Annotated in this window: 61 protein-coding genes (1 of these 61 cut by a window edge); 54 read left to right on the top strand and 7 right to left on the bottom strand. The window is 43.8% G+C overall.

Translation table 11 applies throughout. The annotated features are described in order from the left end of the window. Positions 1-192, bottom strand: the 5' end (the start) of a protein-coding gene (locus tag AC23N5_RS04005; protein ID WP_183977327.1) for an outer membrane beta-barrel protein. It extends 672 nt beyond the left edge of the window; only the first 192 of its 864 coding nucleotides appear in the window; the start codon lies at positions 190-192; its stop codon lies beyond the left edge, outside the window. A gap of 447 nt (positions 193-639) precedes the next feature. Here AC23N5_RS04005 and rplC point away from each other — a divergent pair, with 447 nt between their 5' ends. The 33 genes from rplC to AC23N5_RS03840 all read left to right on the top strand — a co-directional run bounded on the left by rplC (position 640) and on the right by AC23N5_RS03840 (position 20,816). Then, positions 640-1,260: a 50S ribosomal protein L3 gene (rplC, locus tag AC23N5_RS04000; RefSeq protein WP_028523582.1), complete on the top strand. Its 621-nt coding sequence runs from the start codon at positions 640-642 to the stop codon at positions 1,258-1,260. A gap of 25 nt (positions 1,261-1,285) precedes the next feature. Beyond that, the gene (rplD, locus tag AC23N5_RS03995; RefSeq protein ID WP_183977329.1) at positions 1,286-1,915 is read left to right on the top strand and encodes a 50S ribosomal protein L4; all 630 of its coding nucleotides are present in this window, start codon (positions 1,286-1,288) and stop codon (positions 1,913-1,915) included. A gap of 4 nt (positions 1,916-1,919) precedes the next feature. Next, on the top strand, positions 1,920-2,210 hold the full coding sequence (rplW, locus tag AC23N5_RS03990; protein WP_028523584.1) for a 50S ribosomal protein L23: 291 nt from the start codon (positions 1,920-1,922) through the stop codon (positions 2,208-2,210). A gap of 36 nt (positions 2,211-2,246) precedes the next feature. After that, the gene (gene rplB, locus AC23N5_RS03985; RefSeq protein WP_028523585.1) at positions 2,247-3,071 is read left to right on the top strand and encodes a 50S ribosomal protein L2; all 825 of its coding nucleotides are present in this window, start codon (positions 2,247-2,249) and stop codon (positions 3,069-3,071) included. A 10-nt stretch (positions 3,072-3,081) separates the two neighbouring features. Next, positions 3,082-3,360, top strand: coding sequence for a 30S ribosomal protein S19 (rpsS, locus tag AC23N5_RS03980; protein WP_028523586.1), 279 nt, complete (start codon positions 3,082-3,084; stop codon positions 3,358-3,360). Positions 3,361-3,377: 17 nt separating this feature from the next. Continuing rightward, complete coding sequence (gene rplV / locus AC23N5_RS03975; protein ID WP_051397943.1) at positions 3,378-3,746, top strand: 50S ribosomal protein L22; 369 nt, start codon at positions 3,378-3,380, stop codon at positions 3,744-3,746. Positions 3,747-3,762: 16 nt separating this feature from the next. Beyond that, the gene (rpsC, locus tag AC23N5_RS03970) at positions 3,763-4,575 is read left to right on the top strand and encodes a 30S ribosomal protein S3 (RefSeq protein ID WP_183977332.1); all 813 of its coding nucleotides are present in this window, start codon (positions 3,763-3,765) and stop codon (positions 4,573-4,575) included. Between the two features lie 50 nt (positions 4,576-4,625). Next, positions 4,626-5,060, top strand: coding sequence for a 50S ribosomal protein L16 (gene rplP, locus AC23N5_RS03965; protein ID WP_122932845.1), 435 nt, complete (start codon positions 4,626-4,628; stop codon positions 5,058-5,060). Positions 5,061-5,071: 11 nt separating this feature from the next. Beyond that, positions 5,072-5,272 (top strand): 50S ribosomal protein L29, encoded by a 201-nt coding sequence (rpmC, locus tag AC23N5_RS03960; RefSeq protein WP_028523590.1) that lies wholly within the window; start codon positions 5,072-5,074, stop codon positions 5,270-5,272. 39 nt (positions 5,273-5,311) lie between these two features. Then, complete coding sequence (gene rpsQ, locus AC23N5_RS03955; protein WP_028523591.1) at positions 5,312-5,590, top strand: 30S ribosomal protein S17; 279 nt, start codon at positions 5,312-5,314, stop codon at positions 5,588-5,590. 2 nt (positions 5,591-5,592) lie between these two features. After that, positions 5,593-5,961 carry a 50S ribosomal protein L14 gene (rplN, locus tag AC23N5_RS03950; RefSeq protein WP_028523592.1) on the top strand — a complete coding sequence of 123 codons (369 nt, stop codon included), beginning with the start codon at positions 5,593-5,595 and terminating at the stop codon, positions 5,959-5,961. 3 nt (positions 5,962-5,964) lie between these two features. After that, the gene (gene rplX, locus AC23N5_RS03945; RefSeq protein ID WP_028523593.1) at positions 5,965-6,318 is read left to right on the top strand and encodes a 50S ribosomal protein L24; all 354 of its coding nucleotides are present in this window, start codon (positions 5,965-5,967) and stop codon (positions 6,316-6,318) included. A 59-nt stretch (positions 6,319-6,377) separates the two neighbouring features. Further along, on the top strand, positions 6,378-6,932 hold the full coding sequence (rplE, locus tag AC23N5_RS03940; RefSeq protein WP_183977334.1) for a 50S ribosomal protein L5: 555 nt from the start codon (positions 6,378-6,380) through the stop codon (positions 6,930-6,932). Positions 6,933-6,959: 27 nt separating this feature from the next. After that, positions 6,960-7,229 (top strand): 30S ribosomal protein S14, encoded by a 270-nt coding sequence (gene rpsN / locus AC23N5_RS03935; protein WP_028523595.1) that lies wholly within the window; start codon positions 6,960-6,962, stop codon positions 7,227-7,229. A gap of 78 nt (positions 7,230-7,307) precedes the next feature. Further along, complete coding sequence (gene rpsH / locus AC23N5_RS03930) at positions 7,308-7,706, top strand: 30S ribosomal protein S8 (RefSeq protein ID WP_037300144.1); 399 nt, start codon at positions 7,308-7,310, stop codon at positions 7,704-7,706. Positions 7,707-7,722: 16 nt separating this feature from the next. Next, entirely contained in the window at positions 7,723-8,280 is a 558-nt protein-coding gene (rplF, locus tag AC23N5_RS03925) for a 50S ribosomal protein L6 (protein ID WP_028523597.1), read from the top strand. Between the two features lie 29 nt (positions 8,281-8,309). Continuing rightward, on the top strand, positions 8,310-8,663 hold the full coding sequence (rplR, locus tag AC23N5_RS03920; RefSeq protein WP_028523598.1) for a 50S ribosomal protein L18: 354 nt from the start codon (positions 8,310-8,312) through the stop codon (positions 8,661-8,663). A 6-nt stretch (positions 8,664-8,669) separates the two neighbouring features. Next, a complete protein-coding gene (rpsE, locus tag AC23N5_RS03915; protein ID WP_028523599.1) occupies positions 8,670-9,185 on the top strand; it encodes a 30S ribosomal protein S5 in 516 nt (171 codons plus the stop codon). Positions 9,186-9,197: 12 nt separating this feature from the next. Further along, positions 9,198-9,377 carry a 50S ribosomal protein L30 gene (gene rpmD, locus AC23N5_RS03910; protein ID WP_028523600.1) on the top strand — a complete coding sequence of 60 codons (180 nt, stop codon included), beginning with the start codon at positions 9,198-9,200 and terminating at the stop codon, positions 9,375-9,377. Between the two features lie 14 nt (positions 9,378-9,391). Further along, positions 9,392-9,838, top strand: coding sequence for a 50S ribosomal protein L15 (rplO, locus tag AC23N5_RS03905; RefSeq protein WP_122932842.1), 447 nt, complete (start codon positions 9,392-9,394; stop codon positions 9,836-9,838). Positions 9,839-9,900: 62 nt separating this feature from the next. Next, complete coding sequence (gene secY / locus AC23N5_RS03900) at positions 9,901-11,214, top strand: preprotein translocase subunit SecY (protein ID WP_183977336.1); 1,314 nt, start codon at positions 9,901-9,903, stop codon at positions 11,212-11,214. Positions 11,215-11,222: 8 nt separating this feature from the next. Then, positions 11,223-12,017 carry a type I methionyl aminopeptidase gene (gene map / locus AC23N5_RS03895; RefSeq protein WP_183977338.1) on the top strand — a complete coding sequence of 265 codons (795 nt, stop codon included), beginning with the start codon at positions 11,223-11,225 and terminating at the stop codon, positions 12,015-12,017. Between the two features lie 21 nt (positions 12,018-12,038). Further along, entirely contained in the window at positions 12,039-12,257 is a 219-nt protein-coding gene (infA, locus tag AC23N5_RS03890) for a translation initiation factor IF-1 (protein ID WP_013927416.1), read from the top strand. A 92-nt stretch (positions 12,258-12,349) separates the two neighbouring features. After that, the gene (gene rpmJ / locus AC23N5_RS03885; protein WP_028523604.1) at positions 12,350-12,466 is read left to right on the top strand and encodes a 50S ribosomal protein L36; all 117 of its coding nucleotides are present in this window, start codon (positions 12,350-12,352) and stop codon (positions 12,464-12,466) included. Between the two features lie 8 nt (positions 12,467-12,474). Next, positions 12,475-12,852 carry a 30S ribosomal protein S13 gene (gene rpsM / locus AC23N5_RS03880; protein WP_028523605.1) on the top strand — a complete coding sequence of 126 codons (378 nt, stop codon included), beginning with the start codon at positions 12,475-12,477 and terminating at the stop codon, positions 12,850-12,852. Between the two features lie 85 nt (positions 12,853-12,937). Further along, on the top strand, positions 12,938-13,333 hold the full coding sequence (rpsK, locus tag AC23N5_RS03875; RefSeq protein WP_183977340.1) for a 30S ribosomal protein S11: 396 nt from the start codon (positions 12,938-12,940) through the stop codon (positions 13,331-13,333). Between the two features lie 103 nt (positions 13,334-13,436). After that, complete coding sequence (gene rpsD, locus AC23N5_RS03870; RefSeq protein WP_028523607.1) at positions 13,437-14,048, top strand: 30S ribosomal protein S4; 612 nt, start codon at positions 13,437-13,439, stop codon at positions 14,046-14,048. Between the two features lie 131 nt (positions 14,049-14,179). Then, positions 14,180-15,169: a DNA-directed RNA polymerase subunit alpha gene (locus tag AC23N5_RS03865; protein ID WP_028523608.1), complete on the top strand. Its 990-nt coding sequence runs from the start codon at positions 14,180-14,182 to the stop codon at positions 15,167-15,169. Positions 15,170-15,280: 111 nt separating this feature from the next. Continuing rightward, positions 15,281-16,024, top strand: coding sequence for a 50S ribosomal protein L17 (gene rplQ / locus AC23N5_RS03860; RefSeq protein WP_028523609.1), 744 nt, complete (start codon positions 15,281-15,283; stop codon positions 16,022-16,024). A gap of 119 nt (positions 16,025-16,143) precedes the next feature. After that, positions 16,144-17,244, top strand: a complete 1,101-nt coding sequence (gene carA / locus AC23N5_RS03855) for a glutamine-hydrolyzing carbamoyl-phosphate synthase small subunit (RefSeq protein ID WP_183977342.1) — start codon at positions 16,144-16,146, stop codon at positions 17,242-17,244. A 113-nt stretch (positions 17,245-17,357) separates the two neighbouring features. Then, entirely contained in the window at positions 17,358-19,013 is a 1,656-nt protein-coding gene (locus tag AC23N5_RS03850) for a carboxylesterase/lipase family protein (protein WP_487754544.1), read from the top strand. 83 nt (positions 19,014-19,096) lie between these two features. Continuing rightward, positions 19,097-20,017, top strand: coding sequence for a bile acid:sodium symporter family protein (locus AC23N5_RS03845; RefSeq protein ID WP_183977344.1), 921 nt, complete (start codon positions 19,097-19,099; stop codon positions 20,015-20,017). Between the two features lie 25 nt (positions 20,018-20,042). Further along, positions 20,043-20,816, top strand: coding sequence for an SDR family NAD(P)-dependent oxidoreductase (locus tag AC23N5_RS03840; protein ID WP_183977345.1), 774 nt, complete (start codon positions 20,043-20,045; stop codon positions 20,814-20,816). A gap of 72 nt (positions 20,817-20,888) precedes the next feature. On the opposite strand, the gene AC23N5_RS03835 is transcribed toward AC23N5_RS03840, so the two are convergent. Beyond that, positions 20,889-21,131, bottom strand: a complete 243-nt coding sequence (locus AC23N5_RS03835) for a type B 50S ribosomal protein L31 (protein WP_183977346.1) — start codon at positions 21,129-21,131, stop codon at positions 20,889-20,891. 140 nt (positions 21,132-21,271) lie between these two features. Between AC23N5_RS03835 and AC23N5_RS03830 the strand changes: the two genes are divergently transcribed. The 5 genes from AC23N5_RS03830 to AC23N5_RS03810 all read left to right on the top strand — a co-directional run bounded on the left by AC23N5_RS03830 (position 21,272) and on the right by AC23N5_RS03810 (position 31,934). Beyond that, positions 21,272-23,380 carry a molybdopterin oxidoreductase family protein gene (locus AC23N5_RS03830; protein WP_487754543.1) on the top strand — a complete coding sequence of 703 codons (2,109 nt, stop codon included), beginning with the start codon at positions 21,272-21,274 and terminating at the stop codon, positions 23,378-23,380. Positions 23,381-23,425: 45 nt separating this feature from the next. Beyond that, positions 23,426-27,460, top strand: a complete 4,035-nt coding sequence (locus tag AC23N5_RS03825) for a S8 family serine peptidase (RefSeq protein ID WP_487754542.1) — start codon at positions 23,426-23,428, stop codon at positions 27,458-27,460. 86 nt (positions 27,461-27,546) lie between these two features. Further along, on the top strand, positions 27,547-30,297 hold the full coding sequence (locus AC23N5_RS03820) for a S8 family serine peptidase (protein ID WP_487754541.1): 2,751 nt from the start codon (positions 27,547-27,549) through the stop codon (positions 30,295-30,297). 60 nt (positions 30,298-30,357) lie between these two features. Then, positions 30,358-31,347, top strand: a complete 990-nt coding sequence (locus AC23N5_RS03815; RefSeq protein ID WP_487754540.1) for a YheT family hydrolase — start codon at positions 30,358-30,360, stop codon at positions 31,345-31,347. After that, on the top strand, positions 31,344-31,934 hold the full coding sequence (locus AC23N5_RS03810; RefSeq protein ID WP_487754539.1) for an NTP transferase domain-containing protein: 591 nt from the start codon (positions 31,344-31,346) through the stop codon (positions 31,932-31,934). Before AC23N5_RS03815 ends, AC23N5_RS03810 begins: the two co-directional genes overlap by 4 nt. On the opposite strand, the gene AC23N5_RS03805 is transcribed toward AC23N5_RS03810, so the two are convergent. Then, positions 31,885-32,736: an alpha/beta hydrolase gene (locus tag AC23N5_RS03805; protein ID WP_487754538.1), complete on the bottom strand. Its 852-nt coding sequence runs from the start codon at positions 32,734-32,736 to the stop codon at positions 31,885-31,887. The two genes, AC23N5_RS03810 and AC23N5_RS03805, sit on opposite strands and share 50 nt — an antisense overlap. Before the next feature lie 72 nt (positions 32,737-32,808). Here AC23N5_RS03805 and AC23N5_RS03800 point away from each other — a divergent pair, with 72 nt between their 5' ends. Together AC23N5_RS03800 and AC23N5_RS03795 are read left to right on the top strand one after the other, a co-directional pair. Next, complete coding sequence (locus AC23N5_RS03800) at positions 32,809-34,293, top strand: xylulokinase (RefSeq protein ID WP_487754537.1); 1,485 nt, start codon at positions 32,809-32,811, stop codon at positions 34,291-34,293. Positions 34,294-34,376: 83 nt separating this feature from the next. Next, positions 34,377-34,550 carry a hypothetical protein gene (locus AC23N5_RS03795; RefSeq protein WP_157607557.1) on the top strand — a complete coding sequence of 58 codons (174 nt, stop codon included), beginning with the start codon at positions 34,377-34,379 and terminating at the stop codon, positions 34,548-34,550. Between the two features lie 70 nt (positions 34,551-34,620). Here AC23N5_RS03795 and secDF read toward each other — a convergent pair whose 3' ends face one another. Beyond that, entirely contained in the window at positions 34,621-37,692 is a 3,072-nt protein-coding gene (gene secDF / locus AC23N5_RS03790) for a protein translocase subunit SecDF (RefSeq protein WP_487754536.1), read from the bottom strand. A gap of 174 nt (positions 37,693-37,866) precedes the next feature. Continuing rightward, positions 37,867-38,235 carry a hypothetical protein gene (locus AC23N5_RS03785; RefSeq protein ID WP_487754535.1) on the bottom strand — a complete coding sequence of 123 codons (369 nt, stop codon included), beginning with the start codon at positions 38,233-38,235 and terminating at the stop codon, positions 37,867-37,869. A 150-nt stretch (positions 38,236-38,385) separates the two neighbouring features. Between AC23N5_RS03785 and AC23N5_RS03780 the strand changes: the two genes are divergently transcribed. The 4 genes from AC23N5_RS03780 (at position 38,386) to AC23N5_RS03765 (ending at position 43,498) form a co-directional block, all read left to right on the top strand. Continuing rightward, a complete protein-coding gene (locus AC23N5_RS03780) occupies positions 38,386-39,066 on the top strand; it encodes a hypothetical protein (protein ID WP_487754534.1) in 681 nt (226 codons plus the stop codon). Further along, positions 39,063-39,488 (top strand): heavy metal-binding domain-containing protein, encoded by a 426-nt coding sequence (locus tag AC23N5_RS03775; protein WP_487754533.1) that lies wholly within the window; start codon positions 39,063-39,065, stop codon positions 39,486-39,488. Before AC23N5_RS03780 ends, AC23N5_RS03775 begins: the two co-directional genes overlap by 4 nt. Positions 39,489-39,671: 183 nt before the next feature. Further along, the gene (locus tag AC23N5_RS03770) at positions 39,672-40,661 is read left to right on the top strand and encodes a matrixin family metalloprotease (protein WP_487754532.1); all 990 of its coding nucleotides are present in this window, start codon (positions 39,672-39,674) and stop codon (positions 40,659-40,661) included. Further along, positions 40,658-43,498 carry a CHAT domain-containing protein gene (locus tag AC23N5_RS03765; protein WP_487754531.1) on the top strand — a complete coding sequence of 947 codons (2,841 nt, stop codon included), beginning with the start codon at positions 40,658-40,660 and terminating at the stop codon, positions 43,496-43,498. Before AC23N5_RS03770 ends, AC23N5_RS03765 begins: the two co-directional genes overlap by 4 nt. A 35-nt stretch (positions 43,499-43,533) precedes the next feature. Here the strand turns inward: AC23N5_RS03765 and AC23N5_RS03760 are convergent, their stop codons facing one another. Then, positions 43,534-43,692 (bottom strand): hypothetical protein, encoded by a 159-nt coding sequence (locus AC23N5_RS03760; protein ID WP_487754530.1) that lies wholly within the window; start codon positions 43,690-43,692, stop codon positions 43,534-43,536. A 164-nt stretch (positions 43,693-43,856) separates the two neighbouring features. Between AC23N5_RS03760 and AC23N5_RS03755 the strand changes: the two genes are divergently transcribed. The 9 genes from AC23N5_RS03755 to accC all read left to right on the top strand — a co-directional run bounded on the left by AC23N5_RS03755 (position 43,857) and on the right by accC (position 55,088). Further along, positions 43,857-44,438: an RNA polymerase sigma factor gene (locus AC23N5_RS03755; RefSeq protein ID WP_487754529.1), complete on the top strand. Its 582-nt coding sequence runs from the start codon at positions 43,857-43,859 to the stop codon at positions 44,436-44,438. Continuing rightward, positions 44,402-45,121: a bacterial transcriptional activator domain-containing protein gene (locus tag AC23N5_RS03750; RefSeq protein WP_487754528.1), complete on the top strand. Its 720-nt coding sequence runs from the start codon at positions 44,402-44,404 to the stop codon at positions 45,119-45,121. Before AC23N5_RS03755 ends, AC23N5_RS03750 begins: the two co-directional genes overlap by 37 nt. Before the next feature lie 32 nt (positions 45,122-45,153). Further along, the gene (locus tag AC23N5_RS03745; RefSeq protein WP_487754527.1) at positions 45,154-46,335 is read left to right on the top strand and encodes a sigma-70 family RNA polymerase sigma factor; all 1,182 of its coding nucleotides are present in this window, start codon (positions 45,154-45,156) and stop codon (positions 46,333-46,335) included. A 16-nt stretch (positions 46,336-46,351) separates the two neighbouring features. Next, positions 46,352-47,020, top strand: a complete 669-nt coding sequence (locus AC23N5_RS03740) for a hypothetical protein (protein WP_487754526.1) — start codon at positions 46,352-46,354, stop codon at positions 47,018-47,020. 23 nt (positions 47,021-47,043) lie between these two features. Continuing rightward, complete coding sequence (locus tag AC23N5_RS03735) at positions 47,044-48,492, top strand: M48 family metalloprotease (protein ID WP_487754525.1); 1,449 nt, start codon at positions 47,044-47,046, stop codon at positions 48,490-48,492. 106 nt (positions 48,493-48,598) lie between these two features. Beyond that, positions 48,599-48,967 carry a LytR/AlgR family response regulator transcription factor gene (locus AC23N5_RS03730; protein WP_122932820.1) on the top strand — a complete coding sequence of 123 codons (369 nt, stop codon included), beginning with the start codon at positions 48,599-48,601 and terminating at the stop codon, positions 48,965-48,967. A gap of 76 nt (positions 48,968-49,043) precedes the next feature. Beyond that, the gene (locus AC23N5_RS03725; protein WP_487754524.1) at positions 49,044-52,454 is read left to right on the top strand and encodes a PKD domain-containing protein; all 3,411 of its coding nucleotides are present in this window, start codon (positions 49,044-49,046) and stop codon (positions 52,452-52,454) included. 25 nt (positions 52,455-52,479) lie between these two features. Next, entirely contained in the window at positions 52,480-53,475 is a 996-nt protein-coding gene (locus tag AC23N5_RS03720) for a PorP/SprF family type IX secretion system membrane protein (RefSeq protein WP_487754523.1), read from the top strand. 113 nt (positions 53,476-53,588) lie between these two features. Next, positions 53,589-55,088, top strand: coding sequence for an acetyl-CoA carboxylase biotin carboxylase subunit (gene accC, locus AC23N5_RS03715; RefSeq protein WP_487754522.1), 1,500 nt, complete (start codon positions 53,589-53,591; stop codon positions 55,086-55,088). A gap of 559 nt (positions 55,089-55,647) precedes the next feature. Here accC and AC23N5_RS03710 read toward each other — a convergent pair. Beyond that, entirely contained in the window at positions 55,648-56,061 is a 414-nt protein-coding gene (locus AC23N5_RS03710) for a DoxX family protein (protein WP_183977369.1), read from the bottom strand. Positions 56,062-56,195: 134 nt separating this feature from the next. On the opposite strand from AC23N5_RS03710, the gene AC23N5_RS03705 reads away from it, so the two are divergent. Then, on the top strand, positions 56,196-56,642 hold the full coding sequence (locus AC23N5_RS03705; RefSeq protein ID WP_487754521.1) for a hypothetical protein: 447 nt from the start codon (positions 56,196-56,198) through the stop codon (positions 56,640-56,642). Positions 56,643-56,778: the final 136 nt, after the last annotated feature.

Genomic DNA, 56,778 nt, shown 5'->3' with positions numbered 1-56,778 from the left:
AAAGCGCAAATCAGTTTTTGCGCGCATGTCGCCCATGTAATAGGAAATACCAGTTCCCACACTAAGTTTTACAACGCCAAAAGCAGGAGTATTACGATACAGGTGAGAATTACGGGACGATTGGGCTAGAACAGATACAGAACCAATCACACATACCAACAAACTAGCCAATCGAAGAGGGAGTTGTGTCATATTTTACGGGTTAAGCCTCGTATGTTTACAGCGACAATAACGAAAATGATGCCAAAGTTAATATGGATTTAGGTAGAATTTGCGAAAAGAAGGCGTAACTGCCTCAAAAACAAAAAAATATTTTTTCTTTTTTGTTGCAATGTATTGTAATATTGAATAATAATTAAGACCTTTGCAAGCCTTTTCAAAAGACGTATATTTTCTAGTCAAGACATACATTGGGTGAAGGTCCTGAATTAAGGAAACCGCATCTGAGTTCAAAGCAAAAATTTAGCTAGTTTATTAGCTTTAATTTGGTTGCAACTGAAGTCAGGTGTTCTATCATCTGACTTTTTTTGTGTCTTTAGAAAATAAATACGAAGGCTAATTTGGAATGCAAAAATATAATGTTGACCTTTGCAGTCCATTTTGTAAAATAAATTGTATAACCTGCTGTAAATCAAAAAGATGTCTGGTTTAATAGGAAAAAAAATCGGAATGACAAGCGTGTACAATGCGGACGGGCAGGCTCTGGCGTGTACGGTTATTGAAGCTGGTCCTTGTGTAGTAACGCAAGTAAAAACCGAAGAAACCGATGGATACCAAGCTATTCAGCTCGGTTTCGGTGAGAAGAAAGAAAAACACACGACTCAGCCGCTCATGGGTCACTTCAAAAAAGCAGGAACTACTCCTAAGCGCAAGCTCGTCGAGTTCAAAGAGTTCACACAAGAACTTGCTTTGGGTCAGACGTTGGAAGTTGCTGACGTTTTTATTGAAGGAGACTTTGTGGACGTGGTTGGAACTGCCAAAGGTCGTGGTTTTCAAGGTGTTGTAAAGCGTCATGGCTTTGGTGGGGTTGGAGGCCAAACTCACGGTCAGCACAACCGTCAACGTCACCCAGGTTCGATTGGGGCTTGTTCGTTTCCGTCGCGTGTATTCAAAGGAATTCGCATGGCAGGTCGTATGGGTAACAACCGTGTGAAGGTTCAAAACCTCAAAGTGTTGAAGGTAATCCCTGGGCAGAATATCGTCGTTATCAGTGGCTCAGTGCCAGGTGCGAAGAATTCGTTTGTAATCATTGAAAAGTAATCAATCGCAACGGCGAATCAAGACAATGGAACTTTCAGTATTAAATATAAAAGGACAAGCGACTGGTAAAACAGTCTCTCTTTCCGATGAAGTGTTCGGCATCGAGCCAAATGAGCACGTAGTATATTTGGATGTGAAACAGTACTTGGCCAATCAACGTCAAGGTACTCACAAGTCAAAAGAGCGTGCCGAGGTTTCTTATTCAACTAGAAAAATCAAGCGCCAAAAGGGAACTGGTGGAGCTCGTGCGGGTTCAATCAAGTCGCCAGTATTCGTAGGTGGTGGCCGTGTATTCGGTCCTAGACCACGCGATTATAGCTTCAAATTGAATAAAAAAGTAAAAGCGTTGGCGCGTAAGTCAGTGCTTTCACAGAAAGCTAAAGCAAACGGTATTTCGGTAGTAGAAGACTTTACGTTTGATGCTCCAAAAACAAAACAATACCTTTCGTTTTTGAGCGCGCTTTCACTTACTGGTAAGAAAACACTTCTTATTTTGCCAGAATACAATAACAACGTGTATTTGTCAGGACGTAACATTCCTAAAACAAATATCACTACAGCAGGTGATGTTAATACATACGACCTTATGAATGCTGAGGTGTTGTTAATCAGTGAAACAGCGGTGTCGAAGTTAGAAAATCTCTTGAACAAGTAAGACAATGAGTGTACTTAAGCGACCAATATTGACCGAAAAAGCTACTGCTCTTAGCAACTTGGGCAAGTATGTATTTGAGGTAACAAAAACTGCCAATAAAATTGAAATCGCCAACGCCATCGAAAAGATGTACGGCGTGAAAGTAGCGAGTGTGGATACAATGCGCTCGATTGGTAGAAAGAAAACAAGAATGTCACGCGGTAAGGCCATTAGTGGTATTACTTCAACGTACAAAAAGGCCATTGTGACATTGAAAGCAGGCGAGATTATTGATATCTACGCTGATATTGTTTAATAAACCGTTGAAGTAGCAAATAATTGAACAACAACAATGGGAGTCATTAAGCTCAAACCAACAACTCCAGGTCAGCGCTACCGTACGGCTCCGTCGTTTGACGAAATTACGACCGACAAGCCAGAAAAAAGCTTGTTAGCCCCTATCAAAAAGACAGGTGGACGTAACAGCCAAGGTCGTCGTACTGCTCGTTACATTGGCGGTGGTCACAAGCGCATGTACCGTATCATCGATTTCAAGCGTAATAAATTGGACGTACCAGGTACTGTAATGACAGTAGAATACGATCCAAACCGTTCAGCTCGTATCGCATTGGTAGAGTACCAAGATGGTGAAAAACGCTACATCCTTGCTCCACAAGGAATTGCTGTAGGACAAACAATTATCTCTGGAAGCGAAGTAGCTCCAGAAGTAGGAAACGCTCTTCCGCTTGCTGTGATGCCAATCGGTACAATTGTCCACAACGTGGAATTGCACCCAGGCAAAGGAGGTCAGCTCGTTCGTAGTGCGGGAACTTACGCTCAGTTAGTAGCACGTGATGGTAAATATGCAGTATTGCGTATGCCATCAAGCGAAATGCGGATGGTTCTTGCAGTATGTAAGGCAACGGTAGGTTCAGTATCTAACCCCGATCACATGAACGTGAGCCTTGGTAAGGCAGGTCGTAAGCGTTGGTTAGGTATTCGTCCACGTGTACGTGGGGTTGCGATGAACCCAGTCGATCACCCAATGGGTGGTGGTGAAGGTCGTGCGTCAGGTGGTCACCCACGTTCTCGTACGGGCTTATATGCGAAGGGTAAAAAGACCCGTACTCCGAAAAAGTATTCTAACCGTTTGATTATTAGCAAACGTAAAAAATAATCGAAGATAAATGGGACGTTCGATAAAAAAAGGACCATATATTGATTTCCGTCTGCAAATTAAAGTAGATGCCATGAATGATTCAGGCAAGAAATCAGTAATCAAGACTTGGTCAAGACGCAGTACAATCTCCCCAGATTTTATTGGTCACACTTTTGCAGTACACAACGGAAACAAGTTTATCCCAGTGTACGTAACCGAAAACATGGTTGGGCATAAGTTGGGCGAATTCTCTCCTACGCGCAATTTCCGTGGGCACATTGCCAAAAAGGACAAAGGTAAGCGATAGTAATAGTCACAAAGAAAATGGAAGCAAGAGCTATATTAAGAAACGTACCCACTTCACCTCGTAAAATGCGGTTAGTAGCCGACATGATTCGGGGCCAGAAAGTGAGCCGCGCATTGGCGATTTTGCAGTATCAGCCACAGGCTGCCGCTCCGGTTTTGAAAAAAGTTTTGATGTCAGCCGTAGCTAACTGGCAACAGCTCAACGAGGATACTAAACTTGAAGACGCTGAACTGTATGTAAAGACAGTATTCGTTGACGGCGGTACTATGTTGAAGCGTCTGCGTCCGGCTCCTCAAGGCCGTGCCTATCGCGTTCGTAAGCGTTCAAACCACATTACACTTGTGGTAGATGATGCATCAGCAGAATTAATCCAACAAGAAGCCTAAAAATTTTCAATAACGAATGGGACAGAAAGTTAATCCTGTAGGTCTGCGACTCGGTATCGTCCGTGGTTGGGAATCAAGCTGGTACGGCGGACGTGAGTTTGCTGACAAGTTGATTGAAGATGAGCAGATCCGCAAATATATTTCCGCTCGTATTCCAAAAGGCGCCATCTCTAAAGTAGTAATTGAACGTACTTTGAAGCGCATTACGCTTACGATTCACACGGCTCGCCCAGGTATCGTAATCGGTAAAGGTGGAAACGAGGTAGATAAAATCAAAGAAGAGCTTAAAAAGATTACGGGTAAAGATATCCAAATCAACATCTACGAAATCAAGCGTCCTGAAATTGATGCTAAATTGGTAGGTGAATCAATCGCTCAACAACTTGAAAACCGTATCTCTTATCGTCGTGCCATGAAGCAAGCAATTTCTTCGGCAATGCGTGTAGGAGCACAAGGTATCAAAGTTCGTGTCTCAGGTCGTCTAGGCGGTGCTGAAATGGCACGTACCGAAGAGTACAAAGAAGGTCGCGTGCCTTTGCATACACTTCGTGCTGATATCGATTACGCTATCTCAGAAGCTTTGACCGTCTATGGAAAGATTGGAATCAAAGTATGGGTTTTCAAAGGTGAAATCTTTGGAAAGCGTGACTTATCACCAATCAGCGGTGGTGCAGCAGCAGCAGAACGTAGCGGTGGAAATGACCGTGGCGGAGAGCGTGGCGACCGTCGTAGAGGTGGTGGTGACCGCGAAGGTGGTGACCGTCGTGGTGGAAACGGTGGCGGCAATAAAAACCGCAACAACAACAACAACCGTAACAAGAAAAAGTAATTATCGAAAGCAAACGGGTCTTAGTTGACACCGAATAATACTGCTGAACCATGTTACAACCGAAAAGAACCAAGTTCCGCAAACAACAAAAAAGCAAAGGGTCTGAAAAAGGCATGGCTACTCGTGGCCACCAAATTGCTTTCGGTACGTTTGCCATTAAAGCGCTCGAACCTGGCTGGATTACAGCCCGTCAGATTGAGGCAGCTCGTATCTCAGTTACCCGTGCAATGAAACGTGAAGGTCAAGTGTGGATTCGTATCTTCCCAGATAAGCCAATCACAAAGAAGCCTCTCGAAGTACGTATGGGTAAAGGAAAAGGTGCTCCTGAGTATTGGGTAGCCCCAGTAAAAGCGGGTACAATCTTATTTGAAGCCACAGGTGTGTCACTCGAATTAGCTAATGAAGCTCTTCGTTTAGCCGCTCAGAAGCTTCCCGTTAAGACTAAGTTCGTAGTTCGTCGCGATCATCAAGAAGAAGCAGAATAAGTATTAGTCAAATGAAAAATAGTGAAATAAAAGCGCTAACGGTAGAACAATTGACGCAAACTATTGCTGAAGAGCAAGATCGTCTTTTAAAGTTAAAGTTTGCTCATGCCGTATCTCCGATCGAAAACCCGATGCGTATTCGCAATACGCGCCGCCTAATAGCTAGGTTGATCACGGAATTGTCGGCTAAAAATAAAGTCGCAAGCGCGTAATAATGGTCAGGAGACCCCAATTGTAAAATAACCGACACAATGGAGGCAGCAGCACAAACAACCGTAGAAAGAAATTTACGCAAAGTCAGAGTTGGCCGCGTAGTAAGCAACAAAATGGAGAAATCTTGCGTTGTCGCGGTAGAGCGTAAAGTAAAGCACCCGAAATACGGTAAGTTTATGAAAAAAACTACCAAATTAATGGTGCATGACGAAAATAATGAGTGTGGCATTGGCGATACAATTCGCGTAATGGAAACACGCCCACTCAGTAAGAATAAGCGTTGGAGATTAGTCGAAATCATTGAAAAAGCGAAATAACAATGGTACAGCAAGAATCAAGACTGTCTGTTGCTGATAATAGTGGAGCGAAAGAAGTACTTGTCATCCGTGTATTGGGTGGTACTGGCAAGCGCTACGCATCTATCGGTGACAAAGTTGTGGTGACAGTTAAACAGGCAATTCCTTCGGGCAACATAAAGAAAGGTACAGTTTCTAAGGCCGTTGTTGTTCGTACCAAGAAAGAAATCCGTCGTAAAGATGGTTCTTACATTCGATTCGAGGATAACGCCGTCGTGTTACTCAACAACCAAGACGAACCACGTGGTACCCGTATTTTTGGGCCCGTTGCTCGTGAGTTGCGTGAGAAAAACTTTATGAAAATTGTTTCATTGGCACCTGAAGTATTGTAAGCAATGGAAAGAAAATTCAACAAACAGCCCAAGTTGCACATTCGTACTGGAGACTCAGTAGAAGTGATAGCTGGTAACTCAAAAGGCCAGTCGGGCAAAATCACCAAAGTGTTGGTTGAAAAACAGCGTGCGATTGTGGAAGGTGTTAACCTTGTCACAAAACACGTTAAGCCAACTGCCGCGAATCCTCAAGGTGAGCTTAAAAAGATAGAAGGATCAATTCATATCAGTAACTTGATGTTGATTGACCCAGCTACTGGTAAGCCAACCCGTACAGGACGCAAGCTCAACGAGCAAGGGAAACTACAGCGCTATTCAAAAGAATCAGGGAAATTTATCCCAGATCCTTCAAAGTAGTTTTCGTTTGTCACTTATAAATTAACTGTGGGTCGGAAATCCACAAACTAATAATCAAAATGGCAACTACGAGATTAAAAGAGAAATACACGAAGGAAGTCGTTTCTCACTTGCATGAGAAGTTCCAATACAAATCAATTATGCAAGTACCACACCTTGATAAAATTGTTATCAACAAAGGTATTGGTGCTGCTGTATCTGACAAGAAATTGATTGATGCTGGATTGGAAGAAATCACACTTATTGCAGGTCAGAAGGCAGTTCCAACAATGTCTAAGAAGGCGGTCTCTAACTTTAAGCTACGCGAAAAAATGCCAATTGGCGTGAAAGTAACGCTTCGTGGAGACAAAATGTACGAATTCTTAGATCGTCTAACAAGCATCGCTTTACCACGTGTTCGTGACTTCCAAGGAATTAGCGACAAAGGCTTTGATGGCCGCGGTAACTACACATTCGGTGTAAAAGAGCAAATTATCTTCCCTGAAATTCAAATTGACAAGGTGAATAAGATTTCAGGTATGGATATTACATTCGTAACCTCTGCAAAGACAGATGAAGAAAGCTACGAATTGTTGAAATCTCTTGGTATGCCCTTTACAAAAGGTAAAAAATAAGAATCCCTTTTTCAACGAAATAAGGAAATGGCGAAAGAATCAGTAAAAGCAAGAGAATTGAAAAAGCAAAAGCTAGTTGCTAAGTACGCTGAAAAGCGTGCTGCTTTGAAAGAAGCTGGTGACTGGGAAGGTTTAGACAAATTGCCACGTAGTTCATCGGCAGTTCGTTTGCATAACCGTTGCCGCCTTACAGGCCGTCCAAGAGGATACATGCGCAAGTTTGGTATTTGCCGTGTTGTTTTCCGCGAAATGGCTTCTCAAGGAAAAATTCCTGGCGTAACCAAAGCAAGTTGGTAAAAATCGCTTTTGTTTTCAAAATCAATTCCGTAACTTTGCAGCCCTTTTACAGAAGGGAAGCAACAAATCAGTAGAGAAATGATAACCGATCCCATAGCAGACTATCTGACGAGAATCAGAAACGCCATAAGGGCGAAGCACCGGGTTGTGGAAATACCTGCTTCTAACATTAAGAAGGAGATTACTAAGGTACTCTACGATAAAGGCTTTATCCAGAACTACAAGTTCGAGGAGACAGGCCCGCAGGGTACTATTAAGATTGCCTTGAAATACAACCCAGTAACAAAGCAGTCTGCCATTGTTGATTTACAACGTGTAAGTAAGCCAGGACTTCGTAAGTACTCTGGTTCAGCAGAAATGCCACGCGTTTTGAATGGTCTTGGCGTTGCAATTGTATCTACCTCAAAAGGGGTAATGACTGACAAAGAAGCTCGCGTACTTAACGTGGGTGGAGAAGTGCTGTGTTACGTTTACTGATAAAACCTGAAAGAAAATGTCACGTATAGGAAAGAAGCCGATAACGCTACCTGCAAACGTTACAATATCAGTGTCAGACGATAACGTCGTGACCGTTAAAGGGCCTAAAGGCTCATTAACTCGTGATATTGACCGTGATATCAAGGTGGAAGTAGAGGGCAGCGAGTTGACAGTTGTTCGTCCAACTGAGCAAAAACGTCACAAAGCATTGCACGGACTTTACCGTGCACTCATTAATAACATGGTTGTGGGCGTAAGCGAAGGGTATAAAGCACAATTAGAAATTGTAGGGGTAGGTTACAAAGCCTCTGTTAACAATAATATTTTGGAGCTTAGCCTTGGATACTCACACGGTATCTATTTCGCAGTACCTTCAGAAGTGAAGGTAAGCGCAACGATGGAAAAAGGACAAAACCCGAAAGTATTCTTAGAGTGTATTGATAAGGAACTACTCGGGCAAATCGCGGCGAAAATTCGTTCGTTCCGCAAGGTTGAACCTTACAAAGGTAAAGGTATTCGTTTTGTGGGTGAGCAAATCAGACGTAAGGCTGGTAAAGCTGCTGCTAAGAAGTAATCAGTAATCTGAAAAAATTGTAAGCAATCATGGCTTCAGTAAAAAGCGAAAGAAGACAGCGCATCAAATACCGGATTCGGAAAAAAGTAGAAGGAACTTCAGAAAAGCCTCGCCTTTCTGTTTTCCGCTCAAACGCTCGTATTTATGCGCAGGTAATTGATGATACAAAAGGTCTAACATTAGTCTCTGCTTCATCTCTTGAACTTGATGCTACAAAAGCGAGTGTCAATGTTGAAGATGCAAAGAATGTAGGTCTTAAATTGGCCGAAAAAGCACTCGCAGCAGGCGTAAGTGCGGTTGTATTTGACCGCAATGGTTATTTGTATCATGGGAAAGTAAAAGCATTGGCAGACGGCGCTCGTGAGGGTGGTCTCAAATTCTAAAAAGATATGTCAAACAGTATCAAACCTTTGAAATACAACGAAGCTGACCTTAAAGAAAAGGTAGTAGCTATCAACCGTGTTGCCAAAGTAGTAAAAGGTGGACGCCGCTTTAGCTTCTCTGCAATCGTAGTCGTTGGAGATGGCAAAGGCGTTGTAGGTTACGGATTAGGAAAAGCTAACGAAGTAACTGACGCCATTGCAAAAGGAATTGAAGACGCGAAGAAAAATCTCGTGCAAGTTCCACTTCTTAAAGGAACAGTTCCTCACGAAATGCACGGAAAATTCAGCGGTGGCTTAGTATTTGTTAAGCCAGCAGCTCCAGGTACTGGAGTTATCGCAGGTGGTGCGATGCGTGCCGTATTAGAAGCCGCAGGTGTACACGACGTATTAGCCAAGTCAAAAGGTTCTTCTAACCCTCACAACGTAGTGAAGGCAACAATTGACGCGCTTCTTAAAATGAGAGCTCCGCACCAAGTTGCATTCCAACGTGGAGTAAAGTTGGCCACAGTGTTTAATGGATAATCTTTTGAGACAATGTCAAAGATAAGAATTACACAAGTTAGAAGTATGATTGGCCGTCCAGGAGACCAGAAACGCACTCTTGCTGCTTTAGGTCTTGGCAAAATCAATCGTAGTGTCGAGATTAACGTGAATCCAGCCCTTGAAGGTATGATTCGCAAGGTAGATCATTTAGTGAAAATTGAAGAGATTTAATCCGCGATATAGCAATGAATCTTAGCGCATTGAAACCAGCTTCAGGCTCGGTAAAAACAAAAAAACGTTTGGGTAGAGGTCAAGGTTCAGGAATGGGCGGAACTTCTACACGCGGACACAAGGGGGCGCAGTCTCGTTCGGGATATAGCCAAAAAAGTCACTTTGAAGGTGGACAAATGCCGCTTCAAAGACGAGTACCTAAATTCGGTTTTAAGAATATCAACCGCGTTGAATACAAAGCTCTTAATTTGGATGCAATCCAAGCAGTTGTTGAAAAAACAAATGCTACTGTAATCGATATTGAGACACTTTACAGCAATGGATTGGTATCTAAAACAGACTTAGTAAAAGTGCTTAATCGTGGCGAATTAAAAGCTGCTGTTGAAGTAAAAGTTCACGCTTTTTCTAAGACTGCTGCCGAAGCTATCGAAAAAGCAGGTGGTAAAGCGGTTACATTATAATCTTGATTCAAAAGATTTTCGTAACTTTGCCTGATTTTTTACACAGGTAAATCTAAAAACGCATGAAACGGTTTATACAGACCTTAAAAAATATCTTTTCAATCGAAGAGCTTAGAAGTAGAATTCTTTATACTCTTCTATTGATCGCGGTCTATCGCCTTGGTTCGTACATCGTACTTCCAGGTATTGATAGTGACAAGCTTGAGGTGAATAATTCAGGTCTTTTAGGCTTATTAGATACCTTCCTCGGTGGTGCATTTACGAAAGCATCTATCTTTGCGCTAGGTATTATGCCTTACATTTCTGCGTCAATTGCCATTCAGTTATTAACAATGGCGTTGCCTTACTTTCAAAAAATGCAGAAAGAAGGAGAGTCTGGACGGAAGAAACTTAATCAGATTACGCGTGTACTAACAATCTTTGTTACCATCGCACAATCGGTGAGTTATTTACAAACAACCATCTCTTCGGAAGCTTTATTGATTGATCGTGCAGCTTTCACCATTTCAGCCGTGTTTATCCTTACTGCAGGAACAATATTCTGTATGTGGTTAGGTGAACGTATCACTGACAAGGGAATTGGAAACGGAACATCAATGTTGATTATGATTGGGATTGTGTCTCGTTTTCCAAAAGCAATTGTTCAGGAAGGTGCTTCACGCGGTAGTGGTGGTCTGTTGATTTTTGTTGCAGAAATTGTTGCTCTCTTTGTGGTGGTAATGTTTGCAGTAGCATTGACTCAAGCAGTACGTCGAGTACCTATTCAGTATGCAAAACAGGTGGTTGGTAACAAGGTAATGGGCGGTCAACGTCAGTACTTGCCTTTGAAACTTAACACGTCAGGAGTAATGCCAATCATTTTTGCGCAAGCATTGATGTTTATCCCATCACTAGTGGCTGGTTTGTTTGCAGAGAAAAGTGATGTAGCTAGTTCTATTGCTACAACATTCAACGACTACACGACTTGGCAGTACAATGTATTGTTTGCAACTTTGATTATTGTCTTTACTTTCTTTTATACAGCGATTGCTATTAGCCCACAACAAATATCGGACGATATGAAGCGTGGGGGTGGTTTTATCCCAGGTGTAAAACCGGGTATTGCTACATCTGATTTCATTGCTACTGTATTAGACCGAATCACATTGCCAGGAGGGATTTTGTTAGCAGTTGTTGCTATCTTACCATCACTTGCAAGTATGTCAGGTATGACAAGAGAGTTTTCTCAATTCTTTGGTGGAACTTCGCTTCTTATCTTAGTAGGTGTTGTACTTGATACATTACAACAAGTAGAAAGCTACTTATTGATGAAGCATTATGAAGGCTTGATGAAGTCAGGGCGCGTGAAAGGACGTACTGAGACTGTAGCTGCCTAATAAAGAAGATGATTTTTCTCAAGTCAGAAGAAGAAGTACTACTCATTAAGGAAAGTGCCCAGCTGTTAGGCAAAGCACATGCAGAAGTAGCTAAATGGATTAAACCAGGTGTGGCTACAAAGCAGCTCGATAAAGTTGCTGATGAGTTTATCAGAGACCATAAAGGACATCCGTCATTTAAAGGTTACAATGGTTTTCCCTCGGCACTTTGTATTTCTTTGAATGATATTGTGGTTCACGGTTTTCCAAGCCAGTACCAACTAAAGGAAGGCGATATTATTTCGATTGATTGTGGCGTAAAGTTAAATGGGTTTCATAGCGATAGTGCTTATACATATCCGATTGGAAATGTGAGTCCTGAAGTTTCAAACCTCCTTAAAAGAACAAAACAGTCGCTTTATTTAGGTATTGAACAAGCCGTTGAAGGCAAACGAGTAGGAGATATAGGATATGCTGTCCAAACCTATGTTGAAAAGTTTGGATACGGTGTTGTAAGAGAATTAGTTGGGCATGGTGTAGGTCGAAACCTGCACGAAGGACCAGAAGTTCCAAATTACGGAAAAAAAGGACAAGGCCCTCGGCTAAGAGAAGGAATCGTTATTGCTATCGAACCAATGATTACACTTGGAAAACGTAATGTAGTTCAAGAAAAAGATGGTTGGACGATTAGAACAACGGATAGAAAACCAGCGGCTCACTTTGAACACACAGTATTGGTTCGAAAAGGTAAAGCTGAAATTCTTACAACGTTTAAGTATATCGAAGAAGTAACCCAAAATACGACGTTAATGGTAAGCGTCTAATTTTCCTTACCAAAAGAGTATATGGCAAAACAAGGACTCATCGAAGTTGACGGAATAATCGTAGAAGCACTCTCAAATGCAATGTTTAGAGTACAACTCGAAAACAAGCATGAAGTAATTGCTCACATTTCCGGAAAGATGCGAATGAATTATATCAAGATTTTGCAGGGTGATCGAGTGAAATTAGAGATGTCGCCTTATGACTTATCTAAAGCTCGAATTATCTATCGGTATAAATAAAGGTAACAACTTGATAATAGATAGTAGGGCTTTAAGTAGTTCGTTTTGATTTTGAAAGTCCTATCGTCTAAAATCCAAAATCAAATACAAAAATGAAAGTAAAAGCGTCTATTAAAAAGCGCAGTGCTGAATGTAAAGTGATTCGCCGTAAAGGTAAACTTTACGTGATCAACAAGAAAAATCCCAAGTACAAACAAAGACAAGGATAATTTAAGATATGGCACGTATTGCAGGTGTTGACATTCCAGACAAAAAACGTGGCGAAATCTCGCTTACTTACATCTTCGGAATTGGACGTAGCTCCGCTCGTAGAATTTTGGAAAAAGCTGGAATTAGTTACGACAAAAAAGTAGCTGAATGGTCGGACGAAGAAGCTAATGCTATTCGTGGAATCATTAATGGTGAATTTACTACTGAAGGCGCCCTTCGCTCAGAAGTTCAGTTGAGCATCAAGCGCTTGATGGACATCGGTTGTTACCGTGGCTTGCGTCACCGTAAAGGTCTTCCTTTGCGTGGACAAAGAACGAAGAACAATAGCCGTACTCGTAAAGGTAAGCGTAAGACTGTAGCGAATAAGAAGAAGGCTACGAAGTAATTCATAATTGTTAACTGTTGTCCGTTATTTGTTTGAAATAATGAGTAGGATAACAGATAACTGCTAACAGATACCGATTAAAACAATGGCTCAAAATAAGCGTAAGGATAAAGCAAAAAAGCGCGTTGTACAAGTGGAGCAAGTGGGTCAAATTCACATTAGAGCTTCCTTCAACAACATTATCATCTCAGTTACCAATTTGTCTGGTCAAGTTATCTCTTGGGGATCAGCTGGTAAAATGGGCTTCAAAGGCTCAAAGAAAAATACGCCCTATGCTGCCCAAACAGCCGCTCAAAGCTGTGCCCAAGTAGCATATGACCTTGGAATGCGTAAAGCAGAAGTGTTTGTAAAAGGACCAGGTTCTGGACGTGAGTCTGCTATCCGTACCGTACAAAACGTAGGTATTGAAGTGACTACCATCAAGGACATTACTCCACTACCTCACAATGGCTGCCGCCCTCCAAAGCGCAGAAGAGTATAATCTTTAAGATTTTATAACACCGTACGAACAATCAGCAATTTGGACACTGGGGTTGCTAGATTGTTCCTACGGTAATTTTTGTGTTTATTCTAAATCAATTCACATGGCACGTTATACAGGTCCGAAATCGAAGATTTCACGTCGTTTTGGTGAGGCTATCCTAGGGCCAAGCAAAGCACTTAGTAAAAAGAACTACCCTCCAGGCCAACACGGCAGAGGGCGTCGTAGCAAGAAGTCAGAATATGCACTTCAATTGCAAGAAAAACAAAAGGTAAAATATACTTACGGTATTTTGGAGCGTCAGTTCCGTAACCTTTTCCACCGTGCAGCAGTACGTGAAGGTATCACAGGTGAAAACTTGCTTAAACTTTGCGAAGCACGTCTTGACAACACAGTTTATCGTTTAGGAATTGCTCCTACTCGTCGTGCTGCTCGTCAGTTGGTTACTCACAAACACATCACTATTGATGGCGAAGTCGTAAACGTACCTTCGTACTCGTTGCGCCCAGGCCAAGTAGTTGGCGTTCGTGAGAAATCAAAATCACTTGAAACTATCAACGATAGCATCGTAGCTCGTACAGCTGCTGCAAAACGTTTTAACTGGCTTGAGTGGGATAACGGTTTGATGGTTGGTAAGTTTGTTCAGTACCCAGAACGTGATCAGATTCCTGAAAACGTGAACGAGCAAGCTATCGTCGAATTGTATTCGAAATAGTCTTAAATTATTCTACAAAACCCTTGTGGGGTGGATTACCACGTCAAGGGTTTTGTTTTTGTATGTTTAGAAAAACATACTTTTTTGCGGTTAATAACCGCTCTTCGGACTCTAAAAAAACTGCTAATCCTATGTCTATTTTAGCATTCCAAATGCCTGACAAGGTCGTAATGGAAAAAGCCGACGACTTTCACGGGTTGTTTGAGTTCAAGCCGCTGGAAAAAGGTTTCGGTGTAACAATAGGAAATGCGTTACGTCGTATCCTGCTTTCATCGCTGGAAGGCTACGCTATCATTAGCGTTCGTTTTCCAAGTGTTCTTCATGAATTCTCTTCGATTGAGGGAGTTGTTGAAGATGTTACCGAAATCATCTTGAACCTCAAAATGGTTCGTTTCAAGAAGGTTTCGGAATTGGTTGATAACAAAATCTCGGTAAGTGTGAAAAACCAATCGGTGGTGACAGCTGGCGACATCGCTAAGTTTACATCATCGTTTCAGGTTTTGAATCCTGACCTCGTTATCTGTCACATCGACGACCAAATGACTTTCGAAATGGAGATTATCCTTGAGAAAGGTCGTGGTTATGTCCCTGCTGACGAACCTCGTACATTGGAATTACCGATTGGTCATATTCCAATTGACGCCATTTACACACCAATCAAAAACGTTAAGTACAGCGTAGAAAATACGCGCGTAGAGCAGAAAACTGACTACGAAAAACTACTTATTGAGGTTACCACGGATGGGTCTATCCACCCAGAAGAAGCCCTCAAAGGCGCTGCTTACATCTTGATTCAACACTTTATGTTGTTCTCTGACCAAACGATGACGTTTGAAACTCAGAAAAATGACGAAGTGAGCGAAGTAGATGAAGAAATGTTGCGTATGCGTAAGTTGTTGAAAACGCCTTTGGCTGACCTCGACTTATCAGTACGTGCTTATAACTGTCTTAAATCGGCAGACATCAAAACTCTTGGTGATTTGGCTAGACTCGAAGTGGCTGATATGATGAAGTTCCGTAACTTCGGTAAAAAGTCATTGACTGAGTTGGAGCAATTAATTGCTGAGAAGAATTTGACGTTTGGTATGGACGTAGCGAAATACCGCCTCGACGAAGACTAAAATCTTTCGACCTTTCTCTGGAAAGAGAAAGGTCTTTTTATGTATTGTTCAACCGGTTAGTATTCTGAAGCGCGGTTGCCGCAGCTCGAAGCTAATCAAAAACTCAAACTAATGAGACACGGTAAAAAAGACAACCATTTGGGGCGTACCTCCTCACACCGTAGTGCCTTACTACGTAACATGGCTTCGTCATTGATTATCCACAAGCGTATCGAAACTACTTTAGCGAAAGCAAAAGAACTCAAAAAATATGTTGAGCCCCTTTTGACTCGCTCTAAAGAAGATACTACGCACAACCGCCGTATCGTTTTCTCTTACATCCCTGAGAAAGAGGTTGTAAAAGAATTGTTCAGTACAGTTGCTGACAAAATCGCCAACCGTCCTGGAGGTTACACTCGTATCATCAAATTGGGTACTCGTCAAGGTGACGCTGCCGAAGTTTGTATGATTGAGCTTGTTGACTTCAACGAAACGCTCCTCGCTGCGGTTGAAGAAAAAGCAGCAAAAACACGTCGTAGCCGTCGTGGTGGCAAAAAAGCTGAAACTGAAGTAAAAGCTTCTGCACCAGTTGTGGAAGAAGTTGCTGCTGAAACAGCGGAAGTAACTGCTGCTGATGACCTTGAAATCATCGAAGGAATTGGTCCAAAAATTGCAAGCGCGCTTGTAGCGGCGGGTGTAACAACCTTTGCTCAATTGGCAGACTCAACTCCTGAAGCAATTCAAGAAATCGTATCGGCTGCAGGTATCGGTTCTAAGAGCCCTGCCACATGGCCTCAGCAAGCTGCCCTCGCTCGCGATGGTAAATTTGATGAATTGAAAGCTTGGCAAGACGAATTAAACGGAGGCCAAGAATAACTTTTCTCAGAATTACTTTTATAAAATGAAGAAAAGTTAAAATACAGAAGGGGTTAAACGAAAGTTTAGCCCCTTTTTTTGGAAATTTGCAAAACAAATTATTCAACACCAACTAAAAAATGGGTTCTCAACAACCAGCACTCTTACTTCTCGAAGACGGAACAGCCCTCAGAGGGTTGGCGCTTGGCAAAATTGGTACAATGGGTGGCGAAATTTGCTTCAACACAGGTATGACTGGCTATCAGGAAATTTATACTGATCCTTCGTACTTTGGGCAAATTGTGGTCAACACCAATTCTCACATTGGTAACTACGGTGTACAGTTGGACAGCGAGGAAGAATCAAATTCTGTAAAAATTAGCGGGATGGTTTGCAACTCTTTCTCGCGTATTTATTCTCGCAAAACAGCTGACTTTTCGCTCCAAACGTATTTTGAAAAAGCAAATATCGTTGGAATTAGCGAAGTGGATACCCGTCAATTGGTACGTCACGTTCGCCAACAAGGGGTAATGAACGCAATCATTTCGTCTGAAATCTTGGACGAGAAAACACTCATGGAGCACTTAAAAGAAGTGCCTAACATGGCAGGTTTGGAGTTGTCGTCGGTAGTTTCTACGAAAGTGCCTTACTTCATGGGCGATGAAACAACGGCGCAGTACCGAATCGCAGTGATGGATTATGGTATCAAAAAAAGTATCCTTTTGAACATGACGCAACGCGGCTGCTACTGCAAGGTGTTCCCAGCTAAAACTCCTTTTGAAGAAGTGATGGCTTGGAATCCTGACGGTTTCTTTATCTCAAATGGCCCGGGTGACCCGTCGTCAATGCCGTATGCTGTCGAAACAGTTCAGAAGTTTTTGGGTACCAACAAACCCATTTTTGGAATTTGTTTGGGGCACCAAATCCTTGCGTTGGCAAGTGGAATTTCTACTTACAAAATGCACCACGGTCACCGAGGATTGAACCACCCCGTGAAAAACTTCCAAACGGGACTTTGTGAGATTACTTCACAGAACCACGGTTTTGCAGTAAGCCCAGAGGAAATCGAAGCGCATCCTGATGTGGAAGTGACGCACATCAACCTCAATGATAAAACCATTGAAGGCATTAAGCGGAAAGATAAGCCTGCATTTTCAGTACAGTATCACCCTGAAGCATCGCCAGGCCCGCACGATTCACGCTATTTGTTCGACAACTTTATTGAGTTGTTTAAAGCATAAAAAATCAAAGTAATATCCAAAAAACTCCCCAAATCCTTGGGGAGTTTTTTGCTTTAAAAGGCTTTTGTAAAGTGTTGACTTTTACCAGTTCACTCTTAAACACGTTTCACTTTATGAAAGCTAATCGCCGAAGTTTTATTCAGACGCTGGGGCTTAGTGCCGCAACGGCGGGAGTAAGTGCCCCGCTTGCTTCTAGTGCGCAACCTATCAATGTTCAACCAAAAGAGGATGAGCAAATATTATTTGTTGGCGATAACATCGCCGTCGCAAATACGGCCTATGGCCGAGTCAGAGGGTTTATTTTGAGAGGTGTTCATACTTTTCTAGGAATCCCGTATGGAGCAGATACCTCGGGTGCAAATCGGTTTATGCCACCTCAAAAACCAAGGTCGTGGACGGAGGTGCGTCCTGCTGTATGGTGGGGAAATACGGCACCTCAAATCATGGAAAAGCGGTATGCTGACCAATATGCTTCATTTGTTGACCATTGGAACTACGACGATGTAAGCGAAGATTGCCTTCGGATAAATGTCTGGACGCCTGCATTAGATACCAAAAAACGCCCAGTCGTTGTATGGCTGCACGGCGGTGGATTTGTTAATGGAAATGGTATCGAGCAAGATGGGTATCATGGAGAGAGCTTGAGTCGAATGGGGGATGTCGTATTTTGTTCCCTCAACCACCGCCTTGGGGCGTTAGGTTTTACCAGCATCGCGGGAGTAGGAGGTGAAAAGTTTGCTGCTTCAGGTAATGTTGGTATGTTAGATATTGTTGCAGCCCTTGAATGGGTACGGGACAATATCGCCAACTTTGGAGGAGATGCCTCTAACGTTACAATCATTGGACAATCGGGCGGTGGGGCAAAAGTTTGCACCTTGATGGCAATGGCATCGGCCAAAGGGCTGTTTCATAAAGCGGTGGCATTGAGTGGGTCATCGTTAGGAGGTGTAAACAAAGAATACGCCGAGAAATTGGGGGCAATGGTGCTCAAAGAAGCGGGGCTAGGCGCGAATGAAATTGATAAATTACAGCAAATACCGTGGCGTGAGTACATAGATATTGCCAATCGTGCCGTAGCCAAAATGGCCGAAGAGGCAAAGCGGTTGAACCTAACGCGAGGAGGGTTTAGTCCAGTAGCAGATGGAACGTTTTTGTCGGCGACGCCTTTTTATGGCGATTCGGCGCATTTTTCAGCCGATATTCCGATGATTATCTCCACAACTTTCAACGAACAGTCGCCGAGTAGGGTTGATTCCGCACTCGAAAAAGTATCGATGAATGATGTCAAAGAAAAATTGAAAGTGCGTTTTGGCGAAAAGTCGGGAGAAGTAGCGGATGCTTATTCAAAAACATTCCCTGATAAAAAGCCAGTCGAAATTTGGTCGATGATATTAAGTAATCGTAAAAATGCAATTGCGACTGCCGATGCCAAGGTAAAACAAAAAGCGCCTGTGTATGTGGCTTGGTTTGGGTGGCAACCCCCTTTGTTTGATGGACGAATGCGGGCTTTCCATTGCGACGATATTTGTTTTTGGTTTTATAATACCGATTTGATGCTCACGCACACGGGTGGGGGAGCGCGCCCAAGACGGCTTTCAGAGAAAATGGCCAAATCGTTTGTCAATTTTGCACGGACAGGAAACCCCAACGGAGGTGGCTTGCCCAATTGGCCACAATACACCACTGCAAAAGGAGAAACGATGATTCTTGATGATGTACCAGTAGTAAAAAATGACCCCGACCGCGACGCAAGAAGGTCGTTAGCATAACCTGTTATTTGCAGGGTATTTTTGGCCGTACCTACGCTTTTGTGGGTGCGGCTTTTGCCTAATTTTATATTCCTTAACCTCACATGAAAAATTACCTTTATACCTTATCCATCATTGTAGCGGCAACACTTGCCCTATTTTTCCCTCAAACTTTTACCCAAATTGGGGACTTTCAATTAAAAACCCTTATCGTTCCGCTCTTGCAGATTATCATGTTTGGCATGGGAACGACCATGAGCCCAAAAGACTTTGAAGCGGTTGTGAAATCTCCCAAAAGTGTCATCATTGGCCTTGTTTGTCAATTCACTATTATGCCCTTGGTGGGTTATACTTTGGCCGTAAGTTTTGATTTTCCTGCTGAAATTGCGGCGGGAATAATTCTAATTGGTTGTTCACCGAGCGGTTTAGCCTCAAACGTGATGGCGTACATTGCCAAGGCAAATGTGGCTTTATCGCTGACTATTACTTCTTGTGCAACCCTGATGGCTCCCATTCTTACTCCTCTTTTGATGAAATTATTGGGCGGGTCATTTATCGAAATTGATTTTATGAAGATGATGATTGAAATCCTAAAAATCATCATTTTGCCCATCGGTGTGGGGTTGGCCGTGAATAAAATCTTTAGAAACCAAACCGCATTTCTAAACAAATACATGCCTTTGGTTTCAATGGCAGGAATTGCCGTTATTATTTGTATCATTACGGCTGCAGGACGAGAGAGCTTGTTGAAGGTTGGAGGGATTCTCATTGTGTGTACATTGATTCATAATTTGACAGGTTATGTGTTGGGGTATTGGAGCGCGAGATTATTGAAACTTCCCGAACAAGATTGCCGAACAGTCGCTATTGAAGTAGGTTTGCAAAATGGAGGTTTAGCCTCAGGAATTGCGCTCCAAATGGGAAAAGTAGCAACGGTAGGTTTAGCTCCAGCATTGTTTGGCCCAATTATGAACATTACAGGGTCATTGTTGGCGAGTTGGTGGAGTAAAAAACCAACCGAATAAGTAGGTAGAACTAAGAAGCGAATACATGAAAGAAAAAGAGTTTAGTGGCCAAGTAGCGATTGTAACGGGGGCTGGCCAAGGAATTGGCCTAGAAATAGCCCGTCAGTTGGCAGAACGGGGAGCGGCGGTTGTGCTAAACGACCTCGATCAAACATTGTCGGACGAAGGAGCGCTTGCCATTCAGCAGCAAGGAGGAAATTGTATCAGTTATCCAGGAAATGCGGCCGACGTTGATTTTGTGCAAGCAATGGTAGCCGAGGCTGTGAAGGTCTTTGGAAAACTGACGACAGTCGTGGCAAATGCAGGTATGACGACGTTTGGTGACTTTTTTGAGTATCGCCCAGAATCGCTTCAGCAGCTGTTAGATTTGAACATCAGGGGTAGTTTCTTCCTGACCCAAGCGGCGGCGCGTCAGATGCGCCTACAGGGGCAGGGAGGGCGCGTGTTGTTGATGTCGTCGGTAACAGGCCACCAAGCACACCAGTTTTTGGCAGCTTATGGCATGACCAAAGCGGCCCTCGAAATGCTGGCGAAGAGCTTGGTGGTGGAGCTGTCTCCCTATGGGATTACCATTAATGCCGTAGCACCAGGCGCGACAATGACGGAACGCACGGCTGAAGATCCAGCCTATAACCAAACGTGGAGTAAAATTACACCCATGGGGCGCCCTGCAACGGTGCAAGATATTGCCAATGCGGCATTGTTTCTGGTCTCGCCAGGGGCAGGCCACGTGACTGGGCAGTCGTTGGTTGTAGATGGAGGCTGGACGTCGGTGAGCCCGTCGCCTTATCATTCGTAGCTTTCACAATGGACACAAAAAAAGGAGCTGTTTTGGCAGCTCCTTTTTTTGTGGTAAAAAAACGAAGAAGAATTATCTCTTTCCGTATTTTCTAAGGAATTTGTCAACACGACCAGCCGTGTCAAGCAATGTATTTTTACCAGTGTAGAACGGGTGTGACTGAGAAGTTACCTCGGCCTTGAACACAGGGTAAGTTTTTCCTTCAAACTCGATAGTGTCTTTTGTTGGGGCGCAAGAACGTGTTACGAACTTGTCATCAGTTGCTAAATCCCAAAATACGATTTCTCTGTAATCTGGATGAATTCCTTTTTTCATTTCTGTATCAGCGCTTTATGATGTTACGATGCTTTGTTTCAAAACGGGACGCAAAGATAGTAACTTTTTGAAAATCAAAAAAGTATCATCCCAAAGAAGTTTGGTAAAAATATTTATATTGCATCAAACGAATGTAAAATATGACAAATTCGAGTGTACATTATCGTGCGTGTAATCTTTGCGAGGCCATTTGCGGCCTTGAAATCCACTACACGGGTCATCAAGTGGTTTCGATAGCAGGAGATAAAAGCGATCCGTTTAGCCGTGGGCATGTTTGTCCCAAGGCCGTGGCATTGAAAGATATTTATGAAGATCCCAATCGTTTAAAGAAACCCGTGCGCCGAACCGCTACTGGATGGGAGGAAATAACCTGGGAAGAAGCGTTGGAGGAAGTCGCGGCCCGTTTGGGGGAAATTCAGGCAAGTGATGGCCCTGATGCAGTCGCAATGTATGCGGGAAATCCATCGGTGCATAACTCTGGAACGTATTTGGCAGGAACGAATCTGATGAGGGCTTTGAAAACAAAAAACATTTTCTCTGCCACTTCGGCCGACCAATTACCCCACCATTTTGCTGCTTGGCAGCAGTTTGGACATCCCTTTTTACTACCCATTCCCGACATTGATCGTACCGATTTTTGGTTGATTTTGGGAGCCAACCCCCTTGCTTCCAATGGAAGTTTGATGACCGCACCTGACGTGGCAAATCGTTTGAAAGCGATTCAGCAACGGGGTGGGAAAGTGGTGGTTGTTGACCCGCGTTATACCGAAACTGCCGCCAAGGCCGACGCCCATTTCTTTATTCGTCCTGCTACCGATGTGTTTTTGTTGTTGGCTATGTTACAGGTGATTTTTGAAGAAAAACTAGAGAAAGTGCCAGCCTATGCCGATGGATTGGATGAGTTGAAAGCGCTAGTGGCCGCATTTGCTCCTGAACAAATATCTGAATGTACTGGCATCGAAACAGCACACATTCGACAGTTGGCTAGGGAGTTTGCCAATGCTCCATCGGCGGTTGCGTATGGGAGAATTGGGTTGTCAACCCAAGCTTTTGGAGGCGCTTGTCAATGGTTGGTGAATGCCCTAAACTGTGTCACTGGAAACCTTGATAAAGCGGGTGGAGCCATGTTTACCCAACCTGCCATGGATATTTTAGCTACCTCCAAAGGGGAGTACAACAAATACAATCGTTACCAAAGTCGGGTACGTGGATTGCCTGAGTTCATGGGTGAACTTCCCGTTTCAACCTTGGCTGAAGAAATTTTGACGGAAGGTGAGGGACAAATAAAAGCGTTGATTACAAGTTGCGGAAACCCGATTCTTTCGACGCCAAACGGGCAGCAGTTGGATCGGGCGTTTGAAACGTTGGAATTTATGGTTTCCATCGACATCTATATCAATGAAACAACCCGCCACGCCCACCTCATTTTGCCCCCTGCGACAGGCTTAGAAGTAGCTCATTATGACTTGACTTTTAATGCCTTGGCCATCCGAAATGTAGCACGATGGTCGGAGCCGTTATTTTCCAAAGAAACAGGTACGAAATATGATTGGGAGATTTTTCAAGAGCTAACAGCTCGTTTGACGGGCCATTATTCTCCCTCATTTGTCCCCGAAGACCCGCACGCAAAAGTCGATTTAGCCCTGCGTTTTGGGAAATATAAATTAAGTTTAGATACGCTTCGACAACATCCGCACGGCTTGGATTTGGGAGCTTTAGAACCCTGTTTACCCGCACGTTTGCAGACTTCAAATAAAAAAGTTGGGTTGGTGCCACCGTTATTGGTCAAAGATGTAGAACGAATCAAAAAAGCGTTGGCACAACCTGTGTCTTCCGATTTTGATTTATTGCTTATCAATCGACGCCACGTTCGGGACAACAATTCGTGGATGCACAATTCGGAACGCTTGGTGAAGGGACGTAACCGTTGTACGCTATTGATGCACCCACTGGACGCCCAACAACGAGGGGTTGAAACGGGAGCGAAAGTCGAGGTACTATCACGGGTAGGAGAACTGAAGGTAGAGGTGGAACTGACCGAAAAAATAATGCGAGGGGTGGTGAGTTTGCCGCACGGTTATGGGCATGGGCGAGGCGGAGTTAGGCTAAATGTGGCGCAGGCTCACGCAGGGGTTAGCGTTAATGACTTAACGGATGAACAAGTGCTGGATGACTTGACGGGGAATGCAGTATTTGGAGGCGTGCCAGTACGTGTACAAAACTGCTATGATTTGCGGAGTTTTGTATAACTTCAAGCCCCATTTTCACGTTTTAAAAAGAAAAATCGCTTCATCATGCACTTTCGTTTTTACTTGATTTTCTGTGTGTCGGCACTGATTGGGTCAACTATGTATGCCCAGCGCTCGCCACTTTATTCGACTGAACAACAGCAAAAGATTAGAAATGTACGACAATCAATTGATAATCAATACCGACTAGCGGCGGCTGAGTTGCAGCAATTAGCAAAGAAGAATAATTGGGTAGAACGACAGTCCTTTCCCGATGGGTCGGTGATGATTCTGGCAGGGGTAAGCGAAACGGGTCAACCTTTGTATGATATTACTATGACCAATGTTGGGGCTGCCTTCACAACACGCACAAATACACTTTATAACGATGGCGGCCTTGGACTAAATTTGACAGGGGGTAGTGCGCCGATGAAAGACCGCTTGGCAATATGGGACGGTGGACAGGTACTTGGAACGCACACCGAACTGGCAGGGCGTGTGACTCAGGTAGATAATGTTACAACGACAGATGCCCACGCTACGCACGTCAGTGGAACCATGATCGCAACGGGGGTGAATCCTCGGGCTAAAGGAATGTCGAATGCCGCGACGCTTTTAGCCCATGATTTTAGCAACGATACCCCAGAAATGGTCAACTTGGCCCCTGATGTGTTGATTTCTAACCATTCTTACGGAACAGTTTCTGGCTGGCGTTATAATTCTGCCCGCCCTGGTACAGATGTGAACCGTAAATGGGAATGGTACGGCGATTCAACGGTTAATGAGCAATACGACTATAAAATGGGGTTCTACGACACCCGCGCGCGCGAATGGGATCGTGTTGCTTATAACGCGCCCTATTATTTAATTGTCAATGCTGCAGGAAATGCAAGAGGCTCCAATGGCCCTCCTGCGGGAACGCCGTATTTTTTGGGAGGCTCAACTCGGACTAGCACCATCCAACGCGCCAATCAGGATGGATATGATTTGATTGCGACCTACGGGAATGCCAAAAATATTTTGACGGTGGGTGCGGTGAGTGTGTTAAGCAATGGCTACAACCAAATTTCAGACCCCCGAATTTCAAGTTTTAGTAGTTGGGGACCGACGGACGATGGTCGCATTAAACCCGATATTGTAGGCGTTGGAGTAAGTGTTTTTTCGACAACGTCCACGTCCAATAACGCTTATACAGTGCTCAGTGGCACCTCAATGGCATCGCCAAACGTATCAGGGTCGTTGTTTTTGTTACAGGAACTTTATCAGCAGCAAAACAAGAAATTTATGCGTTCGTCAACGCTGAAAGGCTTGGCAATTCATACCGCCGACGATGCGGGTAATCCTGGCCCTGACTATCAATATGGCTGGGGGCTTTTGAATATGAAGCAGGCTGCCGAAGTGATATTGAACCGTGATTTGAACCATGTATTGACAGAGCGTACGCTGGCGATCAATGAAGTCTATAGTACGCAAGTGGTTGCGTCGGGACGTGGCCCATTGGTGGCTACCATTTGCTGGACGGACCCCGAAGCCCAAGCGAGTAGCGTATCGGCGGCGAATTTCAACAACCGAACGCCTAAATTGATCAATGACTTAGACATACGGGTGAGTGATGGAACGACGGAATCGCTGCCTTGGATACTAGATCCGAATCAACCGTCGGAGAATGCAACGCAGGGTGATAATATTCGGGATAACGTCGAACAAATACGTATTGCCAATCCGGTTCCTGGGCGTACTTATACAATTACCGTAAAGCACAAAGGAACCACGTTAACCAATACATCACAGGCTTATGCCTTGATTGTGAGTGGAATAGGCGGGAAGGTATTTTGCGAATCGAAGGCAAGTTCAAACGCAGATACCAAAATTGCCCAAGTGACATTCGGCAATGTGGTGCAAGCAGGAAAAGAGGGCTGCCAAGACTACAGCGATTTTACAACGCAAGTAGTCGCTGTGGCGGCAGGACAAACGTTGCCATTGGAAGTGAAACTAACAAGCTGTGGCGGCGATTTTGACAAAGTAGTAAAAGCATTTGTGGATTGGAATGGTGACGGTGATTTTGACGACCCCAATGAAAATGTGGCAACATCGGATGTACTAAAAGGCAATGCGACATTCAAAGCGGATGTAAAAGTGCCTTCTGGGTTAGTGGTAGGAAATTTGGCACGTGTACGGATTGTATGCGTCGAAACCAACACACCTTCGTCGGTGGTGGCGTGCGGAGTCTATGCCAAGGGCGAAACGCAAGAATACCTAGTCCGTTATGTCCGTCCAACGCGGGATGTAGCCTTGGCGTCGTTGGTAACTCCAGAAAATAATTTTTGTGGTAACCAACTGAAGAATATCACCGTACAGGTGAGAAATGTAGGAACCGAAACGCAACAAAATATCCCCGTTTCGGTGCAAGTGCGGGATGCCTCTGGTGCATTGGTTGGAACAATAAACGGGAATGTTAATCAAGCGATTGCTCCTTTTTCAACGGCTACGATGACACTCTCTGATGCACTGTTAAGTAAATTGGTGTCTGGGCAAAATTACCAGTTTATTTGCCGTACTAACCTTGCAAATGACCAAGATACGGCCAATAACGTTCTTCGTGAGGTTCGGACTGTTGCCACCGTTCCAACGGTTACTTCGGCCACCGCGACTTACTGTGATGCGGATCCGTTATCCTTGATTTCGCGGGATTTGGGCACGGCTTTTTGGTACGATAGTCCCACGGAAGCAAAGCCATTTGCGATTGGAAATTTTGCGAGTAGCTCGTTGAAAGTCCCCAACGGAACATTTTATGTGGCACTAAATGACTTCAGTGGGAATGTAGGCCCAGCATCTAAGTCGCTTCACGGAGGAGGGTCGTATGCGGGAAATTTTGGCCCTGCGCCGTTGATTAAAACCGAAGTGCCTTTGATTCTTGAAAGTGCCCGATTATACACGGCTACGTCGGGTCGATTGACTTTTACCGTCATGGGGCTGGACGACCGATTCGTGTCGAGTACGACAATAGACGTGACGGCCAGCCGAAATCCCAATGTACCGAATACGGGTGCACCTGCGGGACAATATGCGGATGACCCTTCGGACGAAGGGAAAGTCTATCCGCTCAATCTGTCGATTCCGCAAGCGGGGAATTATAAAATTACCATTGAATACGAAAACGGTGCCACGATTTACCGTAGCAATGTGGGGGTCACGGGTTTCCCGTATAGCATTCCTGGGGTGATTGCGTTGCGCGGAGCGCTGTTTGCCCAAAACAATACCGTGGACACCCTTACCAATGCGTATTATTATTTGTACGATTTGAAAGTTAAATCATTTGGCTGTCCGAGTGAAAGAGTGGCAATTACCGCCAAAACCGCTACTAAGTCCACCCCAAGCATTAGTTTTGATGGGGCCGCAAGTATTTGTGAAGGTAGTTCTCTTACCCTGAAAGCACCAGTAAATGCGGGGATTTATCAGTGGTATTTCAACAGTCAGCCAGTTAGCGGAGCCGTCGGCAACAGTTTTGATGCAATCCAGGCGGGTAATTATGCGGTAAGCACTTCGGTAAATAATTGTTTGCCAACGTTATCGACGCCCGTCGCCTTGACGACCCGTAAGCCCGAGAAGCCTACCATCACTGTTGTGGATGGAATTACGCTTCGTTCTAATGCGACGACAAGTAATCAATGGTTGATCAATGGTTTGCCAATTCCTGGCGCAACGTCGGCTACGTTTACGGCGTTTCAAACGGGCAGTTATTCCGTAAGGGCCAATGTGAGTGGCTGCGGAGAAGTGGTATCGGATGAAGTCAGAATTACCATTACAGCTTTGGAGGACAATGCTACCTCGACCGTTGCAACCTCTAGGGTGTATCCCAATCCTGCGCACGCATTTTTGGTATGTGAATACGTACCGCCGACCAATACCAAACCGACAGCCATCAGAGCAACGCTCTACGACTTAGGCGGCCGAATGGTAGGACAACAGCAAATGGAAAAAATTGAAAAAACATTTCGGACGCAGTTTAACGTAACTTTTTTGCAAAGCGGTACGTTTTTTGCTATATTCGAAGAGGAGGGTACACCAATGCGCGTTGTGCATACGATACAGAAGCTTTAGAGCGCGCGCTGTACTTGATAGGAATGGCAATTATTTTACCCCTTACACTATTATTTTTTTTTACTCGGCTGATAAACAGGTGTTTTATGGTGCTCTGTTTATCAGCCGCTACATTCTTCGTTGGCGTTCAAGCGCAAGTTGTACCACTTTTGAAGAACGATTCTGTCTCTCATTTCTTCGTCAACAGCCTTCAACAACGCTATACCCAAAATCGTCAATGGGCGCTCAAAAATGCAAAAAAGAAAGGTTGGTTTACTAGCAAAAAATATGCCAACGGACGAATTTTGACTTTACAAGGAGTGGACGCAGTCGGCGAGCCTGTCTATTATACCAGCCATAATGTCGTCGCTTCGATGGGAACACATACTACGGGGCTTTACGTTGGTGGGGGGCTTGGTGTGGACTTAAAAGGGGATTTGCCTGAGCTCGACGGGCGCCTTTGTATTTGGGATGGTGGCTTGCCGCGCTTGTCTCACGTTGAATTTGGAGGTAGGGTACGACTAAAAGACCAAAGTACGGTCTTGAGTGATCATGCCACCCACTTGTCGGGAACGATGGCTGCCGCAGGGGTTAATCCGCAAGTAAAAGGAATGGCCTACGGGGCAAAATTGGACGTTTGGGACTATACCGACGATTTGGTAGAAATGGCCCGAGAAGCGACTCGAATGCTCATTTCAAATCATGCCTATGGCCCTGTGGTAGGTTGGGTTTTTAACGAAAATCGCCCAGGAACCAACCCCAATCTTAAATGGGAATGGTGGGGAAATACGTCAATTAGCGCAACAGAAGATTATCGTTTTGGGTTTTATGACGACAAAGCCCGCGATTTAGACCAACTGGCTGCAAACAGCCCTTATTACTTAATCGTAAAATCGGCCGATAACAAACATGCCGAAACGGGTCCCCCTATTGGTTCTCCTTATTTTTTGAGAAATACTAGCCAAACCAGTTTGCTGGAACGCAGCCGCAATGATGCCTATGACGCTATTCCGTCGGAGGCGAATGCTAAAAATATTTTAACGGTGGGCGGTGCCGCTATTCAACTGCAAGGAACGACCATTACTGATTTTAAAGTGGCAGATTTTAGTGGCTGGGGGCCTACGGACGACGGGCGTATTAAACCCGATTTGCTGGGGGTTGGGAGCAACATTATTTCCTCGATTGCCTCCTCCAACAATGCCTACGCGACCATGTCGGGGACTTCTACCGCCAGCGCCAATGTATCAGGGTCGTTGATTTTGCTGCAAGAGCTTTTTTATCGTCGTCAAAATTATTTTATGCGTTCGGCTACGTTGAAGGGCTTGGTGCTTCACACTGCAAGTACCCCAAAAGGGAAAGTGGGTCCAAGTTATGAGTACGGATGGGGCTTACTGAACGCCGAAAAAGCTGCTCAAGTAGTGCTTAATACGGTGAACCGACACGTATTGTTGGAAAATACGTTGAAACAAAACGAAACCTACCAGCAAAAAGTCATCGCCGCAGGTACCGAACCGCTGATTGTAACACTCTCTTGGACCGACCCAGAGGGGATTGCGACGGGTATTTCCACCCAAAATGTAGATAGTCCGTCGTTGAAATTAATCAATGATTTGGACGTTCGCTTGACCGACGAAACAGGAACAACCTACTTCCCTTGGGTACTCGACCCTACCAAGCCCACTCAGGCAGCTACGGGCGGTGACAACATTCGAGACAATGTAGAGCAGGTACTTATTCTGACTCCTCCAACGGGGAAGGTTTATACCGTGACCGTACGGCATAAACGTACCTTGAGAAATAACGGACAGCCCTACACACTGATTATGAGCGGTGTAAAGCCGCAAGATTGTGTGGCAGCAGTGCAAATGCTGAAAGGACAAGACACGACCATTTGTAGCAGCAATAAAGTGCAGTTGCAAGTGCAGGGAGACAACGCCATCACTTATCAATGGCTGAAAGATGGAAACGTGGTTGGCACCACCACCACGCCTACCTACGAAATTACGCAAGCAGGAGTGTATAGTGTAAAAGCCATTGGGTACCAGTGTTCGGCACAATCGAAAACAATATCGGTCGCCGTGACCAATGTCAATGCCAAAATAACCCCAGAAGGTACCGCGACCATTTGCGCGGGTACGCCTATTTTACTGACAGCCAGTGCGGGTTCGGGATATAGATATCAATGGCGTCGGGATGGAGAAAATATTGCTGGCGCAACCACCTCAACCCTCAATCCTACCGAAGCAGGCAATTACAGTGTGGTGATTACGGCAGGGCGTTGTGTGGTCACAACCCCGTCCACCCAACTTGTTTCGTCGCTACAACGTCCCGTCATTTCAACCAATAGCGGGACAATTATTCCGCCAAGCGGAAGTATTCGTCTTACAACGAGTACAGGAGAAGGAATGACCTATCGCTGGTTTTTGAATGGGACGGTGATTCCTACCGCAACAGGGCCACGATTGGTAGCAGCCCTCGCAGGAAAATATAGCGTAGAAATTACCCAGCGAGGATGTTCGATTGCGTCAAAAGTACTTGAACTGACCAATACCCAATACGCACCCAATAGCCCGATTACGAACAGCCCACCCGAAATTTTAATCTTAAAAGAAAAGCTCTCGCTGTATCCCAATCCCGTGGTAGATGCCTTGACGGTAGCGTACGAATCGGACAATACGTATGATTTAACGGCCGAAATTATCACCAACGATGGACGAACGCTCGCGCAAAAGCTTCTTTATGACAACGGAAGCGTTTTCTTGAACCAGTTTGATGTATCAGAATTGCCCACTGGGCAGTATTTTATTCGGGTAAGCGACGGGCGACGGGTGATTGCAAAGCCTTTTATTAAGCACTAACAACAACGCTGAACTTTGACAAAGAAAAGTTATGTTTGTCTTTGTAAAGTCGTTTTGTTTATGCCTCTTTTGCGTACGCACACCCACCAGCCTCCACGGTGGCTTCCCAATGGCCACTATCAGAGCATATTTCCTGCCTTGTTTCGGAAAATTAAACCACCGTATCAGCGTGAACGTCTCACGACGCTCGACGATGATTTTCTGGATATTGACTGGAGTTTCGCACCCTCAACTTCTACTGACATTGCTTCAAAGCCACCCTTGGTGATTCTTTCGCATGGATTGGAAGGAAGTAGCACGCGTCAGTACATCACAGGAATGGTTCGTTTGCTGAATCATCATGGATACGATTGCTTGGCGTGGAACTACCGCAGTTGTAGCGGAGAAATCAATCGTCAGCTTCGGTTTTATCACAGTGGCGAAACCTCTGATTTGGACTTTGTGGTAAAGTATGCCATTGCCAAAGGCTATACGGAGATTTCGCTCATGGGCTTTAGTTTGGGGGGGAACGTAACGCTAAAGTACGCTGGCGAACGAGGAAAAACGTTGCCCAAGCAGATTCATAAAGTGGTGGTTTTTAGCGTGCCAATGGATTTGTTGGGCTGTAGCCGAAACATCGAAAAACCAGAAAATAAGGTTTATCTATGGCGTTTTTTACAAACACTAAAGCCAAAAATTGAAGCAAAAGCTACCCAATATCCCGACCGTTTCGATGTTTCGCAATGGGAGAAGGTGAAAACATTTTGGGATTTTGACCATATTTATACGGGGCCATTGCATGGGTTTTTAGGAGCGGATGACTACTATCAGCGCTGTAGTTCTACCTATTTTGTCGAAGGAATTGCGGTGCCAACCCTCATTGTGAATGCCGAAAACGATCCGTTGGTTCCTTACCAAAGTTTGCCCATCAAGACCATTACAGCTATGCCCAATGTGTGGCTAGAACTTACTGCGCAAGGCGGGCATTGCGGGTTTCGACCACGACGTTTTGACCAAAAAGGGGCTTATTGGTCGGAAGTAAGGGCACTAGAGTTCTTACAAAAACCATGAACGGTCTTATTCTGGTAGGGGGGCGTAGTACGCGCATGGGGGCTGACAAAAGCCAGCTTTCTTATCACGCGAAACCTCAGTGGGAATACTTATTTGAATTGGTTTCAGGTGTTGCCCCGACGTACCTATCATGTCGGAAAGAGCAACAAGACTTGTTCGGAAATGCGCCACTTTTGTTAGATTCGCTGGAGGTCGGGCCAATGGGAGGAATTGCGAGCGCTATTTTCTCCCAACCATCTACCCCGTGGCTGGTGGTGGCCTGCGATATGCCTTTTGTCAACCAAAAAACAGTGGACTATTTGGTGGCTCATCGGGAGGCGCACTTGCCTGCCACTGTTTTTAGACACCCTTCCACGGGATTTTTAGAGCCTTTGGTGGGGATTTGGGAGCCAACGTCCGAAAAATGGTTGAGAGAAGCAATGGTAAAGGGAGAGTTTTCGCCCACCAAACTGTTGCGAAAAATGGGCATCCAAGGGCTTGCTTGTCCTGACGAACGTTGGTTACAAAATATCAATACGCCTGATGAGTGTGATAAAGTCAAAACGGCTTTTCATACTTGTCAAAAATCAAATCAAAACGGTCGTTGAGAATGTCATCCAAATGACGGTGATAATCTGGGAAATTCGGAAGATTGTTGTGTCCGCCGCCGTAAATCGGAATAAGGCGAGCCGATTGAGGAATGAGGTTCATCAACCGCACACTCGAACGAAAGGGAATGAGCAGGTCTTTGGTCCCGTGAATAATGTAAATGGGGCATTTGACGTAACGAATCCAGACATCGGTACGAATCGAAAATTTGAGAATGTAGGAAACGGGTAAAAAAGGTAAAAATCGGGTAGTGAGGCGGGTAAAACTGTAGTAAGGAGCGTCTAAAATAAGCATTTTTGGGTGATTGGCCGAGGCCAGTTTTGTGGCAAAGCCCGACCCCAACGAGCGGCCATAAATGATGATTTTCTCCTCGGAATAACCGTATTTGGAGCGCATTTTATTATAGACGTGTTGCGCATCGTTTTTGAGCCCTTCCTCGGTTTGTTTTCCCGTACTTTTGCCAAAACCTCGGTAATCAATCATCAGTACGTCGTAGCCGTGTTGGGTAAAATCTTTGGCATATTTTGACCAACCTTTGATGCTTCGCGTGTTGCCGTGAAAATAAACCACGAGCCCTCGGGAAATGTCGTCTTGATAAAAGCGAAGTGCGTTGATACGGACGTTAGGTTCGGGTTCAAAAAACAGTTCTTCAAAGGAGTCTTCGTAATTATAAATAAAATCTTGCGGGAGTTTTTCGGGTTTAAAGATAAATTTGTGTTGAATAAAGTACGCCAACAAGCACAAAACGAGGTAAATGGCTCCAATCCAAACCAATCGTTCGGTAGTAAAAAAATTAAGCATTTGTTTTGGATAATTTTTTCTACGAAAATAACAATTTTTCTTTTATTGTAACCACCAAAATCAAACGTATCAGTGAAATATCTTTTAGGCTATGACGTAGGCAGCTCGTCGGTAAAAGTTGCATTACTTGACATTGAAACGGGAAAAGCAGTAGCCACTGCCACTTCGCCTGAGCAAGAAATGGGCATGATTGCGCACCGTGCAGGCTGGGCAGAGCAGCATCCCGATAGCTGGTGGCAAGAAGCCGTAAACGCCACGCACAAACTCAAAAATAAATACAATTTTTCGGCCGATTTGGTCGCAGGGATTGGGATTTCGTACCAAATGCACGGTTTGGTGGTAGTCGATAAAGACTTGCGCCCGTTGCGCCCTTCGATTATTTGGTGTGATAGTCGTGCGGTAGAAATTGGAAATAAAGCGTTTGCCGACATGGGAGACGATGCTTGTTTGGGGCATTTGCTAAACTCTCCAGGCAACTTCACCGCGTCGAAACTCAAATGGGTAAAAGACAACGAACCTGATATTTATTCGCAAATTCGGCATTTTATGCTCCCAGGCGACTACCTAGCACTTCGGATGTCGGGCACGCCTCAAACGACCGTTTCGGGCTTGTCAGAAGGGATTTTCTGGGATTTTGCGGAGCAGAAAGTGTCGCAAGCATTGTTGGATTATTACGGATTCGACAATTCATTTATTCCCGAAATCGTTGGTACGTTTGCCCCTCAAAGCCAGCTTTCGGCGTCGGCGGCGGCAGAATTAGGACTAAAAGCGGGCATCCCGATTGCCTACCGCGCAGGTGATCAGCCCAACAATGCTTTTTCACTTAATGTCCTCAACCCAGGCGAAGTGGCTACGACGGCAGGAACGTCGGGGGTAGTGTATGGAATCAATGCCCAACCTACGGCCGACCCACTTTCGAGGGTAAATAGTTTTGCCCACGTCAATAGCACGCCCGAAGCACAACGCAACGGCGTATTGCTGTGCGTCAACGGAACGGGAATTTTGAACAGTTGGGTGCGCCGTTTTGCAGGTGGACTAGGTTATGATGAAATGAATCAGTTGGCAGCCCAAACCCCCATCGGAGCGGAAGGACTCACGTTTTTGCCATTCGGAAACGGAGCCGAACGTGTTTTAGAAAACCGATTGGTAGGAGGTCATTTGCAAGGGTTGAACTTCAATACCCATTCGTCGGCGCACGTTTTCAGAGCCGCTCAAGAAGGAATCGTCTTTGCTCTTAATTACGGATTACAAGTCATGAGCCAAATGGGCGTAGAAACGCAGACGGTGCGGGCGGGTCACGCCAACTTGTTTTTGAGCCCACTTTTCCGCGAAGCCTTTGCCAATACAACAGGCGCTACCATCGAATTGTACGACACCGACGGAGCGCAAGGAGCAGCGCGTGCGGCAGGAATTGGCGTAGGGGTTTACGATGTGAAGTCGGCGTTTGAAGGTTTAAATCAAATCGCAACTTTTGAGCCAAACGAGGCACTTCGCGCAGTCTATGCCGAAAACTATGCCCGTTGGGAGCAAGTACTGAATAAAGCATTGGGAGAATAAATCACAAAAGGAGAAGAGCGTCAAACGTTTTTTTGCCTAAATTGCGACGATATTTTTCTTCAACCACTCAAACATTGATTTCAATGGAAGCACATAAGGAACAACAAGTTGGTCCAGGCGTATTGATTACATTCTATGTTTTGATTGTAGTATTGTTGTTTACTTTTGGTGATGTATTGACGGGTATTGTTGGTACACTCATCCAAAGTGCAGTTTTTGCAGGATACTATAATAGCCTTCACAAAAGCATTGAATAGCTAACATCAACCAAACAAAAAACGGAAGGCATTTGCCTTCCGTTTTTTGTTTGGTGACGAATGATGTCCCTTATTTTTTCAAAGAAGGCTTAATCAATGGCGCCTTTTTCTCTTTTTTAGGTTTTTCTTGTTGCTCGTCGTCTTGCGGAGCTTCCAATTCACCTACACCATCTGGAAAATCAGAGATAAGGCGAGCTGGCGCAGCTTTTGTTGCATCAGCAGGAAGGCTATCTTCTTTTGCTTGCGCACGTGTAAGCGAGTCAACCACGATAGGTGTCGCCACAAACAATGAAGAATAGGTACCTACGATAACACCCACCAACATAGCAAATGAGAATCCACGAATTACTTCACCTCCAAAAAGGAAGAGAATGAGGAGTACTAAAATCGTGGCAATACCCGTTACGGCAGTACGGCTAAGGGTGCTGTTCAAGGCATTGTTGATAACCGTAGAGATCGTTTCTTTTTTACCACGGTTGTCGTTGAGGTACTCACGAACGCGGTCAAAGATAACGACAGTATCGTTCATTGAATAACCCATGATGGTCAACATGGCACCCACAAATGCTTGGTCAACATCCAATGAGAAAGGAAGAATTCCGTTGAAAATAGAGAACACGGCCAATGTAACGAGTACGTCGTGTAACAATGCGACCACAGATCCCCACACAAAGCCCATTCGACGGAAACGAAGGAAAATATAAATCCCAACGATTAATATAGCCAGTAAAATAGACTTCATCGAGGTCATGATAAGGTCATGGGCAATCGTTGGTCCTACTTTTTGTGAGCTTTGGATGGTTGCTTTATTTCCAAGTTTACTTAGACCTTCATTGAGTTTAAGTTCAGCACGCTTATCGGCATCAGGTGCAGTGTCTTCCACCAAATAACTAGTAGTGATTTTGACCTGCTCGTTGGCACCAATACCCGTTCCACCGTATGTTTTTACTTCTGGTGCAGCACCAAAAGGCTCTGTCAATGCTTCTCTGACGTCAGTCGTAGTAACAGATTTTTCAAAACGTACGACGTAGCTACGTCCACCTTTAAAGTCAACGCCTAGACCAAATCCTTTGAAGATCATTGAGATAATACCCGCAGCGACAATCACCGATGAAATAGTGTAATAAACACGGCGGCGAGAGATAAAGTCAAAGTGAGTATCTTGGAACCAATTTTTTGAGAAATTAGAGAAGAACTCAATTTTGTTTCCTTTGCCAACCCACCATTCTAAAATGATGCGTGATACAAATAGCGCAGCAAAAAGTGAGGTAACGATACCAATCACGAGGGTAGTAGCAAAACCAAGGATAAGACCAGTACCTAAGAAGAACAAAATTCCACCCGTAAGTAAGGTTGTAATGTTGGAGTCTAAGATAGAAGGAAGTGCGTGTTTGAAACCGTCTGCGATGGCAAGTTTTATGTCTTTGCCTGTTAATAGCTCTTCCTTGATACGTTCATAGACAAGTACGTTGGCATCGACGGCCATACCAATTGTAAGAACAATACCTGCAATACCAGGAAGTGTAAGAACTGCACCCAACGATGCCATGATACCCATCAAGAAGAATAGGTTGATAACCAAGGCAATGTCGGCAACAAATCCAGACTTGTTGTAATAAAACAACATGAAAACAAGTACGATCAATAATCCAACCAATGAAGAAATAACGCCTGAATTGATAGACTCAGAACCAAGGGTTGCACCCACAACTGCTTCTTCAACAATTGTAGTTGGAGCTGGCAATTTACCTGCTTTCAACACGTTGGACATATCCTTGGTTTCTTCTACCGTAAAGCTTCCTGTGATGCTTGAGTTTCCGTTCGGGATTTCGTTTTGTACGTTAGGCGCTGTATAAACAAAACCATCGAGGATAATCGCTACTTGGCGACCTACGTTGGCGGCCGTAAGGTTTCTCCATTTACGAGCACCTTCGGCGTTCATACGCATTGTTACTTCTGGACGGCCACGGTCGTCGTAGTCGTTTCCAGCGTCCACAATCACATCTCCTTCAAGTGGTGCTTTACCGCCTGATTTTTTGATGAAATAAACGCCAATAATTTCGTTACGCTTGTCAAGAGTTTCTACTCCTTTACGGTTCCACATAACAATTAAGTCAGATGGGAACATGGCCTTTACTTCTGGACGAGCCAAAATTTCGTTAGCACGAGCGGTATCTTTGGCATATACGCCTAGTTCGCCTTGTGAAATAGGTACAAACAAGCTTGCCAAACCAGTTTGGTTGGCCGTTGTGTCTGTTTTGGTTGTATCTGCTTTTGCTCCTTTAGCCAATTGTGATGCAAGGTCAGATGCTTTGCTAGTGTCAGCAGCAGCAGAACCTTTGGTAGCAATCTTTTTCTCCAAATCCAACTGCGTCAAATACGCTCCAAGTGAATTGAGGGCAGGAGAAATTTCGTTGAGTGTATATACTTCACAGAATTCCAATTTGGCAGAACCAGTCAAAAGGCGACGCACACGCTCAGGGTTGTCCACACCCGGCAACTCAATCAAGATGCGGCCTGTTCCTGGCAAACGCTGAATGTTCGGGTTAGCAACCCCAAATTTGTCCACCCGTTGTTGGATGATTTGGAACGCACGGCTAGTAGCACCATCCACTTCTGTTTTTAAGAAAGCGGTTACTTCGCTATCAGAAGAAGTACTGTTGATTTTGCCACGGTTGGTGCTGTTTGCAAAAATTTGTGCCAATGAAGTTGAAGGCGCCAAACGCTTAAATTCAGTTACAAACAAATCAACGAAGTTAGATTGGCTTGATTTCTGAGCTTCAACGGCTTTTTTCAAGGCTTCATTTACTTGGCTGTTGCGGGCATTGCCACCTGCCAAGCCTCTCATAATATCAGTAGGGGCTACTTCCAACACGACGTGCATCCCGCCTTGAAGGTCAAGACCCAAGCCAAGCTCGCGTTGGGTCACTTCTTGGTAGGTAGAACCCAAATAAACAGGCTCGCGGCGAAGTGAATCTAAATAGCGTTCTTTTTTCTTGGTGTCAACAACACCATCCTTGCCTGTAGCAAATGCGTCGGCATCGCTACGGATGCTGCGCGCTACAAACGTAAATGACAAGTAGTAAATGCTCAAAAGCGCTACTACCACTGTCAAAATCCAAATACCAAGTCTGTTTTGCATTAGTTTATGATTGATAAAATTGGTTTACACTAATTGAATTGAAGTTGTACGAAAGCGTTTAACTTTCGAAAGTTGATATAAATTGGGAATAAAAAACATGGAAATACATCTTCGTCCCAGCTTTTACCTCAATGGATAACAAGCAATGGGTACAAAGCTACCGTGACGTACCTATTAGGGGGCGTTTGTGGCAATAAAGTGGCCGAAAACGTTTCGGAAAAAGGAGAAAAAGTAGTAGAAAACATCAAAACGCTTCGGAAGAAGACTGACCGAAGGGAGTTCGATGCACCAAATGCTGGGAAGAAGGTAGAATGTTTGCTCAAAATCAAACGAAATAGCAGGAGCTACTACGGCCTCCAACGACATTGCCTGAATGACAGGACGCTCGTCGTTGTTTTGTTGTTTTTTAGCAGTTTGTTCGGCAACGGGCTTTTTCGGGCTAACTTTACGATGCGACAATGCTTTTCCCGCTGTTGCTGTAAAAAGCAACAAAAAGGCCAGCGCCGCAGAAAAAACCCGTGTGTAAAGTTTCCGTTGTTTCATAAAAATAATTTGCTCAGAAAAGCGGTGACAAATTTCGTACCATTTTTTTTGTTAAACAAGTACCTCTATTTTTTATCTTGCCTGTTTTGTCTATATCTTTCTTGAAAATGTTACAAAACGGGCATTTGCCTCCCTTTTTTATTGAAAAAGATGCTTTCTACCGAACACTTACCGACGCCTTCTCTAATAGCTCCTGCGCCGTGGTCGCTGACAGGAAATGGCTATATTTTCCTGTACCGTTTGCCCGAAAAATTTGTTAGAGAAAAGTGTTTTTTGTTTGATTATCAAAGAGATAACTACAAAGGTTTACTAGCAAGTATGATGCTGGTCGATTACCATACTACACCCGTTAGTCCTTACCGCGAATTGCTGTTTATTCCAGGGGTATTTAAATTGTTGGAAAAAAACACGTTTTCGATTTCAAAAATTTACGTTTCTGACGCAAATAGTGTCTGGAACGGCATCGAAAATTGGGGCATTCCCAAAGAATTGTGTGATTTTGACTTTCAAGCCCTTGATGAACGTACCGACAAGTTGGTGGCAAAACGGGGAGATGAGCCCTTCTTTGAAGCGACAATACGCCGAGGGAGTTTTTCGTTTCCTTTAACAACGGCCTTTCTGCCTTTGCGTATCACGCAGCAACTCCGCGACGAGTGGGTAGTGACGCAGCCCAGCGCGAAAGGAAAGGCTTATTTTGGAAAACTGACCGATATCAAGGTAAATGCGGCCTTGTTTCCTGACATTGCTCTTTTCAAACCGTGGGGAGTGTTGGTTGTAAAAAACTTTACGATGACGTTTCCCGTTGCAAACTTTAGAAAAATTGAACCATGAGATTTCTTCGACAACATCTTCCTTTTACGTATTTGGTAGTCATTGTGCTGGGTGCATTTTCGTGTGCGCGACCTGTAACAACCCCCGACGGAGGTTTGGGAATTCCTATCAAATTGGCGGATGCAACGTATCCGATTGATGTATTTTACGAAAATCAGCCTACAACGCGGGTTTACACACCCATTGGCCCCGTGAAAGTAGAAAAGGAAGTGCCGTTGAGCAACCAGCAAACCAAAGGCGGACGAATGCTGTACCGTGGCAATGACGAAGAACAAAAAAAGGCTTTGCTTGACCAATTAATCATTCAGGCGACAAGCATGGGCGCCCATGCCATCGTAAACGTCAAATACCAATATTACACAGGAAAAGATTACCAAGGTTTTGTCATGGCAGGAACTGCCGTGAAGTACGGGAACCAATAGTAGAAGAAGGGGGCAAGGAGAAAATAATATCCTGAAAAGAGCTACCAGAAGATGCGATTTTACGCTTGATAAATTCTTTGAAAAAGAAATAAACCCAGACTGCCTATTTTAGAGCAATAACTGTAAATTTACTGTTTATTCATTTGGGATATATTTAGTTTACAGTGTTTAAACTCAATCAGAATGGGTATACGCGTCGTAATAGTATTATTTATGGTGACCCAATTGAGTGGTTGTATCATGGCACCGCCAGAAAGCGGCCCTTTTTATTACATTACTTCTCAGAACGTCATCTCGCCAAGTAAACAACAAAGCACCTGCCTTTTTAGATATTCGACCGAAAATACATACACTCGGTTAGATGACAATACCCAGCAAGAAGCAATTCAACTGGCATTTGGCGTATGGAAAAAAGCAAATCCTAACTTGCAATTTGTCCGTTATCAATCTTTTGGAGTTGAAATAGTGATTCGGTTTGTGCCCAAACGCACAATAAACGACACACCCCTACAAGCGCCAGTTGGCTTAGTGAGAGGCGAGGTAACAACGCTTTCTGCCACCAAACGGGAAAATAATACACATGTAATTTTATTAGACGACGCATATAGTTGGGATAAAGAGTCGCTTTCGAGGGTTCTCACTCATCAGATAGGGCTTTTCTTGGGATTGAATACTTCGACAGAGATAGGCTCGATGATGAATCCTGTTTTTAAAAAGCAAATGCCAAAGCTTTCTGTTCAAGACTCGCTCTTGGTTAATAAATTATATCCTCAAGCGTGCCGTGACTTGGCGTATAGTTTTTTACCCCTCAATTTTCAAGTCAATCGTGAGATAACTCAAAAGATTATACTTCCCTCGCCAAAAAGCACCCTAAGTGTGAAAGCAACTGGCAGTATCGTCGTTGGGTTTTGGTTGGGAGTGAGCACGCCCATTGGCTTGGACAGAGGGTTGTTTAATTTTCCTATTGATCAGTATAATATTGTTTTAGGAATGAACCACGGAGCGCTTATGTATCGACTGAATAACGATAAAACTTGGAGCTTTTGTGGCAACCAATGTGAAATCGAAACAGAAGGTATGAATCAGTACCTTGAGTTGACATTTAACATCAATGACAACAACATATCGGATAATTTAGGGGGAGCTTATCAGGTTCAAGTGAAATACAAATGAAGTTCAATCGAAAGGTTTTGGTATGGTGGCTTAGTTCGGCTGTTATTCCTTTTTTGGGGATGGGGCAACAAGCGCAAAAAAAACTTTGGCAGCAGTACCAATACAAAGCAGAATATTTTTCCCGCCAAGACAGTACCCAGTTAGCTATTTTTTTTTACCAGAAAGCATATCAGCAGGTAAGCCGAGCAGACCCCAATCGTTCGGGGTATTTTTGTATGAATATTTGTAGTTTGTACTATGGCCAAGGGAGGTTGCAGGAAGCAGCGCATTTTGGCCATAAAGGCATATCGCATCTCCTTGAGTTAGCTACCCTACCAGATACGACGCATTTCAAACTTTATTCTTTCCTAGGAGCAATCTACCAATCACGGTCAAATACCGATTCTTCTTATTTTTATTTTCAACGAGCTGACCAAACACTTGAACAAAACCCCTCTGTTGAAACCCGTTTACCGACGTATGTGGTGTATCATTACATCAATTTGGGACGAATGCTCCTAACGTTTCAGGATTATCAACAAAGCATGAATTACTTTCAAAAAGCACGTACGTTGTCTATTACGTATAATTTGAAAGATAATATTCCTACTATTAGTAGTAGTATAGCCGAATGTTTCGATTTGATGGAGGAGCATTCCAAGGCGCTTCTGTATCGTCGAGAATCCTTGCGCCTACATCTGAAACAAGATATAGACAAAGCAGCTTACTTATCTGGACTTGCTTGGACTTTTTATAAGCAGAAAGATTTCGCTCAGTCCTTGACTACATGTAAAAAAAACATTGCATTACTAGCCCATCTTTCACCTCAAAGTTCTAGTACCTATTTTACTATTTTGTTTAAGCAATATTGGTTTATGGGAGCGTGCCATTTTGAGGAAAAAAGGTACGAAGAAGCGGAGAAAAATATAGATAAATCCATCGAAGTTTACGAAAAAAATCTTCTTTCAAAACGGGATAATTTAGCGCATGTGTATTTGCTGAAAGCCCGAATTTTAATTCAAAAAGGGGAAGATATACTGGCATTAAAATACCTTGAATCAGTACGAAAGATGGTCGTACTAAAAAAGGTCACTAATACGCTGTCTCCTTTCGATATTAAAAATCCTAAATTAGCGGTTGAGTCGGTAAATCTCATTTCTTTTTTATGTTACAACAATTTTAAAAAAAGTAGTAAAGCAGTTGATTTAAAAAAAGCGATTGATGCGTTTGAGGTTGCCATAAAAGTACATGCCTTGGTTGGTAAAACAATTGACGATAAACAAGTGAGGCTTTTATTGGCGGAGCAAAACTTTTCTGTTTATCCAGAAGCCATCAAAATGGGGGTTGAAGCTTGCAAGAACTATCCATCGTTATTTGGTATTCATCGGTTGTTTCGGTGGATTGAAGCCTTTCAGTCTAGCCACCTCAAAGAAACAGTTAAGGTTAATACATTAAAAAGATATACATTACCGCCTCATATTTTAGACGAAGAAAGTAGAATTGAGCGTCAATTGATGAGTTTTAGGGGAAAACAATCGGTTGATATGGATGCCTATATTAATCTTCAAATTCGGTGGCATCGTTTTAAACAACAACTTTTTAAAAAATACCCAATTTATTACCAAAGTATTTATCAACAACCTGCTTTTCCTTTGTCATCGCTACAGCAACAATTAGACAATGAAACGGCTTATGTATCCTATATTTGGCAAAATGACTGTCTTTATACTTTTGTTGTTACCCATGATAAAGCCGATGTATTGTGTCAACCCATTGCTCCACAATTAGAGGTTTGTCTAAGGAATTTACAAGAGCAAATCGTGAACAACCCTGGATTGGGACGTTACTATGGCTCTGCATCGGCTATTTATTGTTACCAACAGTTTATAGAACCGATAAAAAAAGTAGTACTTAACAAAAAAATCTTGGTTATTAACCGTGATCCTCGTTTCCAATTTTTACCTTTTGAGATTTTGGAAACAGGGCAAAAACAATACGATTATCTGTTGTCAAAGTATGCGATTTCTTATGCTTATTCGGCACAGTGGTATTGGCAACATCCCAGTCGTGTGTATCAAGAGTCTTCTAAACTACTGCCAGATGCACCAAGTAAAACTACCCAGTCGGCATTAGTTATTGCTCCTTTTTTAGACGAAAAATTGTTGGCAAAAAAATGGCTGCCAATCTCAAGCACAGAAGAAGTAGAGAAGATAGATGGTGAAAAGATTTTAACTACAAAAGCAACAAAAACCCGTCTATTAAAGGCAGATTTAAACAAAAAAATAATCCATATCGCTGCTCATACTTTCATAGATTCGGCAGATTTTTTTAACTCTTACATACAACTATATCCCGATCACGATAGTCACCTGTATTTTGATGACATTTGCCACTTACCGTTACAAAATACATCGTTGGTAGTTTTAGGTACTTGCGAAGCCAATAGAGGAACGATGCTACGGAGTGAAGGTATCTTGTCATTGGCAAGGGCATTTGCCTATGCAGGTGCTCAGGCCGTAGTGACCACGACTTGGGAAGCCAACAATGATGCTGTGTCTTTTTTATCAATTCGACTCCATCATTATCTATCCAAGGGATATGCTATCGACGAAGCACTTCAAAAGGCAAGGCTTGACATGCTTTCTTCTACAAAACATAAGAAGTACCGCCATCCTTATTATTGGGCAAATTATATTGTTTTAGGAAACCGAGAGGCTGTCTATCCTGAACAGTTTTTGGGGGAGATTTCTTGGAAAGTGGGAATAGCCGTCTTTGGTTTCGTTCTAGCAGCAGCGTTGTTGTGGAAAGGAAAAGCCAAAAATGGAGTATGGGAGCCACCGTTTCTTAAGAAACGATAACCCCCATACAAGGTAAAGTCAACAACTAAATGGTGCTAGTCGCAAGTACCACCACCAGAACATGGAGGTGGCTTTGGAGGCGTATCCTCCGCATACGACGGCGTACTTTTTACAGGTTTGACATCATTTTCCGTACAAGCTGACATAAAAGTAACAACGGCTACAAACGACAAAATACGCATGAGGCTTTTCATTTGTGTAAGTGGTTAGTGGTTGAAAATGTCCCAAGCCCCGTACTTGGGCAGCTATGCGTTTAGGAGGTAGGAAGCCATCGCACTACCGCCACTTTTTTCTTTTTTTTAGGATGTTACTTTTTTCACGGAAAGAAGCATTAATAGAAAAACCACCTTCAACCATTATGAAAAGAACTCTGACAGATGTGGAGATTGTAGAAGGGCTGTTGTTGAGAGAAGAAAGGCTAACCAACCGAATCGTTGAACAATTATATCACGCCAATAAAAATACCATTGGGCAGCTAGTGTATAAGTGTGGGGGCACGACTCAGGATGCAGAGGATATTTTTCAGGAGATGATTGTCATATTTTTGGAAAATGTGTGGCGGAATAAGTTTTCGTTGAATGAGGCTACCATCAGTACTTATTTGTATGGTATTGCTAAAAAAGTATGGTTCAGGCGAAACGATAAAAATAAAAAAGAGGAAAAGCATACGGCAGTACTTAAGATACTGAATGCTGATATAGAGTCAGATACGCCTGATAAAATGTATTTGGAAGCGGAAGAAAAAGAAACACTTTTGGTACTTTTTCAACGTCTCCCAAAAGCCTTCCAAGAGGTGTTGGAAGCCTATTATATCGAAGAGTTATCGATGCAAGAAATTATGGATAAATTAAACCTGCCGAGTGTTGCTAGTGCTAAAATGCGAAAAATGAGAGGCATACAAGAATGGAGAGAGTTATTGTTTCAAAATCAATTGTTATGAATAGGATGAAAAGACCAAGTAATAAAATAGACGAGCACGAGTGGATTGAGCAGTACTTGTTTGGCAAAATGATGAAAGAGGAGGCTTCTTTTTTTGAGAATGAGTTACAAAAAGATGAAAAGTTAGCAGCTGATATGGAAGATGTTCGACAAATTAATCACCGAATTCAAGAAGCATTTCTTGAAAAAAATGCGCTACAGACAATCAAAGTCTTACAAAAAAAAGATCGAGCTAAAACAAAAATAGTTGCTGTGATGAAGTACGTCAGTTACGTGGCAGCAGCTTGTGTTGCGTTTGTTTTTTACCTGTCTTTTGCACCTTCACAATTCCCCGATTCAGAAAATGACTTCACCGTGGTGCGTAAAGAGAATGCGACCAGTATGACTGTTCAACAACGTTACATTTTTGATCAGTTTTTTGAAGGACAAGCACATATTGCAGAAGGACAGTATTTATTATCGATTCAAAACCTAGAAGAAGTAGTCCGATTCAACGACTTACGACCGTATTTTCGGGAAGCGGCTCAATGGCACTTGGCAATCGCCTATTTAAAAAGCGGGAACGTAGCAAGGGCAGAACAACTATATAATCAATTTAAAAATTGTTTAGAATGTGAATATTCCGTGGACTATATAGATCAATGGAAAGTGTGGTGGCAAATTCAAAGGGCTAAACTATTTTAAGCTATTCTCCTAACGTCTAAGGATTTTCTTCTATGTCATTTAAGACTATTTCCCTTCTACTACTACTTAAAAATATCTCCCCAAAAGATATTTTAGCCGTCACTCAAAAACTACACGAGCTGTTGGGGCAAAGTTTGGCTGAGGAGGTACGAAAATTAGAAGTAAGACCAAAAATAGAGGCGTCGGAGCTCTATATTGCATCGTTGGCTCAACTTGCCCAATGTGTGGCTCAATACCATTCTCAGTGGCATATCTGGGATACAGCTGCGGTGAAAGCATGGCTGCCCGATGTTGTAAAAGCGTGTCATTGGAAACTGAGTTTACCTTTTTGGGACGATGCAGAAGCGAGTAAGAATGGCGTTTTTTTAGCCCAAAATTTACAGTTTTACCTATCTAAACACCCGACAAACCTTCCCAAACTTCGTCGAAATCGGTTATTGAATTACTTGGACAAAGTTGAAAAAGAAAATGTAGCAGCACGTGCCTTGAAAGTTGCGCTGCCAATATTAAGAAGACTACCTAACAAAACGCTCTTTTTTCAGCTCACTCCTGATCAAAAAATAGTAATACAAGCAGGGCTTATCGCTCGTTATCTTTATGAACAAACAGCTTTCTACGTTTATTTGTATCTTGATGAAAACGAAGGCGCTTTTTTAGAAGAAGCGTGGGGGTATGTTGAGCGGTACGTTTGTCGTTGTCTTTGGAAGTCGTCGATTCCTGACTATGAACAAGTTGCACAAGATGTAGTCCAAGACTGCATCATTATCTTCTTGCAAAAAAAGAAGGAATATCAGGGTAATACTTTTGTCATTAATAAACGAATCAGGGCCTACTTGATAGATTTGATACGGTCTTATAAACTTATTGCAGCACAGTTTAAGAAAAACAATAAGCAACTGTATCTTGATGAAAATTTGGAAGAGTTACTTCTCGACCCATTAGATATAGATGGTAACTTGTTCATGGACTCCTCGCCTGAAACAGAGATGTTAAATCAAATTGTCCAAAACTGCCTAAACGAAATCGGCCAAAGATGTAAAGACTATCTCAAATTACATTATTTGTCGGATTACACGGAGCCGCTACCTTACCATGAAATGGCAGAAGACTTGAATACGCCTCTCCGAACGATAGAGCGATGGATGCCTAGGTGTAAGGATGATTGGCAGATGTGTATTATTAACAAAACTACAGCACAAGGATTGCGTATTTGAAAACACTGCTGCGGCTATGGATAAAAACCAAAAAAACTACTTATTGCGCAAAGCTCAATCGGGTGAATTGACTGAGGAAGAGTATGAAAAATACTTAGAATTGCTACAAAACGACTCCTCATTTTTTGACGAACTTCGTTGGGATGAATTTTTGTCTCTGCAAACTAAAATAGCTCAAGACGAGGCGTTTTATGATGCTGCGAATCAATTTTCGATGCCTAGCGCTCCTAAAACTTATCCTCAGCAAATTGTAGCTTATTTTCAGCAGTATCCATATTATACTGCTTTTGCGTCGTCGTTTATACTATTATTGATTGTTGGGGTGAGTGTTTGGCGTCATCAATCCTCAAGTGCTAGTTTTGTGTTTATTCGTAACCAACAAATGGAGGTGTATGCAGCTCAACAAACACCGTCGAGAGGATTGGGGTACGCAGAAGGGCTACCAATCGGTGAGTTGCCCGTACAATGGTGGGAAGCGCCTCAGCAAAAAGCACAATTGGCGTATATTTTTTGTGAGGATACGTTGAAGTTATACACCAGAGATAAACCTACCCAAGATAGCCTTTTAACCAAAATCCAGCTAGAATATGAGGCGATGTCCCAGCAATATGCCATTGGTTTATTCACCACCAAACAACTGCTAGTGGACAGTTGCCGTACCAATCCTAAAGTACTATTGCCCTAACCTTCAATTAATTGTATTCGGCGATGAACTGCTCGTTTTGGACTATATTGCTTTTGGTAGGTTGGGGGGGATTGGCGTATGGCCAAAAAAAACCTACTCCTCTCAAAGACCTGCCTCCTTGTGATTGTCGGGCATTGGATTGGAATAAAAAAAGAAGGTACATTGAAAGTGGGGAGGCCGCAGAAAAGCAAATAAAAATTTTTCTGGAAATGGTTGCTAATCACTCATCCCTTAGGCTACCCGAGTCGCCTATTCAGGTACGAGAGGCGGTTTGCGAATCACCCATGGCCATGCTTTGTGAAGGTGATAATCGATTGATTTTGTTCAATGATTATTTTATTAATCTAATTAATCAAAATAATAAAACCCCCATGACACTAGTGGATAAACACATACTAGCGCACGAGTTGGGGCATCATGTGTTGGGGCATTTTAAAAGATTGGGGCCATTATCCAAAATAGAACAGCTTTATGAGCGAGAGCATGAATACATCAGAAGGCATTTTAACTTGAGCAGTACCAACCCCATGGCCCAAGAAATAGAAGCTGATTTGTTTGCCTTGTGGCTTTTAAGTAAGGCAGAGAAAAATTTTGATGTTGAAAAATTAATTGCGCAAATGGATACGTTGCGCTTATGGAAGGAAGACGAAAAAAGGAGAGCGGACACTGTTACAAAAAAAGAAGATAAGAATACTGCTAAGCAATTGGGGAAGTCTTACGGAACACATCCTTTTTTTAAAGACCGTATTGCCCTGATGCGTAAATACCAAGAATTGGTGAGAAAATTACCCGCCACTGTAGCAAGCCGCGGATTTGCTGAAATTTCTAACAGTGCTTATTTCGATTTGTGGCCTTCGCGCTATTATTTGGACATTAGTGTGAGTGCAGGCATGATACTGGCGGGGAGTCCTCAGTTTTCGGTGCAAGGCCAAAAAGTCCCTGCTTTTTTGTATCAATCCCAAGAACGGCCTAGTTTTCAAGTCGGTTTTTCGGCTTCTCGTTTTAGATGGGATAAGCCACTTTTTTTGGCTGCTGATTTGCATTGGAACCAGCAACATTATGGTACGATGATTGAAACCGAAGATGGGCGGAAGTTAGCCGAAAAGTTTCAGCTAGACTACGTTTCTTTTTGTCCACAGGTGGGTTGGAATACTGCAATGAACCCACGTGAGCGGTTAAGTTCACTCAAGATGGGTTTCGTTGGAAGTATCGGGTTGAATGTATGCGTTCCGTTACGAGACATGACTTACACTAATTACCTGATTTCGGTAGCTGCACCAACACTAAAACCTTCAATTGCACCTAGATTGAGCCTTGGCTTTGCTAGGCTGCGAAAAACTATTGCTCCACGCCATTGGAAGTTACTGTTTAATTACGAGTTTCAGTGTATTCGACTAGAGGCTAACCCAACTCCAAGGGCCTTCTCTCATAATTTTAGTACGACGCTACAATACACTATTTCGCGCCGCTAACAAAGGAGGGCGCTAGGGTTTGTGTAAAAACCTCTGATTTTCTGTTACCTATCTCACTCAAAAAAAGATAAAGGTTCAGAAATGAATTGTACACAAATAAATAATTATGAATACTCCACAGTCACTTCCGTCGTTGTGCCCGCCAATTTTTTTGAGGATAGGTGATCGCAAAGAAGCAGTCTCGTTGATGCAAATAGTGAGGTTCCAATCAGAGCGGAATTACACACGTGTGTATTTAACCGATGGGCGCCAAGTACTGATGGCCAAAACGTTAGGTGCTTTTGAACGGCTTCTTCCTTCCTCTTTTGTGCGTATTCACCGATCTCATCTTGTCAACCACTCTTTTATTAGCCATTGGGTTGATTCTCCTTTGAAAAATACCTTGGTACTTACAAACGGTCAAGTACTTACAATAGCCAATCGACGTATAAAAGAGTTTACAGAGATGAACCACCGCTTACGACATAAGGCATAATGAGTTTATAAATTGATTATGCAATTTTAGTTACTTATTGTAATTTAGAGGTTCTTGACTGAACTTTACTACCATTATGTTAACTCACTCGACGCTCAAGAATATCCTCTATTTTTTTACGGTTATTTTGTCGGTATTGGGCGGCAATCTCTATGCCCAGGAGCGAGTAGATATCACCACTTGTGATGCTACCAGTTCAGGAGTGGTATGTATTTCACCCTCCGATTCACTTTATGAACTTTGTGTAAAATTAAAACCTGGCCCTTGCAGTAGCAAAGTATATGAAGTTGAATGGGGAGACGGGAAAAAAGAAAATGTGACACTCAATAGCGAAGTGACAATCAAGCATGTATATGACCTGAAAAATTTTGTAAAAAATTGTAGTCAGGGCTTGGTTCGTTTTGATATAAATGTTGGAAGTGCTAGTTGTTTAAACGATAACAAAGGCTTTAGGGTTACTTTTAACAAGAAGCCTGTTGCTAATCCTGCCGTTGGGGCGGCTTGTGAGGGCTCGCCTGTGCGTTTTTCAAATAACTCTTGCCCGACTTCCTCAGATGTAAGTTTTTTATGGGATTTTGGAAATGGCCAGACCAGTACTGCTTCTTCCCCCTCTATCAACTACAGTGACCCTACGAAAACATACAAAGCCAAACTTACCGCTACTTCACAAAACTGTGGGGTGAGTACAGCCGAAGTGGATGTCAAACTCAAAAAACTGCCAGAAGCTAAATATGTGTTAACGAGTGGCTTTTCATTGGTCAATGGTGATACGGTGATTTGTTTGTCAAATGGAGGTACGCTTACGTTGGATGCGACACTTTCGATTGATGCCACTCGCTATCAATGGACGGTTAGCCCAAGTGATTATCGTTTTATTAACGGAACTAATGCCTCTTCGCCCAAACCTGTCATTCAATTCTCGAAAGCAGGAGTATATACCGTTACATTGGTTGCCGAAAATGATTGTGGACGCTCGAAGCCTAATCCTTGCCCTCATACTGTCATTGACAAACCCACACTCAACCTGCCGCGCCAAGCAGATGTTTGTCAAGCACCTTTTCGTTACCGATTTGCCTCACAAACGGGTGTCTCTTACACCTTAAATGGTCGAGCATTTGATCCTGCTGTTGGAGAAGAACTTACTTTTCAAACAGCTCCTTATATTGTCGAAGCAACCATTCCGAACCCTTGTGGCGGAGTAATTACCGACCGTGATACTTTTTTGGTATCGGCAGCTAGTCAAGTAAAGATTACGACTCCAGTAAGAGATACGACCTTATGTTTAGGTACAGCAAGCCTTTCACTACGTGCGTCATCTTTGGGTGGTATGTGGTCAGGCTCAGCCTTGATTGAATCTCAGGGAACAAATCGTGTTTTTAACCCAAAAACGTTAGGACGACATCTGATTCGTTATGTAGTAGGAAGTGGGAGTTGTTCTTCCAAAGATAGTGTGACAGTCGTTGTTGAAGGCATACAGCCTGATGCCAGAGATTTGACGATTTGTCAAGGAGCTTCGCTGCTTAAACTACAAGCTACTCCTTCGGGAGGACGTTGGACAGGATGTTCCAATTGCCTGAGAGGAGATACATTAATAATTAGTGCGGTTCCTAATAATCAGATTAGGCTTACGTACGAGGTGAGCAGCCCCAGTGGGTGTCGAAGTACGGATGATGCCGTTATTTCTATTGGCCGTCCTAAAGCTGATTTTTCGATAACGAATGGTTGCACAGGTAGTGCTCTTCGCCCTACGAACAATTCTACGGGTGCGTCAACTTATACGTGGTTGGTCAACAACAATCAAGTGGCCAGTGGCGCTGTTCCTACTCTTTCGTTAGCAGCTGGAACTAACCGAGTAACACTTATTGCAGGAGCGGGAGGGTGTGCCGATACCACAACGCGCGACGTTCTCATTATAGCGCCTCCTCCAAATGCCGATTTTAGCCTCAGCCAAACGCAAGGTTGTGCGCCTTTGACAGTGAACTTCATACCGACAGGTACGCCCAATAGTACCTCCGACTACACATGGACTTTAGGGGATGGAACACAACATACAGGGTTTACTCCGCCCGCCAAGCAATACGAAAATATTGAACGGGCGGCTAAAGATTTTACCATCACTTTGTCAGTAAAAAATGCTTGTGGAGAACAACGAGCTAGTAAATCTGTCATTGTTCGTCCACGGGCCAAAGCAGAGGTAGGGGTCGATTCTACGACGGTGCGTTGTACTCCCGCGCTCATTACGTTCTCCAACCGCTCTACGGGGCATGATAAACCGCAGTCTCGTTGGTATTTTGGCGATGGCGTTGTGCGTACTTCAGGAGCAGATACCCTAAAACATTGGTTTTCGGCACGTGATAGCTCCCGTACTTATCGTGTGAAATTAGCAGTCACCAGTGATTGCGGACAAGACAGCGCCACGGTAGATATTCGGGTTCACCCAAATGTAGTTAAGCCACTTTTTGAATTGTCAAAATCAATCGTATGCCCAGGCGAACCAATTCAAGTGAAAGATGCCACTGTCCCCAAGCCCGAACGCTGGGTTTGGAAATTTGGAGATGGAAAGATAGACACACGCCCCAATGCTACCCATGCTTTTTCCCAACCAAATCGTGATTATCGAATTACACTGATTGCTTACACCGCTTGCGGGTTTGATTCTACTTCTAAAATTGTGAAGGTGGATAGCCTACCTAAAGGTGATTTTCGCCTTGAATCTCCGATGGCCTGTCAAGGGCAGCCAGTTCAATTTGTCAATTTATCCGATCCCCGCTTAGGTGCTATTTGGGATTTTGGAGATGGTTCTCCCCTCGACTCGGTTACTTACTCGCCTTTACACACCTATACCACTACTGCTAATTCTATTTCGGCCACATTGACGGTGTATCGGGGTAGTACTGCGTGCAAAGGGGTGCCAATCCGTAAGACAGTACCTATACTAGCTCGCACTGTTGCTGACTTTTCGATAGAGGGTGATTCTCTGCTTTGTTCACCTGGCCCAGTAAGATTCATCAATCGTTCTCAAAATGCAGATACTTTTAAGTGGTATTTCAGCGATGGACGTACATCCGATGCACCCAACCCAATCCTTCCATTTTCTAAAGGTCAATACGATGTTAAGTTGGTAGTTAGTAACCGTGGGGTTTGTAAAGATTCTACTTTTCGGGTGTCGGCTTTTCAAACAGATAGCTGCTCAGTGGTGATTCCTCAAGCATTTACCCCTAACAACGATGGTATCGGTGACCGATTTACCCTATTCGGAAACGGTATTAAGGAAATCATCTGGCTTCGTATTAGAGATAGATGGGGAGAGGTAGTTTTTGAAGTAAAAAATATACCAGCAGGTAGCCAAAATGAGGGACAATCTTGGGATGGTACTTTCAACGGTCGGGTCATGCCAGCAGATATGTATGTCTTAGAAAGTGAGGTGATGTATATTGAAACTCGTAAACGAGAACGGCTTCGAGGTAACTTTTACTTGATGCGATGACTTATTAAAAACACGTTTTCTACCCATGCGCTATTTATCCTTTATCTTCTGGAGTATTGTGATTAATGTAAGTGCGCAAGCGCCTCAATTTTCCCAATTTTACACCAATCCTTTGTACCAAAATCCAGCATTGGCAGGTGATGCAGGCACCCCTCGCCTGATTGCCAACTACCGTAATCAATGGCCTTCGATTGGTACTGCGTTTCAGACTGCTGCCTTTTCTTTTGATACCTACGCAGAAGATGCACAAGTAGGTTTGGGAGTACAGGCGATGTATGACCGTAGGGGAACTATTCTCAACAGTACTCATTTGGCAGGCCAAGTGTCGCGGCTGTTTTATTTAGATGCTAAACAGCAGTTAAGGCTTACACCAGGGCTTCAAGCGGCGTGGGTCTCTGATCGATGGAGTGGTGATAACCTTATGTTTGTGTCCAATTATCTGGGCACTAATGATCCACTAGCGCAAGATGGTTTGACCAATAACCGCTTGGCTTTTTCAAGTGGGCTTCGTTTTGATTATGACCCACAGAGCGATTATGAGCCTTTTTTTTGGACGGGTGTATCTTATCACAATATGGGGTTTCGAAACAATGACTGGTTGCGCGAACGTTGGGGTGTTCAGCTAGGTGCCCAATTTCCCCTCCAAATTCAAGTGTTTGGAAATGGATATGGGCGAGATTTGGACCGAGAAAGCGCACTGAGTGTGGCACTACAATGGCGTCGTCAGGGGATGAATCAGCAGCTAGACGTAGGCACAAACCTTATCTTTTCTCCGCTTTTGGTAGGTGTATGGTACAGAGGTCTTTTGACTGGCTCTAAACGCAGAGATGCCTTGGTCGGAACCATGGGATGGGCCAGAGATAATATCCTTTTTCAGGCCAGTTATGATGTTAGTATTTCTTCCCTTGGTACAGATACTGGCGCTTTTGAACTAGCTATTTGGTATGGATTTGATGCCCTTTTTAGGTTTAGAGGCAAAAGCAGCGCTGCCAGAAGAAAGACAAGGTGTTTGAAATACTAACCTTTGTATTCTTTTGTAGTAAAACTTCTATACTGTTTTACCAAGATAATTCTATGACACTGAACGATATGTTGTAACTTTCGGTGCCTTTATAGAAAAATATCTAGCTGTTCATGCGCAAAATCAACAAACTTCTGGTCGCCAACCGTGGGGAAATTGCTCTTCGGGTCATGCGAACTGCCCGCGAAATGGGCATTAAAACGGTGGCAGTGTATAGTGAAGCCGACCGCAACGCGTTGCACGTACGCTATGCCGATGAGGCAGTATGTATTGGCCCTGCTGCTTCATCAGAATCGTACTTGAGGGGTGATAAAATTATAGACGTATGTAAAAAATTGGGCGTAGATGCCATTCACCCAGGGTACGGATTTTTGTCCGAAAATGCCAAGTTCTCGCAAATGGTCAAAGATGCGGGGCTTCTTTTTGTGGGGCCATCGGCAGAAAGTATCGAAATCATGGGCGATAAGCTGTCGGCAAAACGGGCGGCGGCAAAATATAAAATTCCGATGGTACCAGGTACGCCCGATGCTGTTACCGACCGTGCCGAAGCCAAAGCCATTGCGGGGCAAATCGGCTATCCTGTGTTAATTAAAGCAAGTGCAGGTGGTGGTGGAAAAGGAATGCGTATTGTTGAAAATGAAGAAGAGTTTGACGAACAAATGGAGCGCGCCGTCAGTGAGGCCATTTCGGCTTTTGGCGACGGAGCGGTGTTTGTCGAAAAATACGTCGCCTCGCCACGGCACATCGAAATTCAGGTGTTAGGCGACCAGCATGGAAATATTATTTACCTTTTTGAACGGGAATGTTCGGTGCAGCGCCGTCACCAAAAGGTGGTGGAAGAAGCGCCTTCGTCGTGCCTTACGCCCGAAATCCGAGAAGCAATGGGCAAATGCGCCGTGGACGTAGCTCGCTCGTGCGGGTATTATGGCGCAGGGACGGTGGAGTTTATTGTGGACGACCAACTGAACTTCTATTTCCTCGAAATGAATACACGCCTTCAAGTAGAACACCCAGTGACCGAGATGATTACGGGGGTGGACTTGGTGCGTCAGATGATTTATATTGCCGAAGGCCAAGAACTTCAGATCAAGCAAGAAGACCTTGAAATCAACGGGCACGCTATGGAGATTCGGGTGTATGCTGAAGATCCTACCAATAACTTCTTGCCCGATGTTGGGAATCTAAAAACCTACGTGCGTCCACAAGGAAATGGCGTTCGGGTGGACGATGGTTTTGAGCAAGGCATGGACATCCCGATTTATTATGACCCCATGATTGCCAAACTTATCACCCACGCAGCGACGCGCCAGGAATCGATTGATAAAATGGTAAGGGCCATTGACGAATACGAAATCACGGGGGTACAAACAACGTTGGCGTTTTGCCGTTTTGTGATGTTGCACGAAGCTTTTACTTCGGGCAACTTCGATACGCACTTTGTCAAACACTACTTCACCCCCGAAGTCCTCAAAAGAGAGACCGATCAGGAAGAAATAGAAGTCGCGGCGGCGTTGGTAGCCTATTTAATGAATCAAACCAAACAACCTACCAGTGGAAGTACGACGGTTCCTGTGGCTGCCAAAAGCAAGTGGAAAACCAATCGAGTGAAATAAGGAAGGAGTGGGGAATTACGAATTACGAATGAGGAATTGCGAGATTGTGCAATAGTGTAGAGGGTTGCTTACAACCCTCTTTTTTCGTGCTGAGGGTTGCTCACAACCCGAATACTCAGCTGTGTCAGAGGTTTCTCAAAGCCTCGATTTGTGAATTGGGTTTTGAGAAACCCCGTGTTTGGATAGGAGTATCCAAACACACAGCACTCTTGTCGTGTAGAGGGTTGCTTACAACCCTCTTTTTTTGTTCCTAGGGTTTTTCACAACCCGAATTCTTAACTGTGACAGAGGTTTCTCAAAACCTCGATTTTTGAATTGGGTTTTGAGAAACCCCGTGTTTGGATAGGAGTATCCAAACGCACAGCACTCTTGTGTAGAGGGTTGCTCACAACCCGAATACTCAGCTGTGTCAAAGGTTTCTCAAAGCCTCGATTTGGGAATTGGGTTTTGAGAAACCCCGTGTTTGGATAGTAGTATCCAAACACACAGCACTCTTGTCGTGTAGAGGGTTGCTTACAACCCTCTTTTTTGTGCCTAGGATTTCTCACAACCCGAATGCTTACAAAGAATACAGGACCAATCCACCTGCGGCCATTAAGAAATAAGGCACTAGCGATGCCGCACCTGCGTAGTCTTGCGCCAGCCGTTGTCCAAAAAACAAACACACCAACGAAACTCCCCCCAAACACATGCCCGAAGCTGCTACCACATTGGCCAAGTCACTCCCAATGAGCAAAAGCACTACGCCAACCAAGGAGACCAACCCCGCTGATGTCTCAAGCAAGGTAATGGTAGGCATCAGCGCCCCAACGCTGGAAGCCAACGGCGATTTTTTAAAATGGTCTTTAAAATAGTCGAGGTTGCCTTGGTAGTGAAAAACCTTGTCTAAGCCCGATTGCGTAAACAAAATGCCATTGAAAGCCGCAAACAGGATTTTTGCAAGTACCAATACAGGAAAGCCGAGTAGTGTCATGGTCGTTTAGGAGTTATCTTTTGGTGCAATTATACTAAAACCAAAGAGGTTTTGACAGACTTATTTTACGCTTTTTACTACCTGAAACCCTGTTGCACGCGCTTTTGATTTATTTTTGCTAAAAATCGGTTTTGATGAAAAAGCTTCTGAAACAGTTTTTGGCATTGACAATGGCGTTGCTGGCCCTTTGGGCAGGCAATGGCTATGGCGTGCTGGAACATTCGTGCCAGGAGCATGGAACGCATCGGCATATTCTTTCAAGCTGGGCGGAAACATCGTGTGAACACCAAGAGCACGAAGATGAACATCATCATCATCACGAGGCCGCTTCGGGTTTTCAGTCTCACGAAGAAGAAGGGCAAGTCAATTTTGTGTATTGTTATGCCGAAGTTACGACCAAAGCTTTGGCGTTTTCCCCTACGGTTTTTGCTCCTTTTATTCCCTCTTTTTCTACATTTTTCTACAGGACTACTTTCTTCCAAAAAGAAGAGATACGTACTGCTTTTTTTGAACCACCCTACGTTTTTCGACGAACGTACGGGCGTTTTCTTCTCGTGCTGGTGCAGCGCTTTTTGATTTAGAAATAAGGCAAAATGCACGAGTGTGCAAAAAGCAGTAATCAAAAGGCGAATAGCAAGTAGGCAAAAGGCAAATGGCAAAAAGGCAAGTTTGCAAAAAGCAAATAGGCAAGAGAGCTTGCCCCTTGCAAACTCGCCC

The sequence above is a fragment of the Runella sp. R5_40 genome, from assembly GCF_057652295.1.
Note: the sequence above shows the minus strand (reverse complement) of the source record. Positions and strands in the feature narration are given on the sequence as shown.

Excerpts from the sequence above, each read along its gene's own strand:
- rplC (WP_028523582.1), top strand. The coding sequence starts at position 640 with ATGTCTGGTTTAATAGGAAAAAAAATCGGAATGACAAGCGTGTACAAT.
- rplD (WP_183977329.1), top strand. The coding sequence starts at position 1,286 with ATGGAACTTTCAGTATTAAATATAAAAGGACAAGCGACTGGTAAAACA.
- rplW (WP_028523584.1), top strand. The coding sequence starts at position 1,920 with ATGAGTGTACTTAAGCGACCAATATTGACCGAAAAAGCTACTGCTCTT.
- rplB (WP_028523585.1), top strand. The coding sequence starts at position 2,247 with ATGGGAGTCATTAAGCTCAAACCAACAACTCCAGGTCAGCGCTACCGT.
- rpsS (WP_028523586.1), top strand. The coding sequence starts at position 3,082 with ATGGGACGTTCGATAAAAAAAGGACCATATATTGATTTCCGTCTGCAA.
- rplV (WP_051397943.1), top strand. The coding sequence starts at position 3,378 with ATGGAAGCAAGAGCTATATTAAGAAACGTACCCACTTCACCTCGTAAA.
- rpsC (WP_183977332.1), top strand. The coding sequence starts at position 3,763 with ATGGGACAGAAAGTTAATCCTGTAGGTCTGCGACTCGGTATCGTCCGT.
- rplP (WP_122932845.1), top strand. The coding sequence starts at position 4,626 with ATGTTACAACCGAAAAGAACCAAGTTCCGCAAACAACAAAAAAGCAAA.
- rpmC (WP_028523590.1), top strand. The coding sequence starts at position 5,072 with ATGAAAAATAGTGAAATAAAAGCGCTAACGGTAGAACAATTGACGCAA.
- rpsQ (WP_028523591.1), top strand. The coding sequence starts at position 5,312 with ATGGAGGCAGCAGCACAAACAACCGTAGAAAGAAATTTACGCAAAGTC.
- rplN (WP_028523592.1), top strand. The coding sequence starts at position 5,593 with ATGGTACAGCAAGAATCAAGACTGTCTGTTGCTGATAATAGTGGAGCG.
- rplX (WP_028523593.1), top strand. The coding sequence starts at position 5,965 with ATGGAAAGAAAATTCAACAAACAGCCCAAGTTGCACATTCGTACTGGA.
- rplE (WP_183977334.1), top strand. The coding sequence starts at position 6,378 with ATGGCAACTACGAGATTAAAAGAGAAATACACGAAGGAAGTCGTTTCT.
- rpsN (WP_028523595.1), top strand. The coding sequence starts at position 6,960 with ATGGCGAAAGAATCAGTAAAAGCAAGAGAATTGAAAAAGCAAAAGCTA.
- rpsH (WP_037300144.1), top strand. The coding sequence starts at position 7,308 with ATGATAACCGATCCCATAGCAGACTATCTGACGAGAATCAGAAACGCC.
- rplF (WP_028523597.1), top strand. The coding sequence starts at position 7,723 with ATGTCACGTATAGGAAAGAAGCCGATAACGCTACCTGCAAACGTTACA.
- rplR (WP_028523598.1), top strand. The coding sequence starts at position 8,310 with ATGGCTTCAGTAAAAAGCGAAAGAAGACAGCGCATCAAATACCGGATT.
- rpsE (WP_028523599.1), top strand. The coding sequence starts at position 8,670 with ATGTCAAACAGTATCAAACCTTTGAAATACAACGAAGCTGACCTTAAA.
- rpmD (WP_028523600.1), top strand. The coding sequence starts at position 9,198 with ATGTCAAAGATAAGAATTACACAAGTTAGAAGTATGATTGGCCGTCCA.
- rplO (WP_122932842.1), top strand. The coding sequence starts at position 9,392 with ATGAATCTTAGCGCATTGAAACCAGCTTCAGGCTCGGTAAAAACAAAA.
- secY (WP_183977336.1), top strand. The coding sequence starts at position 9,901 with ATGAAACGGTTTATACAGACCTTAAAAAATATCTTTTCAATCGAAGAG.
- map (WP_183977338.1), top strand. The coding sequence starts at position 11,223 with ATGATTTTTCTCAAGTCAGAAGAAGAAGTACTACTCATTAAGGAAAGT.
- infA (WP_013927416.1), top strand. The coding sequence starts at position 12,039 with ATGGCAAAACAAGGACTCATCGAAGTTGACGGAATAATCGTAGAAGCA.
- rpmJ (WP_028523604.1), top strand. The coding sequence starts at position 12,350 with ATGAAAGTAAAAGCGTCTATTAAAAAGCGCAGTGCTGAATGTAAAGTG.
- rpsM (WP_028523605.1), top strand. The coding sequence starts at position 12,475 with ATGGCACGTATTGCAGGTGTTGACATTCCAGACAAAAAACGTGGCGAA.
- rpsK (WP_183977340.1), top strand. The coding sequence starts at position 12,938 with ATGGCTCAAAATAAGCGTAAGGATAAAGCAAAAAAGCGCGTTGTACAA.
- rpsD (WP_028523607.1), top strand. The coding sequence starts at position 13,437 with ATGGCACGTTATACAGGTCCGAAATCGAAGATTTCACGTCGTTTTGGT.
- AC23N5_RS03865 (WP_028523608.1), top strand. The coding sequence starts at position 14,180 with ATGTCTATTTTAGCATTCCAAATGCCTGACAAGGTCGTAATGGAAAAA.
- rplQ (WP_028523609.1), top strand. The coding sequence starts at position 15,281 with ATGAGACACGGTAAAAAAGACAACCATTTGGGGCGTACCTCCTCACAC.
- carA (WP_183977342.1), top strand. The coding sequence starts at position 16,144 with ATGGGTTCTCAACAACCAGCACTCTTACTTCTCGAAGACGGAACAGCC.
- AC23N5_RS03850 (WP_487754544.1), top strand. The coding sequence starts at position 17,358 with ATGAAAGCTAATCGCCGAAGTTTTATTCAGACGCTGGGGCTTAGTGCC.
- AC23N5_RS03845 (WP_183977344.1), top strand. The coding sequence starts at position 19,097 with ATGAAAAATTACCTTTATACCTTATCCATCATTGTAGCGGCAACACTT.
- AC23N5_RS03840 (WP_183977345.1), top strand. The coding sequence starts at position 20,043 with ATGAAAGAAAAAGAGTTTAGTGGCCAAGTAGCGATTGTAACGGGGGCT.
- AC23N5_RS03835 (WP_183977346.1), bottom strand. The coding sequence starts at position 21,131 with ATGAAAAAAGGAATTCATCCAGATTACAGAGAAATCGTATTTTGGGAT.
- AC23N5_RS03830 (WP_487754543.1), top strand. The coding sequence starts at position 21,272 with ATGACAAATTCGAGTGTACATTATCGTGCGTGTAATCTTTGCGAGGCC.
- AC23N5_RS03825 (WP_487754542.1), top strand. The coding sequence starts at position 23,426 with ATGCACTTTCGTTTTTACTTGATTTTCTGTGTGTCGGCACTGATTGGG.
- AC23N5_RS03820 (WP_487754541.1), top strand. The coding sequence starts at position 27,547 with ATGGTGCTCTGTTTATCAGCCGCTACATTCTTCGTTGGCGTTCAAGCG.
- AC23N5_RS03815 (WP_487754540.1), top strand. The coding sequence starts at position 30,358 with ATGCCTCTTTTGCGTACGCACACCCACCAGCCTCCACGGTGGCTTCCC.
- AC23N5_RS03810 (WP_487754539.1), top strand. The coding sequence starts at position 31,344 with ATGAACGGTCTTATTCTGGTAGGGGGGCGTAGTACGCGCATGGGGGCT.
- AC23N5_RS03805 (WP_487754538.1), bottom strand. The coding sequence starts at position 32,736 with ATGCTTAATTTTTTTACTACCGAACGATTGGTTTGGATTGGAGCCATT.
- AC23N5_RS03795 (WP_157607557.1), top strand. The coding sequence starts at position 34,377 with ATGGAAGCACATAAGGAACAACAAGTTGGTCCAGGCGTATTGATTACA.
- secDF (WP_487754536.1), bottom strand. The coding sequence starts at position 37,692 with ATGCAAAACAGACTTGGTATTTGGATTTTGACAGTGGTAGTAGCGCTT.
- AC23N5_RS03785 (WP_487754535.1), bottom strand. The coding sequence starts at position 38,235 with ATGAAACAACGGAAACTTTACACACGGGTTTTTTCTGCGGCGCTGGCC.
- AC23N5_RS03780 (WP_487754534.1), top strand. The coding sequence starts at position 38,386 with ATGCTTTCTACCGAACACTTACCGACGCCTTCTCTAATAGCTCCTGCG.
- AC23N5_RS03775 (WP_487754533.1), top strand. The coding sequence starts at position 39,063 with ATGAGATTTCTTCGACAACATCTTCCTTTTACGTATTTGGTAGTCATT.
- AC23N5_RS03770 (WP_487754532.1), top strand. The coding sequence starts at position 39,672 with ATGGGTATACGCGTCGTAATAGTATTATTTATGGTGACCCAATTGAGT.
- AC23N5_RS03765 (WP_487754531.1), top strand. The coding sequence starts at position 40,658 with ATGAAGTTCAATCGAAAGGTTTTGGTATGGTGGCTTAGTTCGGCTGTT.
- AC23N5_RS03760 (WP_487754530.1), bottom strand. The coding sequence starts at position 43,692 with ATGAAAAGCCTCATGCGTATTTTGTCGTTTGTAGCCGTTGTTACTTTT.
- AC23N5_RS03755 (WP_487754529.1), top strand. The coding sequence starts at position 43,857 with ATGAAAAGAACTCTGACAGATGTGGAGATTGTAGAAGGGCTGTTGTTG.
- AC23N5_RS03750 (WP_487754528.1), top strand. The coding sequence starts at position 44,402 with ATGGAGAGAGTTATTGTTTCAAAATCAATTGTTATGAATAGGATGAAA.
- AC23N5_RS03745 (WP_487754527.1), top strand. The coding sequence starts at position 45,154 with ATGTCATTTAAGACTATTTCCCTTCTACTACTACTTAAAAATATCTCC.
- AC23N5_RS03740 (WP_487754526.1), top strand. The coding sequence starts at position 46,352 with ATGGATAAAAACCAAAAAAACTACTTATTGCGCAAAGCTCAATCGGGT.
- AC23N5_RS03735 (WP_487754525.1), top strand. The coding sequence starts at position 47,044 with ATGAACTGCTCGTTTTGGACTATATTGCTTTTGGTAGGTTGGGGGGGA.
- AC23N5_RS03730 (WP_122932820.1), top strand. The coding sequence starts at position 48,599 with ATGAATACTCCACAGTCACTTCCGTCGTTGTGCCCGCCAATTTTTTTG.
- AC23N5_RS03725 (WP_487754524.1), top strand. The coding sequence starts at position 49,044 with ATGTTAACTCACTCGACGCTCAAGAATATCCTCTATTTTTTTACGGTT.
- AC23N5_RS03720 (WP_487754523.1), top strand. The coding sequence starts at position 52,480 with ATGCGCTATTTATCCTTTATCTTCTGGAGTATTGTGATTAATGTAAGT.
- accC (WP_487754522.1), top strand. The coding sequence starts at position 53,589 with ATGCGCAAAATCAACAAACTTCTGGTCGCCAACCGTGGGGAAATTGCT.
- AC23N5_RS03710 (WP_183977369.1), bottom strand. The coding sequence starts at position 56,061 with ATGACACTACTCGGCTTTCCTGTATTGGTACTTGCAAAAATCCTGTTT.
- AC23N5_RS03705 (WP_487754521.1), top strand. The coding sequence starts at position 56,196 with ATGAAAAAGCTTCTGAAACAGTTTTTGGCATTGACAATGGCGTTGCTG.